Source organism: Micromonospora sp. DT233 (genome assembly GCF_049841815.1).
Taxonomy (GTDB): Bacteria; Actinomycetota; Actinomycetes; order Mycobacteriales; family Micromonosporaceae; genus Micromonospora.
Map to the genome: position 1 here is coordinate 169,582 of NZ_JBNCLB010000002.1, position 56,167 is coordinate 225,748.

General features: G+C 73.3%; 53 protein-coding genes and 2 pseudogenes (2 of these 55 running past the window's edge). 24 read left to right on the forward strand and 31 right to left on the reverse strand.

Going from position 1 to position 56,167, the window contains the following annotated elements; all coding sequences use genetic code 11:
* The 6 genes from ACLQ2V_RS04895 to mfd all read right to left on the reverse strand — a co-directional run.
* Positions 1–987, reverse strand: partial view of a DUF885 domain-containing protein gene (locus ACLQ2V_RS04895; RefSeq protein ID WP_425717152.1) — the 5' portion only. 633 nt of this gene lie to the left of the window's left edge; the window shows 987 of its 1,620 coding nt (coding positions 1–987); the start codon lies at positions 985–987; its stop codon lies beyond the left edge, outside the window.
* 39 nt (positions 988–1,026) lie between these two features.
* Positions 1,027–2,034, reverse strand: a complete 1,008-nt coding sequence (locus ACLQ2V_RS04900; protein ID WP_425717153.1) for a CU044_5270 family protein — start codon at positions 2,032–2,034, stop codon at positions 1,027–1,029.
* Positions 2,031–2,678, reverse strand: a complete 648-nt coding sequence (locus ACLQ2V_RS04905) for an RNA polymerase sigma factor (protein ID WP_425717154.1) — start codon at positions 2,676–2,678, stop codon at positions 2,031–2,033. The genes ACLQ2V_RS04900 and ACLQ2V_RS04905 overlap by 4 nt, the downstream gene beginning before the upstream one ends.
* A gap of 114 nt (positions 2,679–2,792) precedes the next feature.
* Positions 2,793–3,776, reverse strand: coding sequence for a nucleoside triphosphate pyrophosphohydrolase (locus ACLQ2V_RS04910; protein ID WP_425717155.1), 984 nt, complete (start codon positions 3,774–3,776; stop codon positions 2,793–2,795).
* Positions 3,773–4,585, reverse strand: coding sequence for a hypothetical protein (locus ACLQ2V_RS04915; protein WP_425717156.1), 813 nt, complete (start codon positions 4,583–4,585; stop codon positions 3,773–3,775). Before ACLQ2V_RS04915 ends, ACLQ2V_RS04910 begins: the two co-directional genes overlap by 4 nt.
* A gap of 119 nt (positions 4,586–4,704) precedes the next feature.
* Positions 4,705–8,406, reverse strand: coding sequence for a transcription-repair coupling factor (mfd, locus tag ACLQ2V_RS04920; RefSeq protein ID WP_425717157.1), 3,702 nt, complete (start codon positions 8,404–8,406; stop codon positions 4,705–4,707).
* 234 nt (positions 8,407–8,640) lie between these two features.
* Here mfd and ACLQ2V_RS04925 point away from each other — a divergent pair, with 234 nt between their 5' ends.
* Positions 8,641–9,321 carry a cyclase family protein gene (locus tag ACLQ2V_RS04925; protein ID WP_425717158.1) on the forward strand — a complete coding sequence of 227 codons (681 nt, stop codon included), beginning with the start codon at positions 8,641–8,643 and terminating at the stop codon, positions 9,319–9,321.
* Between the two features lie 22 nt (positions 9,322–9,343).
* On the opposite strand, the gene ACLQ2V_RS04930 is transcribed toward ACLQ2V_RS04925, so the two are convergent.
* The gene (locus tag ACLQ2V_RS04930; protein ID WP_425717159.1) at positions 9,344–10,384 is read right to left on the reverse strand and encodes a S66 family peptidase; all 1,041 of its coding nucleotides are present in this window, start codon (positions 10,382–10,384) and stop codon (positions 9,344–9,346) included.
* 257 nt (positions 10,385–10,641) lie between these two features.
* On the opposite strand from ACLQ2V_RS04930, the gene ppc reads away from it, so the two are divergent.
* Positions 10,642–13,428: a phosphoenolpyruvate carboxylase gene (ppc, locus tag ACLQ2V_RS04935; RefSeq protein ID WP_425717160.1), complete on the forward strand. Its 2,787-nt coding sequence runs from the start codon at positions 10,642–10,644 to the stop codon at positions 13,426–13,428.
* A gap of 174 nt (positions 13,429–13,602) precedes the next feature.
* On the opposite strand, the gene ACLQ2V_RS04940 is transcribed toward ppc, so the two are convergent.
* The gene (locus ACLQ2V_RS04940; protein ID WP_425717161.1) at positions 13,603–14,397 is read right to left on the reverse strand and encodes a hypothetical protein; all 795 of its coding nucleotides are present in this window, start codon (positions 14,395–14,397) and stop codon (positions 13,603–13,605) included.
* A gap of 54 nt (positions 14,398–14,451) precedes the next feature.
* Between ACLQ2V_RS04940 and ACLQ2V_RS04945 the strand changes: the two genes are divergently transcribed.
* Positions 14,452–15,693, forward strand: coding sequence for a DNA recombination protein RmuC (locus tag ACLQ2V_RS04945; protein ID WP_425717162.1), 1,242 nt, complete (start codon positions 14,452–14,454; stop codon positions 15,691–15,693).
* Positions 15,694–15,765: 72 nt separating this feature from the next.
* Here the strand turns inward: ACLQ2V_RS04945 and ACLQ2V_RS04950 are convergent, their stop codons facing one another.
* Both ACLQ2V_RS04950 and ACLQ2V_RS04955 read right to left on the reverse strand, forming a co-directional pair.
* Positions 15,766–16,197 carry a hypothetical protein gene (locus ACLQ2V_RS04950; RefSeq protein ID WP_425717163.1) on the reverse strand — a complete coding sequence of 144 codons (432 nt, stop codon included), beginning with the start codon at positions 16,195–16,197 and terminating at the stop codon, positions 15,766–15,768.
* Positions 16,198–16,249: 52 nt separating this feature from the next.
* Positions 16,250–17,245 carry a 4-hydroxy-3-methylbut-2-enyl diphosphate reductase gene (locus ACLQ2V_RS04955; protein ID WP_425717164.1) on the reverse strand — a complete coding sequence of 332 codons (996 nt, stop codon included), beginning with the start codon at positions 17,243–17,245 and terminating at the stop codon, positions 16,250–16,252.
* 196 nt (positions 17,246–17,441) lie between these two features.
* Between ACLQ2V_RS04955 and xseA the strand changes: the two genes are divergently transcribed.
* On the forward strand, positions 17,442–18,662 hold the full coding sequence (xseA, locus tag ACLQ2V_RS04960; protein WP_425717165.1) for an exodeoxyribonuclease VII large subunit: 1,221 nt from the start codon (positions 17,442–17,444) through the stop codon (positions 18,660–18,662).
* A 35-nt stretch (positions 18,663–18,697) separates the two neighbouring features.
* Positions 18,698–18,922 carry an exodeoxyribonuclease VII small subunit gene (locus ACLQ2V_RS04965; protein ID WP_425717166.1) on the forward strand — a complete coding sequence of 75 codons (225 nt, stop codon included), beginning with the start codon at positions 18,698–18,700 and terminating at the stop codon, positions 18,920–18,922.
* 47 nt (positions 18,923–18,969) lie between these two features.
* Here the strand turns inward: ACLQ2V_RS04965 and ACLQ2V_RS04970 are convergent, their stop codons facing one another.
* Positions 18,970–19,824, reverse strand: coding sequence for a hypothetical protein (locus ACLQ2V_RS04970; RefSeq protein WP_425717167.1), 855 nt, complete (start codon positions 19,822–19,824; stop codon positions 18,970–18,972).
* Between the two features lie 273 nt (positions 19,825–20,097).
* Positions 20,098–20,871 (reverse strand): DUF4245 family protein, encoded by a 774-nt coding sequence (locus ACLQ2V_RS04975; protein ID WP_425717168.1) that lies wholly within the window; start codon positions 20,869–20,871, stop codon positions 20,098–20,100.
* A gap of 219 nt (positions 20,872–21,090) precedes the next feature.
* On the opposite strand from ACLQ2V_RS04975, the gene glpX reads away from it, so the two are divergent.
* A complete protein-coding gene (gene glpX / locus ACLQ2V_RS04980; RefSeq protein WP_425717169.1) occupies positions 21,091–22,122 on the forward strand; it encodes a class II fructose-bisphosphatase in 1,032 nt (343 codons plus the stop codon).
* 26 nt (positions 22,123–22,148) lie between these two features.
* Entirely contained in the window at positions 22,149–23,090 is a 942-nt protein-coding gene (locus ACLQ2V_RS04985; protein ID WP_425717726.1) for a DMT family transporter, read from the forward strand.
* Here the strand turns inward: ACLQ2V_RS04985 and ACLQ2V_RS04990 are convergent.
* A pseudogene (locus tag ACLQ2V_RS04990) lies at positions 23,078–23,356 on the reverse strand (hypothetical protein); the annotation flags it as partial. The gene ACLQ2V_RS04985 and the pseudogene ACLQ2V_RS04990 overlap by 13 nt on opposite strands.
* A gap of 475 nt (positions 23,357–23,831) precedes the next feature.
* Here ACLQ2V_RS04990 and ACLQ2V_RS04995 point away from each other — a divergent pair.
* Together ACLQ2V_RS04995 and ACLQ2V_RS05000 are read left to right on the forward strand one after the other, a co-directional pair.
* Positions 23,832–24,050, forward strand: a complete 219-nt coding sequence (locus tag ACLQ2V_RS04995; protein WP_425717170.1) for a helix-turn-helix transcriptional regulator — start codon at positions 23,832–23,834, stop codon at positions 24,048–24,050.
* Between the two features lie 8 nt (positions 24,051–24,058).
* Positions 24,059–24,940 (forward strand): phosphotransferase, encoded by an 882-nt coding sequence (locus ACLQ2V_RS05000; RefSeq protein ID WP_425717171.1) that lies wholly within the window; start codon positions 24,059–24,061, stop codon positions 24,938–24,940.
* Here the strand turns inward: ACLQ2V_RS05000 and ACLQ2V_RS05005 are convergent.
* The 5 genes from ACLQ2V_RS05005 to ACLQ2V_RS05025 form a co-directional block, all read right to left on the reverse strand.
* Positions 24,919–25,575 (reverse strand): rhomboid family intramembrane serine protease, encoded by a 657-nt coding sequence (locus tag ACLQ2V_RS05005; protein ID WP_425717172.1) that lies wholly within the window; start codon positions 25,573–25,575, stop codon positions 24,919–24,921. The two genes, ACLQ2V_RS05000 and ACLQ2V_RS05005, sit on opposite strands and share 22 nt — an antisense overlap.
* Before the next feature lie 121 nt (positions 25,576–25,696).
* Entirely contained in the window at positions 25,697–26,401 is a 705-nt protein-coding gene (locus ACLQ2V_RS05010) for a lytic transglycosylase domain-containing protein (RefSeq protein ID WP_425717173.1), read from the reverse strand.
* Between the two features lie 287 nt (positions 26,402–26,688).
* Positions 26,689–28,098, reverse strand: coding sequence for a PhoH family protein (locus ACLQ2V_RS05015; protein WP_425717174.1), 1,410 nt, complete (start codon positions 28,096–28,098; stop codon positions 26,689–26,691).
* A gap of 371 nt (positions 28,099–28,469) precedes the next feature.
* On the reverse strand, positions 28,470–28,808 hold the full coding sequence (locus ACLQ2V_RS05020; RefSeq protein ID WP_425717175.1) for a hypothetical protein: 339 nt from the start codon (positions 28,806–28,808) through the stop codon (positions 28,470–28,472).
* Positions 28,805–29,176 carry a hypothetical protein gene (locus ACLQ2V_RS05025; protein WP_425717176.1) on the reverse strand — a complete coding sequence of 124 codons (372 nt, stop codon included), beginning with the start codon at positions 29,174–29,176 and terminating at the stop codon, positions 28,805–28,807. The genes ACLQ2V_RS05020 and ACLQ2V_RS05025 overlap by 4 nt, the downstream gene beginning before the upstream one ends.
* A 267-nt stretch (positions 29,177–29,443) precedes the next feature.
* Between ACLQ2V_RS05025 and ACLQ2V_RS05030 the strand changes: the two genes are divergently transcribed.
* From ACLQ2V_RS05030 to otsB, 3 genes are all read left to right on the forward strand, one after another.
* Entirely contained in the window at positions 29,444–29,884 is a 441-nt protein-coding gene (locus tag ACLQ2V_RS05030; protein WP_425717177.1) for a helix-turn-helix domain-containing protein, read from the forward strand.
* Between the two features lie 160 nt (positions 29,885–30,044).
* Complete coding sequence (locus tag ACLQ2V_RS05035) at positions 30,045–30,416, forward strand: hypothetical protein (protein ID WP_425717178.1); 372 nt, start codon at positions 30,045–30,047, stop codon at positions 30,414–30,416.
* Positions 30,417–30,484: 68 nt separating this feature from the next.
* Positions 30,485–31,309, forward strand: coding sequence for a trehalose-phosphatase (gene otsB, locus ACLQ2V_RS05040; protein WP_425717179.1), 825 nt, complete (start codon positions 30,485–30,487; stop codon positions 31,307–31,309).
* 58 nt (positions 31,310–31,367) lie between these two features.
* On the opposite strand, the gene ACLQ2V_RS05045 is transcribed toward otsB, so the two are convergent.
* The 4 genes from ACLQ2V_RS05045 to ACLQ2V_RS05060 form a co-directional block, all read right to left on the reverse strand.
* On the reverse strand, positions 31,368–32,138 hold the full coding sequence (locus ACLQ2V_RS05045; RefSeq protein ID WP_425717180.1) for an isoprenyl transferase: 771 nt from the start codon (positions 32,136–32,138) through the stop codon (positions 31,368–31,370).
* A 31-nt stretch (positions 32,139–32,169) separates the two neighbouring features.
* Positions 32,170–33,312: a geranylgeranyl reductase family protein gene (locus tag ACLQ2V_RS05050; RefSeq protein WP_425717181.1), complete on the reverse strand. Its 1,143-nt coding sequence runs from the start codon at positions 33,310–33,312 to the stop codon at positions 32,170–32,172.
* Between the two features lie 90 nt (positions 33,313–33,402).
* On the reverse strand, positions 33,403–34,278 hold the full coding sequence (locus ACLQ2V_RS05055; RefSeq protein ID WP_425717182.1) for a hypothetical protein: 876 nt from the start codon (positions 34,276–34,278) through the stop codon (positions 33,403–33,405).
* A 37-nt stretch (positions 34,279–34,315) separates the two neighbouring features.
* Positions 34,316–36,160, reverse strand: coding sequence for a phosphoenolpyruvate carboxykinase (GTP) (locus ACLQ2V_RS05060; protein WP_425717183.1), 1,845 nt, complete (start codon positions 36,158–36,160; stop codon positions 34,316–34,318).
* A 430-nt stretch (positions 36,161–36,590) separates the two neighbouring features.
* Here ACLQ2V_RS05060 and ACLQ2V_RS05065 point away from each other — a divergent pair, with 430 nt between their 5' ends.
* The 3 genes and pseudogenes from ACLQ2V_RS05065 (at position 36,591) to ACLQ2V_RS05075 (ending at position 38,853) form a co-directional block, all read left to right on the forward strand.
* Positions 36,591–37,130 (forward strand): GtrA family protein, encoded by a 540-nt coding sequence (locus ACLQ2V_RS05065; RefSeq protein ID WP_425717727.1) that lies wholly within the window; start codon positions 36,591–36,593, stop codon positions 37,128–37,130.
* Positions 37,131–37,192: 62 nt separating this feature from the next.
* Positions 37,193–37,747, forward strand: a pseudogene (locus ACLQ2V_RS05070) (GtrA family protein); the annotation flags it as partial.
* A gap of 356 nt (positions 37,748–38,103) precedes the next feature.
* Positions 38,104–38,853: a MaoC/PaaZ C-terminal domain-containing protein gene (locus tag ACLQ2V_RS05075; protein ID WP_425717184.1), complete on the forward strand. Its 750-nt coding sequence runs from the start codon at positions 38,104–38,106 to the stop codon at positions 38,851–38,853.
* A 52-nt stretch (positions 38,854–38,905) separates the two neighbouring features.
* Here the strand turns inward: ACLQ2V_RS05075 and ACLQ2V_RS05080 are convergent, their stop codons facing one another.
* Positions 38,906–39,478, reverse strand: coding sequence for a PH domain-containing protein (locus ACLQ2V_RS05080; RefSeq protein ID WP_425717185.1), 573 nt, complete (start codon positions 39,476–39,478; stop codon positions 38,906–38,908).
* 92 nt (positions 39,479–39,570) lie between these two features.
* Positions 39,571–40,452 carry a biotin--[acetyl-CoA-carboxylase] ligase gene (locus tag ACLQ2V_RS05085; RefSeq protein WP_425717186.1) on the reverse strand — a complete coding sequence of 294 codons (882 nt, stop codon included), beginning with the start codon at positions 40,450–40,452 and terminating at the stop codon, positions 39,571–39,573.
* Positions 40,453–40,526: 74 nt separating this feature from the next.
* Here ACLQ2V_RS05085 and ACLQ2V_RS05090 point away from each other — a divergent pair, with 74 nt between their 5' ends.
* Entirely contained in the window at positions 40,527–42,110 is a 1,584-nt protein-coding gene (locus tag ACLQ2V_RS05090; RefSeq protein WP_425717187.1) for an acyl-CoA carboxylase subunit beta, read from the forward strand.
* Positions 42,111–42,188: 78 nt separating this feature from the next.
* Here ACLQ2V_RS05090 and ACLQ2V_RS05095 read toward each other — a convergent pair whose 3' ends face one another.
* The 5 genes from ACLQ2V_RS05095 to ACLQ2V_RS05115 all read right to left on the reverse strand — a co-directional run bounded on the left by ACLQ2V_RS05095 (position 42,189) and on the right by ACLQ2V_RS05115 (position 46,849).
* Positions 42,189–43,121 carry a hypothetical protein gene (locus ACLQ2V_RS05095; RefSeq protein ID WP_425717188.1) on the reverse strand — a complete coding sequence of 311 codons (933 nt, stop codon included), beginning with the start codon at positions 43,119–43,121 and terminating at the stop codon, positions 42,189–42,191.
* Positions 43,114–43,614, reverse strand: a complete 501-nt coding sequence (locus ACLQ2V_RS05100) for a SigE family RNA polymerase sigma factor (RefSeq protein ID WP_425717189.1) — start codon at positions 43,612–43,614, stop codon at positions 43,114–43,116. Before ACLQ2V_RS05100 ends, ACLQ2V_RS05095 begins: the two co-directional genes overlap by 8 nt.
* A gap of 63 nt (positions 43,615–43,677) precedes the next feature.
* Positions 43,678–44,688 (reverse strand): ketopantoate reductase family protein, encoded by a 1,011-nt coding sequence (locus ACLQ2V_RS05105; RefSeq protein WP_425717190.1) that lies wholly within the window; start codon positions 44,686–44,688, stop codon positions 43,678–43,680.
* Between the two features lie 13 nt (positions 44,689–44,701).
* Positions 44,702–45,445, reverse strand: coding sequence for a M50 family metallopeptidase (locus ACLQ2V_RS05110; RefSeq protein ID WP_425717191.1), 744 nt, complete (start codon positions 45,443–45,445; stop codon positions 44,702–44,704).
* A 63-nt stretch (positions 45,446–45,508) separates the two neighbouring features.
* Positions 45,509–46,849, reverse strand: coding sequence for a cation:proton antiporter (locus ACLQ2V_RS05115; RefSeq protein WP_425717192.1), 1,341 nt, complete (start codon positions 46,847–46,849; stop codon positions 45,509–45,511).
* 174 nt (positions 46,850–47,023) lie between these two features.
* On the opposite strand from ACLQ2V_RS05115, the gene ACLQ2V_RS05120 reads away from it, so the two are divergent.
* Positions 47,024–47,776 (forward strand): GH25 family lysozyme, encoded by a 753-nt coding sequence (locus tag ACLQ2V_RS05120; protein ID WP_425717193.1) that lies wholly within the window; start codon positions 47,024–47,026, stop codon positions 47,774–47,776.
* A gap of 102 nt (positions 47,777–47,878) precedes the next feature.
* On the opposite strand, the gene ACLQ2V_RS05125 is transcribed toward ACLQ2V_RS05120, so the two are convergent.
* The gene (locus ACLQ2V_RS05125) at positions 47,879–48,124 is read right to left on the reverse strand and encodes a hypothetical protein (RefSeq protein WP_425717194.1); all 246 of its coding nucleotides are present in this window, start codon (positions 48,122–48,124) and stop codon (positions 47,879–47,881) included.
* 116 nt (positions 48,125–48,240) lie between these two features.
* Positions 48,241–50,298 (reverse strand): protein kinase domain-containing protein, encoded by a 2,058-nt coding sequence (locus ACLQ2V_RS05130; protein WP_425717195.1) that lies wholly within the window; start codon positions 50,296–50,298, stop codon positions 48,241–48,243.
* Positions 50,299–50,389: 91 nt separating this feature from the next.
* Here ACLQ2V_RS05130 and ACLQ2V_RS05135 point away from each other — a divergent pair, with 91 nt between their 5' ends.
* The 7 genes from ACLQ2V_RS05135 to ACLQ2V_RS05165 all read left to right on the forward strand — a co-directional run.
* Positions 50,390–50,602, forward strand: coding sequence for an acyl-CoA carboxylase subunit epsilon (locus tag ACLQ2V_RS05135; RefSeq protein ID WP_425717196.1), 213 nt, complete (start codon positions 50,390–50,392; stop codon positions 50,600–50,602).
* Between the two features lie 88 nt (positions 50,603–50,690).
* Entirely contained in the window at positions 50,691–51,152 is a 462-nt protein-coding gene (locus ACLQ2V_RS05140) for a hypothetical protein (protein ID WP_425717197.1), read from the forward strand.
* Positions 51,149–52,522: a hypothetical protein gene (locus tag ACLQ2V_RS05145; protein ID WP_425717198.1), complete on the forward strand. Its 1,374-nt coding sequence runs from the start codon at positions 51,149–51,151 to the stop codon at positions 52,520–52,522. Before ACLQ2V_RS05140 ends, ACLQ2V_RS05145 begins: the two co-directional genes overlap by 4 nt.
* Entirely contained in the window at positions 52,519–53,685 is a 1,167-nt protein-coding gene (mycP, locus tag ACLQ2V_RS05150; protein ID WP_425717199.1) for a type VII secretion-associated serine protease mycosin, read from the forward strand. Before ACLQ2V_RS05145 ends, mycP begins: the two co-directional genes overlap by 4 nt.
* Positions 53,686–53,853: 168 nt before the next feature.
* Positions 53,854–54,591, forward strand: a complete 738-nt coding sequence (locus ACLQ2V_RS05155) for a Maf family protein (RefSeq protein WP_425717200.1) — start codon at positions 53,854–53,856, stop codon at positions 54,589–54,591.
* 9 nt (positions 54,592–54,600) lie between these two features.
* Positions 54,601–55,254 carry an O-methyltransferase gene (locus ACLQ2V_RS05160; RefSeq protein ID WP_425717201.1) on the forward strand — a complete coding sequence of 218 codons (654 nt, stop codon included), beginning with the start codon at positions 54,601–54,603 and terminating at the stop codon, positions 55,252–55,254.
* A gap of 167 nt (positions 55,255–55,421) precedes the next feature.
* Positions 55,422–56,167, forward strand: the beginning of a protein-coding gene (locus ACLQ2V_RS05165) for an acetyl/propionyl/methylcrotonyl-CoA carboxylase subunit alpha (protein WP_425717202.1). 1,006 nt of this gene lie beyond the right edge of the window; 746 of the gene's 1,752 nt are visible here — the first part of the coding sequence; the start codon lies at positions 55,422–55,424; its stop codon lies beyond the right edge, outside the window.

Genomic DNA, 56,167 nt, shown 5'->3' on the forward strand with positions numbered 1-56,167 from the left:
CACCGCCACCCCTCGGGCGAAGCCGGGCATCTCCTGGATCACGCACGGGTCGTCGACCAGGGTCACCAGGTCCCGCGCGCGGACGAAGTCGGTCGCCTCGTCGAGGCTCACCGAGGCCAGGTCGACGATGGTGTGCTCGTCGGGGTGCTCGTCGGCCAGCAGGTCCAACGCCCGGCGTACCGTCTCGTCGTCGGCCGGGCCGCCGACCAGCTCGACCGCCGCCTCGCGGATCTCGGCGGTGACCCGGTCCAGGTTGGCCCAGGCGCGGCGCTGCACCTCGGCGGCGCCCAGCTCGGTGTCGAGGGTGTGCCAGAGCCGGGCCTCCCAGCGCCGCCGGCCCAGCCGGGGGTCCCGGCCGGGACCGGCGTCGGCGGCCAGGCCGGCGCGCAGCCAGGCCACGAACTCCTCCAGCGCGGCGATCGCCCCGGTCGCCGCCGGCTCCACCCGGTCGTGCAGCTCGGGGGCCTCGGCCAGCAGCCGGGGCACCTCGTCGCGGACCAGCGCCGCCGCCCCGGTGAACTGCCCGACCGCCGTCTCGGCGTGCACCCGGGGCATGTCGCGCAGCGTCGCGCGGGCGGTCGCCAGGGCATCCGGTACGGCCGCGAGCCGGCCGGCCAGGCTGGTCAGCCGCAGCTCGGCCGGGGCGTACGGGCGGGCCACCAGGGCGTGCAGCAGCGGCCCTGGGTTGTGCGCCAGCGGGTCCCACTCGGGCGAGCGGATCTCGTCGGCCTCGAAGAGCTCCCGGTCCACGAGGGCGGTGAGCAGGGCGTGATCGACCTGATCTTCGACGTCGAGGGCGTCCGGGTCCAGTTCGGAGAGGGCGTCGGCGGCGTCCCGGAGCATCTCCCGGTCGGCGGCCACGGCGGACGCGGAGAGGTCCGGCAGCCGGTCGTCGCAGCGGTGGTCGCCCGCGTACATCGCGAGGCCGGGCCGGCTGGCCAGCAGGGCGTCGACGATCCGTTCGGCGCGGGGGGCGAAGGAGGACATGCGACGACCCTAGCGGGGAGCCGGCACCGGCGTCCGGCGTCAGGCGGGGCGCCGGCCCGCCTCGTCGACCACCGCCCGGGTCAACACGGCGGTCGTGGCGGTGAGCATCCCGGACTTGCCGGTTCGGTTGTCCCGAACGAGGTAGGAACGCTCGCCGAGGTACTCGAAGCTGGCCCGATCGAAGATCCACTCCGTACGCTCGCCGAACTCGTCGGTGTGGCCCACGGCCACCCCGGTCCGCCCGGCGGCGTCGACGGACTCCGGCACCAGGACCGCCCCCGGGATCCGGGCCGCCGCGCGGTAGAGGGCGGCGTTGACCGCAGGCGGCAGCAGGCTCTCCTGCAACGCCCCGCCGATGTATTCGAAGGCCGCCTGGTCGCGGGGCAGGTCCTGCGGCGCCACCACGGCGTAGACGTGCCGCAGCAGCGCCTCCGGGTCCGTCGGCAGGTTGGCGTAGCTGCTGTGGGTGGGGCCGCCCACCACACCGAACGTCTCGCCGCGCTCGCGGACGAGCCCTTCACCGCCGTCCTGGGGCAGCCAGATCTCGCGGTCGTGCACCTCGTCGAGCACCTGCCCGTCCACCCCGGCCTCCTTCGGGCCGCCGTCGCGATCGTCGGAGAAGACCAGCCAGGCGACCTTGCTGCGCACGTAGACGAAGCTGCCGGCGGCCACCGGCGACGCCGGCTTCGCGGCGGCCACCAGGGCGGCCCGCTCCAGCAGCGGGGCCACGCCGGTGGCGTCGCCGGCCAGCACGGTGACGTACTGGTGCACGCGGCCGCCCGCACCGGGGTCCGATCCGGGCAGGCCGACGGTGGCGACCAGCGCGGCGGCCAGGGCGGCGGCGGTGACCGGCGCGGCGAGCCAGGCCAGCCGGCGGCGGAACCGGGCCGCCGGTCGGTCGGCTGCGGCTGCCGCGCTGGGGGTGATCTCGTTCATGAAGGCTTCCTTCAGGACGCGCTGGCGGTCGACCGAGATCTCCCCACCCGGTGGTGGTGGCACCGACCGGGCGAGGGCGGCACGCTCGGCAGGATCAAGCCGTGGGTTCATCGGTTCATCTCCTGGTTCGACCGGGCCGCAGTCGCGCGGCCACCCTGTACCTGTCCGGGAAGCGGCGCGGGTTCCCGGGCCGTCGGCGGCGCGGGCGCCGGGGGAAGGGCCCGTTCGGCGAGGGCGCGCAGTTTCGTCCGGGCCCGCGACAGCCGGGACCGGACCGTGCCGACGGGCACCCCGAGAGCCTCGGCGGCGGTGGCGTAGTCCAGCCCCGACCAGACGCAGAGGGCGAAGACCTCCCGTTCCAGCGGGCGCAGGGCGGCCAGCGCGGCCTTGGCCGCCGCCACCCGGCCGACGTCGTCCATCCGGTCGGCGAGCTCGTCGGCGAAGTCCGGGACGGTGTCCGCGCGCGGAACGCGGGCCAGCGCCGCCCGGTGCCGCCGGGCCGCCCGGTTCGTGTTGCGCAGCACGTTCGTGGCGATCCCCAACAGCCACGGCAGGACGCTGTCGCCGTCGGGCCGCAGCCTGCCGCGCAGCCGCCAGGCTTCCAGGTAGGTCAGCGACACCACGTCCTCGGCGGTGCTCCGGCAGCCCGTCGACCGATAGGCGTGCCGGTGCACGGCGCCGGCGTGATCGTCGAACAGCTGACCGAAGGCCGCTGCGTCGCCGGCGCGCAGCCGGGCCCGATATGAACTGTCCACGCCCTGTTCTGTCCGCTCGCCCGCACGGGTTCCCACCGACGCCCACCGGGATGCGGGGCCGGCCCGCGGCGGCGGCCCGGCGCGGGGCCGGCCCGTGGCCCCGCCCGGCGCGGATCAGCCGGTGGTGGCGGCCCGTTCGGCGGCGCGGACCGCGTCGGCGTACGCCAGGGCGGCGCGGCGCAGGGCCGCCTCCGGGTCCAGCCCCGCCTCGCGCGCGGCGGCGACCGTGCCCAGCAGGCCCGCGCCCAGCCGCCCCTCCGGGTCGACCTGCGAGTCGGCCAGCGGCGGCGGCACGGCCAGGCCGACCCGGGCCGCGCGTTCCAGGATCTTGGCGGCCAGGGCGAGGGCGGGCAGGCTCGGGGCGATGCCGTCCAGCACCGAGTCCCGGGTCTTCTCGGCCCGCTTGATCCGCTCCCAGTTGGCGGTGATCTCGTCCAGCGTGGTGGCCCGGTCGTCGGCGAAGACGTGCGGGTTGCGCCGGATCATCTTCTCCACCAGGCCGCCGGCCACGTCGTCGACGGTCCACCGCTCGCCTTCGGGCAGCTCCTCGGCCAGCCGGGCATGCAGCAACACCTGCAACAGCACGTCGCCCAGCTCCTCGCGGAGCGCGTCGGTGTCGTCGGCGCCGATCGCGTCGTACGCCTCGTAGCACTCCTCGATCAGGTAGCCGGCGAGGCTGCGGTGGGTCTGCGCCCGCTTCCACGGGTCACCGCCGGGCGAGGAGAGGCGGTCCATCACCTCCACGGCGTCGAGCAGTCGCGCCCCGGGCGGGTCCCACGAGCCGTACATCAGCTCCAACTCGGCCAGGCCCGGCTCACGGGCCAACCGCAGCCCCAACTCCCGGGCCAGGGCCTCGTCGCCGGCCGGGCCGGCCAGCCAGACCACCGCGCCGTGCGCCGCCGCCGCGTCCAGCAGCGCCGGCACCGCCGGGCCGTCCGGCACGCGCACCTCGGCGCCCGCCGCCCGCACCGCGTCGGTCAGCGCGCTCTCCGCGCCGGTCAGCACCGGGTTGCCGCGTACGACGTCCCAGGCGGCGGCGCTCAGCAGCCCGGCCGGCAGCCGGGGCGAGGTGACCAGCAGGACGATCCGGGCCGTCATGCCCCGGGAGCCGCCGGGGCGCTCGACTGCCCGGCCGGCGCCTGCGGGGTGGAGATGTCCGTGACCGGTCCGTCCTCGTCGATGTACGGCAGCGAGTAGAAGACCAGCGACTGCCCGGTGCTGACCACCGACGGCACACCGATCGGCCGGAACCGGGGGTTGATCGACGCCCCGGCCTTCTCCGCCTCCTCGTGCAGGGCGGAGCTGAGCGCGGTGGCGCTGCGCACGAAGCCGCCCTCGGCACCCTGCGCGCCCTCGCCGCCCTCGCCGAACGCCTGCCGGACCTGGGCGACGGTCAGACCGGGCTGGATCGCCCCGGTCTTCTCGATGGCCCGGTACACCGCCATGATCGCCTCGTCGCTCGGCACGCTCGGGGTCAGCTTCGTGCCCAGGGCGGCGGAGATGTCCACCCACTCGCCCCAGAGCTGGGTGTACTCGGCGGCGGCCGGCATCTGCAACTGCTGCGCCAACTGCTCCGGCTTGACCTCGTCGGGCACCGTGATGCCCTGCGCCGCCACCACCCGCTTGCCCAGCTCGATGCTGACCAGCAGGTTCAGCACGTCCTGCCGGGTGACCTTGGAGCGCAGCTCCGCCGGGGCCGGGGTGGCGCCGGCCTGGCGGCCCTCGGCCGTGACGGCCGCGGCGTACAGGCTCTGGGCGCTGTCGTAGATGTCGTCGACCCGGTCGATGGAGTACTTCGCGTCGCCGACGTACGCGGCGACGTCCGGCGCGGACTTCCCACAGGCGGCGAGGGAGAGGGCACCGAGGGCCGCGACGCTGGCGGCGGCGATGAGACGGCGAGCACGCATGAAAGTCACTCTCTCATGCGGGGCCACCGGCGGGAACGCCGCCCACCGGGCCGCGCCCCGCGCCCGCACCGCCCTACGCGCCCGCACCGCCCTACGCGCCCGCACCGCCCCGCGCGCCCTCACCGGGCGCCCGCCTTCGCCGGCTGCGCCCCGGCGGGCTCGCCGAGGACATCGGTGAGCAGTTGCGCGCACCACTGCAGCAGGGCCTGGTCGCGCAGCGGCTCGCCGCCGATGCGGCGGGTGCTCGGCCGGGGGACGCTGACCTGGTCCAGCGCCGACTTGTAGACCGAGTCGGGGTGGTAGCGCTTGAGGCGCAGCTGCTTGGAGTCGGGCAGCGGCAGCGGGCCGAAGCGCAGGTGCTTGCCCTGCATGCTCACGTCGGTGAGGCCGTAGCGGCGGGCCAGCAGGCGGAACCGGGCCACCGCGATCAGGTTCTGCACCGGGGCGGGCGGCTCGCCGTACCGGTCGGTCAGCTCGGCGACGACCTCGGTGAGCCGGTCGTCGTCGCGGGCCTCGGCGATCTTGCGGTACATCTCCAGGCGCAGCCGCTCCACCGCGACGTAGTCGTGCGGCAGGTGCGCGTCGACCGGGAGGTCGATCTTGACGTCGGCCTCCTCCTCGGGGCGCTCGCCCTTGAACGCCTGCACCGCCTCGCCGACCATCCGGACGTACAGGTCGAAGCCGACGCCCTCGATGTGGCCGGACTGCTCGCCGCCGAGCAGGTTCCCCGCGCCCCGGATCTCCAGGTCCTTCATCGCCACGTACATGCCCGCGCCCAGCTCCGTGTGCTGGGCGATGGTGGCCAGCCGCTCGTGGGCGTGCTCGGTCAGCGGCTTCTCCGGCGGGTAGAGGAAGTACGCGTACGCCCGCTCCCGACCCCGGCCCACCCGGCCCCGGATCTGGTGCAGCTGGGCCAGGCCCAGCAGGTCGGCCCGCTCCACGATCAGGGTGTTGGCGTTCGGGATGTCGATGCCGGACTCCACGATCGTGGTGCAGACCAGCACGTCGAACTCCTTCTCCCAGAAGCCGACCATCACCTTCTCCAGGGCGTCCTCGCCCATCTGGCCGTGCGCCACCGCGACCCGCGCCTCCGGCACCAGCTCGCGCAGCCGCCGCGCCGCCCGGTCGATCGACTCGACCCGGTTGTGCAGGTAGAAGACCTGCCCGTCGCGGAGCAGCTCACGGTGGATCGACGCGGCCACCTGCCGATCGTCGTACGCCCCGACGAAGGTCAGCACCGGGTGCCGCTCCTCCGGCGGGGTGGCGATCGTCGACATCTCCCGGATGCCGGTGATCGCCATCTCCAGGGTGCGCGGGATCGGGGTGGCCGACATGCTCAGCACGTCGACCGAGGCGCGCAGCGTCTTCAGGTGCTCCTTGTGCTCGACGCCGAAGCGCTGCTCCTCGTCGACGATCACCAGACCGAGGGACTTGAACCGGGTGGCCGCCTGGAGCAGCCGGTGGGTGCCGATCACGATGTCCACGGTGCCGTCGGCGACCATCTCCAGGGTCCGCTCGGACTCCTTCGGGGTCTGGAACCGGGAGAGCTGCCGGATCTGCAACGGGAACTGGCTCATCCGCTCGGCGAAGGTGTTGTAGTGCTGCTGCACCAGCAGCGTCGTCGGCACCAGCACCGCGACCTGCTTGCCGTCCTGCACCGCCTTGAACGCCGCCCGCACCGCAATCTCGGTCTTGCCGTACCCGACGTCGCCGCAGATCAGCCGGTCCATCGGGACGGTCTGCTCCATGTCCCGCTTGACCTCCTCGATGGCGGACAACTGGTCCGGCGTCTCCTGCCACGGGAAGGCGTCCTCCAGCTCCCGCTGCCACGGGGTGTCCGGGCCGAACGCGTGCCCCTTGGATGCCTTGCGGGCGGCGTAGAGCTGGATGAGCTGGGCGGCGATCTCCTTGACCGCCTTGCGGGCGCGGGCCTTGGACTTCTGCCAGTCCGCGCCGCCCATCCGGTGCAGGGTGGGCTGCTCGCCGCCGACGTAGCGGGAGAGCTGGTCGAGCTGGTCGGTGGGGACGAAGAGGCGGTCGCCGGGCTGGCCGCGCTTGCTCGGCGCGTACTCGATGACCAGGTATTCCCGGCTCGCGCCGTTGACGGTGCGCTGCACCAGCTCGACGTACCGGCCGATGCCGTGCTGCTCGTGCACCACGTTGTCGCCGGCCTTGAGCTCCAACGGGTCGATGGTGTTGCGCCGCCGGCTCGGCATCTTGCGCATGTCCCGCGTCGAGCTGCCCCGCCCGCCGGTGACGTCGTTGCCGGTGAGCAGCGCGAACCGGGCCGTCTCGTCGACGAAACCGCTGGTCAGGCTGCCGCAGGTGACCAGCACCGTGCCGGGCGCGGGGGCGGTCGGCACCTCCTCCACCAGCCGGGCGCCGAGCCCCGCGTCGGAGATCACCTCGACGGCCCGCTGGGCGGGGCCGTGCCCCTCGAAGACCAGCGCGACCGTCCAGCCCTCGCCGGCCCAGCGCTTGAGGTCCTCGACCACCCGGTCGGTCTCGCCGTGGTAGAGCGGGGCGGCCTGGGCGGTCAGGGTCACCGCGATGGCGTCGTCGGGCGTCACGTCGGCCTCGGCCGGCGCGTCCTCCCAGGGCTGCCGGGCCGGGGCCGCGCCCGCCTCGTCCAGCCCGAACGGGGCGAGGGTCCACCAGGGGCGACGCCGGGCGCGGGCGTGCGCGCGTACGTCGGCCAGGGTCTTGAAGGCGGCGGCGCCGAGGTCCACCGGGGCCTGGCCCCCGACGGCGGCGGCGGCCCAGCTCGCCTGGAGGAACTCCTCCGAGGTACGCACCAGGTCGTGCGCCCGGGTGCGGATCCGCTCCGGGTCGCAGAGCAGCACGTGGGTGTCGGCCGGCATGCAGTCCAGCAGCAGCTCCAGCGAGTCGTCGCCGACCAGCGCCGGGGCCAGCGACTCCATCCCCTCGACGGGGATCCCCTCGGCCAGCTTGTCCAGGATCTCGGTCAGCTCGGGGTGCTCGGCGGCCAGGGCGGCGGCCCGCCGCCGCACCGCCGGGGTGAGCAGCAGTTCCCGGCACGGCGGCGCCCAGAGCAGCGGCACCCCCTCGATGGTCCGCTGGTCGGCGACGGAGAAGGTGCGGATCTCCTCCACCTCGTCGCCGAAGAACTCGACCCGCGACGGGTGCTCGTCGGTGGGCGGGAAGACGTCGAGGATGCCGCCGCGCACCGCGAACTCGCCGCGCTTGGTGACCAGGTCGACCCGGGCGTACGCCATGTCGGTGAGCCGGCGGGCGACCTCCTCCAGGTCCGCCTCCTCGCCGGCGGCGAGCTGCACCGGCTCCAGGTCCCCGAGGCCCTTGAGCTGCGGTTGCAGCAGCGACCGCACCGGCGCGACGACCACCCGCAGCGCCCCGGCCCGGCCCCGGGAGTCGGCGGCGTCGGGGTGGGCCAGCCGGCGCAGCACGGCCAGCCGCCGGCCGACGGTGTCGGAGCGGGGCGAGAGCCGCTCGTGCGGCAGCGTCTCCCAGGACGGGAAGACGGCGACCTGCTCGGCCGGGAGCAGGCTGCCCAGCGCGGCGGCCAGGTCGTCGGCCTCCCGGCTGGTGGCGGTCACGGCCAGCACCGGCCGCCCGGCCCCACCGCCGTCCTCGTTCGTGCCCTCTGCGGCCGCTTGCTTCGCGACCGCCGTGCCGGCGGGATCGGTCGGGTCCGCCGCGACCGCCGCGACGGCGAACGGGCGCAGCGCCGCCGGGGCGGTCAGGTCCAGCCCGTCGACCTGCGCGGCACCGGAGCGCGCCAGGTCACGCGCCCGGGCCAGCCCGGGGTCGGCCAGTGCGGCGGCGAAGAGTCCGGTGAGCAATCTGATCACTTCCCAGTGACGCGGTCGTGGCAGTGGCACACGACAGTTCCCCCACGCCCGACACGGACGGGGGGTTGACGCACCCCAGCCTATCCCCGCCGACCGACACCCACCGCCGAAGCCCGGCCGGCCGCACCACACCCGAATCTTGGCCGGTTGCCGCCAGCGCTGAACAGGAACTGTCCGACAATCGCGGGTTGACCGGGGCGGGCCGGGGGTGATCAAGTCAGGGGCGTGACGGGACGGCGGCGGTTGGTCGAGTTGAGCCACGTGATCAGCGACGGCATGACGACCCTGCCCGGCTGGCCGGCCCCCCGGATCACCGAGTGGCTGACCCGGGAGGCGTCCCGGGCGAAGTACGCCCCGGGCACGGAGTTCCAGGTCGGCCGGATCGACATGATCGCCAACACCGGCACGTACCTGGACACTCCCGCGCACCGGTGGGCGGGCGGGGCCGACCTCACCGGCGTCCCGCTGGATCGCCTCGCCGACCTGCCGGGGATCGTGGTGCGGGTGCCCGCCGGCACCCGCGCGGTGGACCGCCCGCTGCTCGCCGGGCACGAGGTGACGGGGCGGGCGGTGCTGCTGGACACCGGCTGGTCCGCGCACTTCGGCACCGACCGGTACGCGTCATCGGACGCGCCGTACCTGACGGGTGACGGCGCGGCGTGGCTGGTCGAGGCGGGGGCGACCCTGGTGGGCATCGATTCGATCAACATCGACGACATGGGCCCGGCGGCTCGGGGCGAGCGCCCGGCGCACAGCGCCCTGCTGGCGGCCGGCATCCCGATCGTGGAGCACCTGACCGCGCTGGACGCGCTCCCGGCGACCGGCTTCCGGTTCACCGCCGCGCCGCCCAGGGTGGCCGGGATGGGCACCTTCCCCGTCCGCGCGTTCGCCGTCCTCGACGCCTGAGGGCGGGTCCGCCCGTCCGGCGTCAGTAGCGGACGGTGATGCGGCGGTGGACGGCGTCGACGACGACCTCTCCGCCGTACGGGATGATCAACTGGGGGTCGGTGTGGCCCAGGTCGACGTCGAAGACGGCGACCGCTTCCGGGGCGTACTCGGTCAGGGCCTTGGTGATCGCGGCCCGCTGCTCGGCGGCGTGGGCGCGGCGCTGCGCCGGGGTGTGCGGGCGGTCGAAGTCCCACGCCTTGGCCCGGCCGACGAGCACCGCCGGGAAGCCCCCGAGCAGCCCGCGCTCCCCCAGGTTGCGCAGGATGCGGTACACCTCGGTGGCCGACGGCAGCTCCTGCGAGGTCTCGACGATCAGCACCTCGCCCGAGTGGTCGGCGACCGCGCCGACCCGGTCGGTGGCCAGCAGCCAGTGCAGGATCTCCAGGTTGCCGCCCCAGCTCCGCCCCCGCACCACCGTCGCCGGCCCCTGCCAGCGCCAACCCTCGCCGGGGAACATCAGCGGCTCGACGGCGAGCGTGGCCGGGTCGCGCCAGTCGTTCGGCTGGTCGCCCCACTGCAGGGCGGGGCTCAGCTCGTACCAACCCGGGGTGAAGAGGGCGGCGCGCAGCGAGTCGAAGGTCAGCGGGTGCGGCGCGCCGGGGCGGCCGAGGTGCACCAGCACGGACCCGCCGTGGTACGCCACGATCCCCAGCCGGTGCAGGTGGTTGAGGACGTTGGTGTTGTCGGAGTAGCCGAAGTACGGCTTCGGGTTGGCCCGCAGCACGGCGTCGTCCAGGTGCGGGGTGACCGTGATCAGGTCGTCCCCGCCGACGGTGGCGAGCACGGCGGTGATCGTCGGGTCGGCGAAGGCGGCGGTGACGTCCCGGGCCCGATCCCGGGGGTCCGCGCCGGCGACCCGCGTGGTGGGGTACTCGACCGGCTCCAGGCCGAACTCCTCGCGCAGCCGGCGCAGGCCCAACTCGTACACGTGGGGGAAGATCGCCGGCAGCCCGGCCGACGGTGACACCACGGCGACCCGGTCCCCCGGGCGGGGCTTCGGCGGATAGCGCAGCGACTCCATGCTCGGACGCTACCGGGGCGACCAACCGCTTTTCGGCCGCGCGGGGTGTGCTGCGCCACGCCGCCGCCGGGCCCGCCACCGCCCCGGACCGCCCCGACCAGCACAAACGCGCCCGCCGCGGGCTGAGATGCCGGAACGTGAGCCCTTCCCACAGCGCAGACGATTGCAAGGCCCCCCTCCTTACCGACGGGGCGCGCGGATACGATCCAGGGAGTCGGACAGCGCTGTCCTTCGTCCTCGGCGTAAGGAGCGCACCCGTGACCGACCAGCATGACCACGACGGCCCCGACGCCGCACTGCGGGCCGACATCCGCCGCCTCGGCACGCTGCTCGGGCAGACCCTCGCCCGGCAGGAGGGCCGCCCCCTGCTCGACCTGGTCGAGGAGATCCGCGCCCTGGTCCGGGTCGACGCCCCCGCCGCCGCCCAGCGCCTGGGCGGCCTCGACGTCACCACCGGCACCCGGCTGGCCCGCGCCTTCTCCACGTACTTCCACCTGGCCAACATCACCGAGCAGGTGCACCGGGCCCGGGACCTGCGCCGTCGCCGGGCGACCCAGGGCGGCTGGCTGGACCAGGCGGCCAAGATGATCGCCGAGCGCGGGGTGCCGGCCGAGGAGATCGCGGCGGTGGCCCGCCGGCTCGCCGTACGGCCGGTCTTCACCGCGCACCCCACCGAGGCGGCCCGCCGGTCGATCCTGTCGAAGCTGCGCGCCATCGCCGACGAGCTGGACACCGAGACCGCCAACGCGATCCTCTACGGGGCCAGCGACGAGGGGCCGGCCAACCGCCGCCTCGCCGAGCTGCTCGACCTGATGTGGCAGACCGACGAGCTGCGGCTCGACCGGCCGGACCCGACCGACGAGGCCCGCAACGCCATCTACTACCTGCGCGACCTGTACGCCGAGGCCGCCCCGCAGGTGCTCGACGACCTCGCCGACACGCTGCGCACCCTCGGGGTGGAGACCTCGCCGACGTCCCGGCCGCTGACCTTCGGCACCTGGATCGGCGGCGACCGCGACGGCAACCCCTTCGTCACCCCGGCGGTCACCCGGGAGGTGCTGCGCATCCAGCACGAGCACGGCATCGCGGCCACCGAGGCGGCGATGGAGCACCTGGTCAAGGAGGTCTCCGTCTCCCGCCGGCTGCGCGGGGTGTCGCTGGACCTCTCCGCCAGCCTCGCCGCCGACCTCGACGCGCTGCCCGAGGTGGCACCCCGGTTCCGCCGGGTCAACGCCGAGGAGCCGTACCGGCTCAAGGCCCGCTGCGTGAAGGCGAAGCTGGGCAACACCCGCGAGCGGCTGCGCCGGGGCACCCCGCACGTGCCGGGCCGCGACTACCGGGGCTCCGCCGAGCTGATCGCCGACCTGGAACTGCTGCGCGCCTCGCTGGCCCGCAACTCCGGCCAGCTCACCGCCGTGGGCCGGCTCGCCTCCACCATCCGTACGGTCTCCGCGTTCGGCCTGCACCTGGCGACGATGGACGTGCGGGAGCACGCCGAGAAGCACCACGAGGTGCTCACCCAGCTCTACGCGGCCATCGGCGAGGTGCCCGACTACCCGTCGCTGACCCGGCTGGAGCGCACCAAGCTCCTCGCCGACGAGCTGACCGGCCGCCGGCCGCTGTCGACGCTGGACACCCCGTTGACCGAGAACGCCCGCAAGACGTTCGACGTCTTCGGCACCATCCGCGAGGTGCAGGACCGCTTCGGCGCGGAGGTCATCGAGTCGTACATCATCTCGATGACCCTCGGCGTGGACGACGTCCTCGCGGCGGTCGTGCTGGCCCGCGAGGCCGGGCTGGTCGACGTGCACAGCGGCCGGGCCCGCATCGGCATCGTGCCGCTGCTGGAGACCCCGGCGGAGCTGGACTCCGGCGGCGAGCTGCTCGACGAGTTGCTGTCGCTGCCGGCGTACCGGGCCCTCGTGGCGGCCCGCGGCGACGTGCAGGAGGTGATGCTGGGGTACTCCGACTCGAACAAGGAGGCCGGCATCACCACCAGCCAGTGGTCGATCCACCGGGCCCAGCGGGCGCTGCGCGACGTCGCCGCCCGGCACGGGGTGCACCTGCGGCTCTTCCACGGCCGGGGCGGCACCGTCGGGCGCGGCGGCGGCCCCACCCACGAGGCGATCCTGGCCCAGCCGTACGGCACCCTCGACGGCGCGATCAAGGTCACCGAGCAGGGCGAGGTCATCTCCGACAAGTACACCCTGCCGGCGTTGGCCCGGGAGAACCTGGAGCTGACCGTCGCCGCGGTGCTCCAGGCCACCCTGCTGCACACCGCCCCCCGCCAGCCCGCCGAGCAGTTGGAACGCTGGGACGCGGCGATGGACGTGGTCTCCGACGCGGCGTTCGGGTCGTACCGGTCGCTGGTGGAGAACCCGGACCTGCCGGAGTACTTCTGGGCGTCCACCCCGACGGAGCTGCTGGGCGCGCTGAACATCGGCTCCCGGCCGGCGAAGCGCCCCAACACCGGGGCCGGGCTGGCCGGGCTGCGGGCCATCCCGTGGGTGTTCGGCTGGACCCAGACCCGGCAGATCGTGCCCGGCTGGTTCGGGGTCGGCACGGGGCTGGCGGCGGCCCGCGAGGCCGGCCTGGCCGACGTGCTGGCCGAGATGCACCGCAACTGGCACTTCTTCCGCACGTTCCTGTCGAACGTCGAGATGATGCTGACCAAGACCGACCTGAGCATCGCCCGCCGGTACGTCGAGACCCTGGTGCCGAAGAAGCTGCACCCGATCTTCGCCACGATCGAGCAGGAGTACGAGCTGACCAAGCGGGAGGTGTTGGCGGTCACCTCCTCGCCGGCCCTGCTGGAGAACTCGCCGGTGCTCCAGCGCACCCTCGCGGTGCGCGACACCTACCTGGAGCCCCTGCACCACCTCCAGGTGGCCCTGCTGCGGCAGTACCGGGACTCGGGGGCGGCGGGCCGGGCGGTGGCCACCGCGCCGGGGGGCCGGCGCGCGCCGAGCGACGGCACGGCCCTGGAGCGGGCCCTGCTCACCACGGTCAACGGCATCGCCGCCGGGATGCGCAACACGGGTTGAGCCGCACGGAAGGGGCACCCCGTCGGCGCGTTCCGCGTGGTGGGGTGCCCCTTCTCAGCGCGCTCGAAAGCGGGACGGCGGGCGCGGTACGCCCCGGTGCGGGACGGGGGCGCAAGACGCCCGACGCGGGACGGCCGGCGCGAGATGGCCGGGGGTGATGGGGTCACGCCGGGGTCAGAAGTCGCCCCCGCCGAAGTCGCCGCCCCCGAAATCTCCGCCCCCGAAGTCTCCGCCGCCGCCGAAGTCGCCACCACCGAAGTCGCCCGCCTGCTCGCCGCCGCCGAAGTCGCCCGCCTGGTCACCGCCGCCGAAGTCGCCCTGGTCACCGCCGGCGAAGCCGCCCGCCTGGTCGCCGTAGCCGGGGTCGGCGAAGACCGGCGAGAAGAGCGCGTCGGCGATCAGCATGCCGCCGACCACCCCGACGCCCGCGCCGAGCGCGGTCTTCCACCACGGCGTCGAGTACCAGCCGGCCGGCACCGGCCGCCCCTGCATCCGCCCACCGGGGTAGTAGTAGGGCGTGCCCCGGCCCGGCTGCGGGCCGGCCCGGAAGGTCTGCCCCTGCACGTTGACCTCGCGCTCGCGGGTGAGCTGACCGGCACCCTGCGCGGCGGCCAGCGGCGGCAGCTCGGGGCCGGGGTCGATGCCCAGCGCGACCCGGGCGGCCCGCGCGTACGCCAGCCCCTCCAGGGCGGTCTCCCGGGCCAGCCGGAACTGCTGGACCGTGCGGGCCTGCTCCAGCTGGCTGCCCGCCGCGTTGTAACGCTCCCCGGCGTCGACCAGCGCCTGCCGCACCGCCGGGGCGTCGCCGTGCAGGTTCATCACCTGGCCGCCGAGGCGCTCGTACCAGCGCTGGGCGTCGGCGCGCGCGTCGGCCAGGTTGCGGGCCTCCCGGGCGGCGCTCTCCCGACGCAGCCAGACGACCCCGCCGGCCAGCAGCGCCACGAGCACGAGTACGAGCAGAATTTCCATGTCATCGAACGTACCCGGCGTCGTGGCGTCGTACCCGTTTGGCAAGCTCTGGTGATGAGCTTCTCGACGCTGGCCGTGGTGGTGCTCTGCCTCGCCGTCGGCGGGGCGCTGGGCTGGTTCGCCGCCCGGTCCCGGTCGGCGGCCGACGTCGCCCGGTTGGAGGCCACCCTGGCCGCCACCCGGGCGGGCGAGGGGCGGCTGGAGCAGTCGATGCGGGCGCTGGGCTACGAGGCGACCGCGCAGTCCCAGGAGGCGGTGGCCCGCGCGGTCGCGCCGCTGCACGACACCCTGCGCCGCTACGAGGCCCGCGTCGCCGAGCTGGAGCACGCCCGCATCGACGCGTACGCGGAGCTGCGCGAGCAGGTCCGCACGATGAACGTCGTCTCCGGTGAGCTGCGCACGGAGACCAAGCAGCTGGTGTCGGCGCTGCGCGCCCCCCAGGTGCGGGGTCGTTGGGGCGAGCACCAGCTCCGCCGGATCGTCGAGGCCGCCGGGATGCTGGAGCACTGCGACTTCGACGAGCAGGTCACCGCCGCCACCGACCACCAGGGGGTCCGCCCCGACCTGGTGGTCCGGTTGCACGGCGGGCGGAGCGTGGTGGTGGATGCGAAGGCGCCCTTCGACGCCTACCTGACGGCGATGGAGGCCCGTGACGAGCGGGGCCGCAACACGCACCTCGACGCGCATGCCAAGCACCTGCGGGCGCACGTGGACGCGCTCGCGGCGAAGTCCTACTGGGCGGCCTTCGACTCCACCCCCGAGTTCGTGGTGCTCTTCGTGCCGGCCGACCCGTTCCTCGACGTGGCGTTGCAGCGCGATCCGACGCTGCTGGAGCACGCGTTCGCCCGCGACGTGGTGCTCGCCACGCCGGCCACCCTGGTGGCGCTGCTGCGCACCGTGGCGTACTCGTGGCGCCAGGAGGTGCTGGCCCGCAACGCGGTGGCGGTGCACTCGCTGGCCCGCGAGCTGTACGGGCGGCTGTCGACGCTGGGCGACCACGTGGGCAAGCTCGGCGCGTCCCTCGGCGGGGCGGTGACGGCGTACAACCGGGCGGTCGGCTCTCTGGAGGCGCGGGTGCTGGTCAGCGCCCGTAAGCTCGCCGAGCTGGGCGTCTCCGACCAGGAGCTGGCCGCGCCCGCCCAGGTGGAGGTGGCGCCCCGGCAGCCGCAGGCCCCGGAGCTGGTGGAGCCGGCCGAGCCGGTGCGATCGACCGAGCCGGTGCAGCCGACCGAGCCGGTGCAGCCGACCGAGCCGGCCGCCGCCGCGAGCGAGCGGCCCACGGCGACGGCCCTCTGACCCACCCTGGCTGCGGGCCTCAGCGCGCGAAGGGCGTCAGCCTGCGGGGGGCGCGTCAGCGCGCGAAGGGCGTCAGTCGCGCCGGGCGGACTCGACGACGAACGGGGTGCCCTGCTGGCAGGTGGTCATCATGTCCGCTTTCGCGTGGCCGGTGACGACGACCCGCGCGCCGGCGGTGAGCACGTCGTCGGGGCCGCCGATGAGCTGGTAGCCGCTCAACATCCGGCAGCCGGGCTCCACGCCCGCCTCGACGGTGCCGGTGAGCGTGGTCGCGCCGGGGCCCGGCGGACGGCTCGGGCCGGCCGAGGGCTTGCCGGACGACGACGGGGCGGGCACCGCCGTGGTGGGGGTGGCCGGGGCCGTCGGGGTCGGCGAGTCGGTCGCCGACGCGCTCGGGGAGGGGCTGGGGGCGGGGGTGCCGTCACCGGCCCCCTGGTTGGCGCAGGCGCTCAGTGCGGCGCAGGCGACCAGGGCGACGGCGAGGCCCGACCGAGGAGTCAACATGCCGGTTGGACGCGCGCCGGCGTCGATCCGTTCCGGCGGGGGCGGACGGCCATCAGCCGCGGCCGGCCACGGCGGCGGCGGCCTTCATGTCCCGCTTGAGCTCCTGCGGCAGCGAGAAGGTCAGCCGCTCGTTGGCGGTGACGACCTCCTCCACGTCGGTGAAGCCCCGCTCGGCGAGGTGCGTCAGCACCTCCTGCACCAGCTCGTCGGGGACGCTCGCGCCCGAGGTCAGCCCCACCGTGCGGGCCCCGGCCAGCCAGGCGTCGTCGATCTCGTGGGCGAAGTCGACCAGGTGACCGGCGCGGGCACCGGCGTCCAGGGCGACCTCGACCAGCCGGACCGAGTTCGACGAGTTGCGCGAGCCGACCACCAGCACCACGTCGCAGTCGGGGGCGATCTCCTTGACCACGTGCTGGCGGTTGGAGGTGGCGTAGCAGATGTCGTCGCTGGGCGGCGACTGGAGCAGCGGCAGCCGGGTCTTGAGCCGGGCCACGGTCTCCAGGGTCTCGTCGACCGAGAGCGTCGTCTGGGAGAGCCAGACCACCTTGTTCGGGTCGCGGACGGTGACCTTGTCCGCGCCGTCCGGGCCGTCGACGAGCTGGATGTGCGCGGGGGCCTCGCCTGCGGTGCCGACGACCTCCTCGTGCCCCTCGTGGCCGATCAGCAGGATGTCGTAGTCCTCGGCGGCGAACCGCTTGGCCTCCTGGTGGACCTTGGTGACCAGGGGGCAGGTGGCGTCGATGGCCTTGAGCGAGCGGGCCTCGGCCTGCGCGTAGACCTCCGGGGCGACGCCGTGCGCGGAGAAGATCACGGTGGCGCCCTCCGGCACCTCCTCGTTCTCCTCCACGAAGATCGCGCCCTGACTCTCCAGGGTCCGCACCACGTGCTTGTTGTGCACGATCTGCTTGCGTACGTAGATCGGGGCACCGTAGAGCTTCAGCGCCTCCTCGACGGTCTGCACCGCCCGGTCGACGCCCGCGCAGTAGCCGCGAGGCTTGGCCAGGAGCACGCGCTTGCCGGTCTGGGGAGTCGCCTGAGCCTCAATCACCCGCCCATCGTACGTCCCCCCTCGCACCGCCACCCCCGCCCGCGCCCCACCCCCACCCCACCCCACCCCCCCCACCCCACCCCCACGCCCCGGTGATCAAGAGGTTTGTGTCAAGAAACGGTGCCCGGCTGACGCAAACCTCTTGATCGACGCGGCTGACCCGGCCCGCCGGGGAGGGGTCCGTAGGGTGTGGGGCGTGAGTGTGGGGGAGAGCGGGCGCAGCAGCTCCGAGGAGCCGTGGCCGGTGCGGGTGGTCAGCCAGAAGGTGGGGGCCTGGGTCGCCCGACTCGGCTGGGTGTGGGTGGACGGGCAGGTGGCGCAGATCAGTCGGCGGCCCGGGGCCAGCACCGTCTTCCTCACCCTGCGGGACCCGTCGGCCGACCTGAGCCTCACCGTGACCACCAACCGGGACGTACTCGACGCGGGCGCGCCGGAGCTGCGCGAGGGCGCCCGGGTGGTGCTGCACGCCAAGCCCGAGTTCTACGCGGCCCGGGGCACGCTGAGCCTGCGCGCCGACGAGATCCGCCAGGTGGGGCTCGGTGAGCTGCTGGCCCGGCTGGAGAAGCTGAAGAAGCTGCTGGCCGCCGAAGGGCTCTTCGACCGGGCGCGCAAGCGCCGGCTGCCGTTCCTGCCGGGCCGGGTCGGGCTGATCACCGGCCGGGCCTCCGCCGCCGAGCGGGACGTGCTGACCAACGCCCAACGCCGCTGGCCGGCCGTGGAGTTCCGCACGGTCAACGTGGCGGTGCAGGGGGCGGGCGCGGCCGGTCAGATCGTCGACGCGCTCAAGGTGCTCGACGCCGACCCGACCGTCGAGGTGATCGTCATCGCCCGGGGCGGCGGCGGCATCGAGGACCTGCTGCCCTTCTCCGACGAGGCGCTGTGCCGGGCGGTCTTCGCCTGTCGTACGCCGGTGGTCAGCGCGATCGGCCACGAGACGGACGCGCCGCTGGTCGACTACGTCGCCGACGTGCGGGCCTCGACCCCGACGGACGCGGCCAAGCGGGTGGTCCCCGACCTGGCCGAGGAGCTGCGGCTGATCGGTCAGGCCCGGCACCGGCTGGAGCGGGCCGTACGCAACCTGGTCGACCGGGAGTCGCACCGCCTCGACGGGCTGCGGTCCCGGCCGGTGCTGGCCCGCCCGCAGGTGATGCTGGAGCAGCGGGCCACCGACGTGACCGCCCTGCGCCAGCGGGCCGGGCGCTGCCTGGACCACCGCGTCGGCGCGGCCGGCGACGAGCTGCGGCACACCCTGGCCCGGCTGCGCGCCCTCTCCCCCGCCGCCACCCTGGACCGGGGGTACGCGATCGTCCAGCGCGCCGACGGCCACGTGGTGCGGGCGGCCGGCGAGGTGGGCGGGGGCGACCCGCTGCGGATCCGCCTCGCCGAGGGTGAACTGGCCGCGACGGTCGACGGCTGAACACCGACGGGTGGGGATGTGCTGGGATGGGACCGATGACTGACGACAGGAACGCCGGGCCGGACGTGCGGCTCAGCTACGAGCAGGCCCGCGCCGAGCTGGCCTCGGTGGTGGAACGACTGGAGACGGGCGGCACCTCGCTGGAGGAGTCGCTGGCGCTCTGGGAACGCGGCGAGAAGCTGGCCGGGATCTGTCAGGGCTGGCTCGACGGCGCGCGGGCCCGCCTCGACGCGGCCCGCCAACAGCGCTCGGAGGGCTGAGAAACGGCTGCGGGGCGGCAGTCGCCGCCCCGCACCCCGAGCTGCGCTCAGTTGAAGACGTTGTACAGCTCCTTCGGGGCCTCGACGACCTCGGTGGCCGGCGGGCGCTGGGCGGCGGTCGCCCCGCCGTAGTTCGAGTACGTCATCTTGATGTCCTGCGCCTTGACCTGGCCGGACGCCGGGACCTGGATGACCAGCTCGCTGAGCCGGCCCTGCGGGTCCAGCTTCGCGGTGAAGGGCAGCGACTGGGCCTGCTGGCCGAGCGCCTTGATCAGCTCGGCGTTCAGCGAGCCGGCCTCGGCGGCCTTCGACACGTCGATCGTGCCCGCGTACGTCCCCTCGCCGGTGGAGCGGACCTCGGTGATGCCCTGGGTCAGCACCTCGCTGCCGGCCGGGTCGACCTTCTCGAAGTCGAAGCCCAGGCTGCGGTTGCCCTTGATGCGGGCCTGGTCGAGGTGCTGGTACTTGCCGAGGTTGAGGTTCTGCACGCCGGGCAGCTTGGCGGCCTGGCCGCCGAGGTCGAGCTTGACCCAGCTGTCCGGCTTGAAGTGGATCACGTTGAGCTTCATCGACACGTCCGAGGAGGCGTCGCCGATGCTCAGCTTGATCTCGGCGCTCTGGCTCGGCTGGTGCACCTGGCCCTCGGCGGTGGTGCCGACGCCGGCCATCGTGAACCGGAAGTTGCCGTTGCGGATCTCGTTGGTCGAGTTCAGCAGGGCCTGCTTGGCGTCGCTCGTGCCGGGCGCCGCGCTGCCCGACGCGGAACTGCCGGGGGTGGCACTGCCGGAGACCGTCGGGGACGCGGAGGCCCCCGCCTCGCCGGTCCCGGTGCTCTCGCAGGCGGCCATGGGGATCAGCAGCGTTGCCGCGAAGACCGCCGCGCTGAAGCGTCGAATGGTCACGTGAACCTCTCAGGTGGGTCGTCCGGCCCGCGAGGGTGCCGGAGGCGTCGCGCCGCAGCCCGGTTCCGGCTCCGACGTACGGGTCCCACACCGGGTGGCGGAGCGCCCCAGCGAGGCCCGTACCCCTTCTGTTCCCTGTGACCGCGTTCCGCAATCCCTGTCCGGTGTGGTCGCGGCAAAAAACCGGACCGGCTCGTGCCTTGGCGCAGCGAGTCGGCCTGCCCTAGCGCAGCGAGTCGGCCTGCCCTAGCGCAGCAAGCCTGCCTTCTGCCCCTAGCGCAGCGAGTCGGCGAGCCGGCGCAGCTCGTTCTCCCGGGCGTCGCCGACCACGATCACCGTGCGCCCCGGTTCGAGCAGCACCAGGGCCTGCTCGTTGCCCCGGGCGGTGTAGCGCTGCCAGTTGCGCCCACCCACCTCGGTCGGGCCCTGGGGTTGCGCCGAGGCGGTCAGCTCGCTGGGCAGCAGCCGCTCCGGCGGCACGCTGCTCTGCACGAGCTGCGCCCCGCGCCCCTCCGGGGTGAGGTAGCCGATGCGCAGGTCGGCGCCGCCCTCGACGGTGCGGTAGCTGGCGTTGAGGGTCTTCCAGTCGGAGCCGAGCCCGGTCGGCTGGCTGATCGGGAAGACGTTCGCCGCGCGGGCCTGCTCCAACGCGGTGGCCGGGTCGACCGTGTTCGGCTGCTCGCCGCCGAGGAAGCCCCGGTAGAAGGCCAGCAGCAGGGCGATGGGGACGAGCAGCACCAGCAGCGAGATCGCCATGTCCTTCGACGACCGCTCGGACCGGGACTTCTCCCGCCCCGGCGGCGCCTGCGGCCCACCCGGGGCCGGCTCGACGCGGGCCGGCTCGACGCGGGCCGGCTCGACGGAGGCCGGCTCGACGCGGGCCGGCTCGACGCGGGCCGGCTCGACGCGGGCCGGCTCGACGCGGGCCCGGTCCGCTGCGGCCGGGGTCGGTTCGACGGCCGAGGTCGGCGGGGTCGAGGCCGCCGGGCCGGGCGTCGGCGGGATGGGCTCGGCGGGGGTGCGGTCGACGGGCTGGACGGGTTCCACCTCCCCATTCTTCCAGCCCACCGGCGTCGACTCCACGCGCGTCGCCGGAGCCGACCGACCAGCGCCGTGATCCGCCCCACCTCCGGTTCGCGGGAAGGTGGCCCTGCCGCCCCGACCCGGCGATACGTTGGCGATTGTGTGAGGATCAGCGACAAAGCTGGCGGCGGCGACGGCCGCAGGCCGCCGGTCCACCCCGCAACGTCGCGAGGAGGAAGCCGCATGACGAGCACCAGCGCGCGCACACCCCAGGACCTCGACCGCAACCTCGCCCTCGATCTGGTCCGGGTCACCGAGGCGGCGGCGATGGCCGCCGGCCGGTGGGTCGGCCGGGGCGACAAGGAGGGCGGTGACGGCGCGGCCGTCGACGCCATGCGCAAGCTGATCAACTCGATCCAGATGCGGGGCGTGGTGGTGATCGGCGAGGGCGAGAAGGACAACGCCCCGATGCTCTTCAACGGCGAGCAGGTCGGCGACGGTTCCGGCCCCGAGGTGGACGTCGCGGTGGACCCGGTCGACGGCACCACCCTGATGAGCAAGGGCATGCCGAACGCCCTGGCCGTGCTCGCGGTGGCCGAACGCGGGGCGATGTTCGACCCGAGCGCCGTGTTCTACATGGAGAAGCTGGCCGTCGGGCCCGCGTACGCCGACGTGGTCGACATCAACGCCGGGGTGGCCGACAACCTGCGCCGGATCGCCAAGGTCAAGGGCACCGACGTCTCCGACGTCACCGTCTGCGTGCTGGACCGGCCGCGCCACGCCGACCTGGTCGCCCAGATCCGCCGCACCGGCGCGGGCATCCGGTTCATCTCCGACGGCGACATCGCCGGCTCGATCGCGGCGGCCCGGGGCGAGTCGGGCGTCGACGTGCTGATGGGCATCGGCGGCACCCCGGAGGGAATCATCTCCGCCTGCGCGCTGAAGTGCATGGGGGGCGCGATGCAGGCCAAGCTCTGGCCGACCGACGCCGCCGAGCGGGAGAAGGCGCTCGCCGCCGGGCACGACCTGGACCGCGTGCTCGCCACCGACGACCTGGTCACCGGCGACAACTGCTTCTTCGTGGCGACCGGGGTCACCTCCGGTGACCTGCTGCGTGGCGTGAGCTACCAGGCCGGCGGGGCGTACACGCAGTCGATCGTGATGCGCTCCAAGAGCGGCACGATCCGGGTCATCGACTCGTACCACCGGCTGGAGAAGCTGGCGCTCTACTCGGCGGTCGACTTCGACGGTCGCCCGCTGGCCGAGCACGAGTGACCGTCACCGCCGCGCCCGCGCCGCCGGTGCTGTCGCTGCGCCGGCGGCTGGCGGGCGTCGCCCTGGCGGTCGCCTCCGGCGGCGCGGTGGCCATGCAGTCGCGGATCAACGGCGAGCTGGGCGTACGCCTGGCGGACGGGATCGCCGCGGCGGTGGTCTCGTTCGGCGTCGGCCTGCTGGTGCTGCTGGTGCTGGTCCCCGTCACCGCGGGCGGGCGGCGGGGCCTGTCGGCGCTGCGGGCGGCCCTGGTGGACGGGTCGCTGCGGCCGTGGCAGTGCCTCGGGGGCGTCTGCGGGGCGCTCCTCGTCGCCACCCAGGGGCTGACCATCGGCGCGCTCGGGGTGGCCGTGTTCACCGTGGCGGTGGTCGCCGGGCAGTCCGGCAGCGGCCTCCTGGTCGACCGGGCCGGGATCGGCCCGACCGGCCGCCAGGCGGTCACCGTGAACCGCCTGGTGGGCGCGGTGCTGACGGTGCTGGCGGTGCTGCTGGCCGTCGGCGACCGGCTCGGCGACCCGGCCACGCTGGGCCTGGCCCTGTTGCCGCTGCTGGCCGGGGTCGGCACCGCCTGGCAGCAGGCGGTCAACGGGCGGGTCCGGGCGGCCTCGGGCAGCGCCCTCACCGCCACCCTGGTCAACTTCGCCGTCGGCACCGCCGCCCTGCTGGTCACCTTCGCCGTGGAGGTCGCCGTCCGGGGCCTACCGACCGGGGGCCTGCCGCGCGAGCCGTGGCTCTACCTCGGCGGGCCGATCGGCATCGTCTTCATCGCGATCGCCGCCGCCATCGTCCGCTTCACCGGGGTGCTGCTGCTCGGCCTGGCCACCATCGCCGGTCAGGTGGTCGGCGCGGTCGCCCTCGACGTGGTGCTGCCGACGGCGGCCTCGCATCCGGGCGTGACCACGCTGCTGGGTGCCGCGCTGACCCTGGTCGCCGTGGTGGTCGCCGCCGTCGGCCCGACGCGGCGACGCTGACCCGCCGACTCGACCCGCTGGCTCCGCCCCGGTTGCGCCGGGGCGGTTCGTCGTCGGACCGTCAGCCCCGCCCGCTGTACGAAGATCTCCCGTCGGGCCACCGCGTCGCCCTGGGCGTCCAGCTCGTACCCGTCGAGCCAGATCCAGCGGTCGTAGGTGATCAGGTCGTGCCGGACCTTGATCAGGCGGAACATGATCGGCTTGGCGAACTGCACGCTGCACGCGGCGGTGATGTGCAGGAGGTCGCCGGCCTTCAGCGCGATCATCGGCGCGGGCCGTACCGTCGCCATGCCCTGATCCGGGCCCTGGCCAACTCCACCAGGGGACACCAGCCGCTCGGGCGGCAGGCGGCGCACCGCCGGTGCTTGTGCCAGTCGAGGGCCCGCACCGCATCCACGATCAACCGGGGCAGCCGACGCGCGGTCACCTCACCCCCGGGTGTGACCCGGCAGCGAGGGTGAGGTCGAGCCGATCCCGACCCCGCCACAGCCACCACACGCAGGAATCCCACCGAAGTCCTGACGCGGCTTCACCAGGGCCAGGTGTCGAGCGTCGCGCAGCGCCATCGGTGCCTCCCACAGGGTCCGGTCTCTGCGGCACCCCGCCCCACCGAGCACAGCTCCACCAGGGCGGGGGTACCGCACCCCCGATCACACACCGTCAGGCGTGGGGGTGTCAAATCGGAGACCCCCGAAAGGGGATCCCCAATCGGTGAGATGAGTCTGTGCATACGTTCAGGGCATGGACCGGGGGCCGGGCGACCTGATGGGGCCCTACGAGATCGCCCAACGCCTGGGCGTCACCCGATCGCGGTTTCAGCAGCTCGTAAACCGGCCCACCTTCCCGAAGCCGTACCGGGAGCTACGCGGCATGAAGGTGTGGCTGGCCGAAGACGTCGAGGCGTGGATCAAGGAGTACCGCCGTCCCCGGCCGCCAGCGGACGAAGAAGAGCAGGGCTGACTGCTTCGATGCAGGAAGCTGAGGCTCGGCGGGCAACACAGGCAGCCACGTCGAGCGCCGCGCGGCTCGGCCTGACCGTCCACGACGCCACCGTCCTGCACAACTCGAACGCGCTCACCCTGCGCCTGCGGCCCTGCGACGTGCTCGCCCGGGTGGCGCCGGCCGCGCGCCAGCGCGCACAGCTCGAAGTGGCTGTCGCTCGGCGGTTGGCCGAGGTCGGGAGCCCGGTGGCCGCGCTGGTGTCGCCCGAGGTCTTCGTCCACTCCGACTACCTGGTCACCTTCTGGACCTACTACGAACCGGTGACCACTCGACCGCCCTCCACCGCCGAGTACGTCGGCGCGCTCGAAGGTCTGCACGCCGGAATGCGCGAGGTAGACCTGCCCACCCCGCACTTCACGGACCGAGTCGCCACGGCCCGGATGCTCGTGGCCGACCAGGCCCGAACGCCGCAACTGGCTGCCCCGGACCGGGTCCTCCTCGCCGGCACGTTGGACCGCCTGCGACGTACGGTCAGCGAGAGCGGCCGCCCCGAGCAGCTCCTGCACGGCGAACCCCATCCGGGCAACCTGCTCTCGACCCGCACCGGCCCGCTCTTCATCGACTTCGAGACGTGCTGCCGGGGGCCGATCGAATTCGACCTGGCCCACGCGCCCGACGAGGTCGGGGACCACTACCCGGGCGTCGATCACCAGTTGCTCCGGGATTGCCGGACCCTCGTGCTGGCGATGATCACCGCGTGGCGCTGGGATCGCGACGACCACTTCCCCGACGGCCGTCGGCTCGGCATCGAGTGGCTGAGCGAACTGCGCAAGGCGACGGCTCACCGGCACCGGTCGGGTGTCCGGGGCTCCGGCGACGGGTCGGGTCAGGGCCCGGTGAGCGGGTAGTCCGCCGCGTACGGGTCGGGCGTGGGCCGGCGTCGCCGGAAGAGGATCGCGGCGGACACCCCGCCGGCCAGCCCGAAGAGGTGCCCCTGCCAGGCGATCCGCTCGTCGGTGGGGAGGATGCCCAGCAACTGCCAGCCGTAGAGCAGGCCGACCAGCAGCACCACCGCGAAGTTCCACCAGCTCCGCTCGACCACGCCCCGGGTGAGCAGGATGCCCAGGTAGCCGAAGATGACCCCGCTGGCACCGACCACCACCGAGTTCGGCGAGCCGGTGAGCCACGTCCCCAGCCCGCTGACCAGCACCACGACCAGGGTGGACCAGAGGAAGCGCCGGGCGCCGGCGGCCAGCACGAAGGTGCCGAGCAGGATCAGCGGCACGCTGTTGCTGTAGAGGTGGTTGAAGTCGGCGTGCAGCAACGGCGAGAAGATCACCCCGTCGAGCCCCTCGATGCGGCGGGGGATGATGCCGCCGGCCAGGTCGAGGTCGGCACCGAGGCCGACGTCGAGGGCCTCGACCAGGAAAAGCACCGGCACGACGGCGCACATGGCGACGAAGGCCCGGCCGATCGAGGCGTAGAAGGCCCCGGTGCCGAAGCGGCGCGGGTCGCCGCCCACCGGGTCGTCGAGGGGGGTCACGCCCCAACAGCTATCAGCAAAACCCACCGGCCGCCAGCCGGGGCACGCGACGGGGCCGGACCCGACGACGGCGGCGGGGGGTGCGAACTCCGCACCCCCCGCCGCCGCGTTGCCCGGCCGGTCAGTAGTGGCCGTTGTTCTGGAAGTAGTTCCACGCCCCGCAGGGGGTGGTGTAGCGGCCCTTGATGTAGCCGAGGCCCCACGTGATCTGGGTGGCCGGGTTGGTCCGCCAGTCGCTGGCCACCGAGCCCATCTTGCTGCCCGGCAGCGACTGCGGGATGCCGTACGCCCCGGAGGAGGGGTTGCTGGCCTTGTGGTTCCAGCCGCTCTCCTTGGTCCAGAGCTTCTCCAGGCACGGGAACTCGCTGATGCCGAAGCCGTAGTCGATCATCATCGCGCAGCCGGTCCGGCGGTTGCCGCTGTACTCGTTGCACGAGGCGGGGATCGGGCCGTCGAACGGCTTGCTCGTGCCGCTGCCGCCGGCCTTGGCCGCCTTCTTCTCGGCCGCCTCGCGCTCCTTCTTGCGGGACGCCGCGGCGGCCTCGGCCTCGCGGGCCCGCTCGGCGGCCTCCTTCGCCGCCTCGGCCGCGCGCTGCTTGGCCCGGTAGTCGACGGCCCGCTGCTTGGCCGAACGCACCCGCTGCTCGGCCTGCCGCTCCTGCTGGTCGTCGTACTCCGCCTGGTTGACCTGGAAGCCGACCTGCGCGGGCAGGCTCTGTTGCTGGGTCTCGCGGTCCTCGCCCAAGTAGAAGCCGCCGGCAACGCCCACGGAGAGCAGTGCGACGGCGGCGGTACGGGCGCCGAACCGGCTCCACAGCCGACTCACGAAGTGTTCCCTTCGTCGGGGGCATGAACACGGCGCGACCCCATCCCGTGCGGGGACGGGTCCACCCCGTGAGCGCCCCGACCCTGCCGGTCGCAGTCGACGCACCCGGCTCCACCCGCCCCGCGGTCGACGCGACGAACGGGATCGGGCATGTTCGGGCGCGTGGGCGCTCGTTGGACACCTTCGCGCACAGTGGGGCCGATGGGAAACCACCGGCCCCAATTGTGATTTCGGTCACCACAATAATACGGACAAGAAGGCACGCGAGTGACGAATCGTCCCGAAGATCAGTGGGGGATCTCCTCCAGCAGGTCCGTCACCATGGCCGCGATCGGCGATCGTTCGGAGCGGCTCAGCGTGACGTGCGCGAAGAGCGGGTGGCCCTTGAGCGTCTCGATCACGGCGGTCACCCCGTCGTGCCGGCCCACCCGCAGGTTGTCCCGCTGGGCGACGTCGTGGGTCAGCACCACCCGCGAGCCCTGCCCGATCCGGGACAGCACGGTCAGCAGCACCCCCCGCTCCAGCGACTGGGCCTCGTCGACGATGACGAAGGCGTCGTGCAGGCTGCGGCCCCGGATGTGGGTCAGCGGAAGCACCTCCAGGATGCCCCGCGCCATGACCTCCTCCAGCACGTTCTCGTGCACCACCGCGCCGAGGGTGTCGAAGACGGCCTGCGCCCAGGGCGACATCTTCTCGACCTCGGAGCCGGGGAGGTAGCCCAGCTCCTGCCCGCCGACGGCGTAGAGGGGGCGGAAGACCACCACCTTCTTGTGCCGGCGGCGCTCCATCACCGCCTCCAGGCCGGCGCAGAGCGCCAGCGCCGACTTGCCGGTGCCGGCCCGGCCGCCCAGCGAGACGATCCCGACCGACTCGTCGAGCAGCAGGTCCAGCGCGATGCGCTGCTCGGCCGAGCGGCCGTGCACACCGAACGCCTCCCGGTCGCCACGGACCAGCCGGACCGTCTTGTCGGGCTGCACCCGGCCGAGCGCGGAGCCGCGCCCGGAGTGCAGCACCAGCCCGGTGTGGCAGGGCAGCCCGGCCGCCGCCCCCACGTCCAGGGTCTCGCCGGCGTAGAGCGCGCCGATCTCCTCCTCGGTCAGCTCCAGCTCGGCCATTCCCGTCCAGGTCGGGTCGCTGGCCTGGCCGTGCCGGTACTCGTCGGCGCGCAGCCCGACCGAGGCCGCCTTCACCCGCAGCGGCATGTCCTTGCTGACCAGGGTGACGTCCCGGCCCTCGGCGGCCAGGTTGAGCGCGACCGAGAGGATCCGGGCGTCGTTGGACTCGTTGCGGAACCCGGGGGGCAGCACCCCGTCGTCGGTGTGGTTCAGCTCCACCCGCAGGGTGCCGCCGGCCTCGTTGGCCGGCACCGGCCGGTCCAGCCGATCGTGGCGTACCCGCAGCTCGTCGAGCATGCGCAGCGACTGGCGGGCGAACCAGCCCAGCTCCGGATGGTGCCGCTTACCCTCCAACTCGGAGATCACCACGAGCGGCAGCACCACCTCGTGCTCGGCGAACCGGTGGAACGCCGCCGGGTCCGACAGCAGGACCGAGGTGTCCAGGACGAAGGTCTGGCCGGCTGGTCGGGGCTCCTCGGGCTCGACCACGGCGGCCGCGCGGCGGCTACGGGTGGCACGGCGGGTCGTGGCAGTCGCGGCCGGGGTCGGGTCGGCACCGGCGGGCGTACGGCGAGTCGTCACAGGCCTGCTCCGACGGATGGGCACCCGGCCATCCGCGTTCCGCCTCGTCCGGTGCCCGGGGACACGGGGTCGGATGCGGGCCCCGTGCGAGGTCGCAGATCCCGGGCTGGCCGGCTGGCCCGGGAGAACCCCGAGCCATAGATAGACGCTAACCGCGCCGAGGCCCTTCCGGCTAGAGGTTGACGATCGGATCTCCGGCGAGATCATCGGTGGCCGGGATCGGTGGAACCGGCCGGAATGCCTGCCCCCTGCGGGCATCCCGGCCGGTGGTACCACGGCCACCGCAGCGGCCCGGCCACCGCAGCGGCCCGGACGGCGGAGCGGCCCCGCCACCGCAGCAGTCCCGCCACCGGGGCGGCCCGGACGACGGGTCAGCCCCGACGGCGGACCAGGGTGCCGGTGGAGTGCCGAGGGCCGGCGGCGGCCGGCGGGGCGACCGCGACCGCGCCGGACGGGGCCGCGAAGGAGGAGCCGGTGTAGGTGGTGCCGGTCCGGCCGGTGCTCGGAGCCGGGCCGGCCAGGGCGGAGGCGATGACCGCCTGCGCCTGGCGTCGGCGGCGGTTCCAGGCGCCCCGGTCGCCGTCGAAGTAGCCCTGCCGGTAGCCGAAGCGGTAGCCGATGCGGTAGCTGAGCTGACCGTGCAGCCGGCCGGCCGCGTAGCTGGTCGAGCCGAGGACCAGGACGAGGAAGACCGCGAGGAAGGGGCTCATCCGTCAGCGTTCCTCCGCCTCGACGCCACAGGGTCCGGGGCGACGCCGGAGGGTTCGGCGACCAGCAGCCGGTCCAGGTCGCCGATCCCCACCTCCTCGGTCAACTCGACGCTGATCCGGCAGCCGTCGAGCATCACCTCGGCCACCGAACAGCGGTGGATCTCGCCGCCGGCGTCGTAGACCCGGACGCTGAGCTCCGGGCAGCCGAGATGGGCCCGCCAGGCGTTCCACTCCTGGCGGTCGGCGACGTCGAGCGACAGGAAGCGGCAGCCCCGCGCGAGGTGCAGCCGCCACGGCGCGCTCAGCCCGGCGGCCACCCCCTGTGCCACCAGTCCGAACGCGCGGGCGCGGGTGGCGAGTTCGGTCACCGCGCCCCCCTCGTATCGGGCGAGGGACGCACGCGAGCACCAATCGTCTCATCCATGTGACAGACGGTAAATTGTCCCATGAGCGTGACAGTATCAGCTTTTCGGGCAATCGCAGCGGCACCCGAAGCGGGCGTTATGAGCAGGTAAAACTCCCTCCATAGCGGGGCCGTGACGGCAACGGCGAGGTCGCCCGTACGCGTGTCACGCTCGCGTGACAGTCGCGCGCCCGGCACCCCGAGGGCGCGACACTGGCCGTACCGTCACGGAGTGACCGAGAGCGCTCACGCCCGGAAGATGGCCTTCGCCGCCTTCGTCCGCCGGGCCCTCGACGACGCCCGGGCCATGCGCGCCTGGAGTGGCACGGAGGTGTCCCGGCGCACCGGCGTGTCCCGCCAGACCATCAACCGCTGGGTGCGGGGGGACTGGGCCAGCGACCCGGAGGCCGAGCGGGTGGTCGCCTTCTGCGAGGGGCTCGGCCTGCACCCCACGGCCGCCTTCGCCGCGCTCGGCTGGGACCGGCCGACCGCCGCCCGCGCCGCACCCGCCGCGCCACCGATGGACCCGGACGTGGAGGCGCTGCTGCGTCGGCTGATCGACCCGGACGTCTCGGACGCGGAGAAGTTCCACATCCGGGAAACCATCCGCTACCTCGCGTATCGCCCGAGCCTCCCGGCAAATGCCAGGAACCGGGGACATCGGGCGGGCTAGTTCCTCAGATGGCGCAAGAACGCCGAGACGTTCTGAATCGTTTGCCTTCGGGGCCACATCGGGCGCGCTAGCGTCCTATTCGTACTGCTTGGGCTCGTCATCGGCGGGGGACGGGACAAGGCCGAACCCAGCCCTGCGGGACAGAAGGAGGGGTCTGTCCATGACCCTGAAGTGGTTGGCAGTCGTGGTCGCGGTGGTGTCGCTGACATCGGCCGTGACCGGCAACGTGGTGATCGGCATGGCGGGCGGGGAGCTTCCCGTGGTCGCCAACCTTTTCGCGCTTACCACCGCCGCGACGGCGGTGGTCCTGGCCGCCGTCGCCGAGCTGCACGACCGGCTCACCGACCGGCTCGACGCGCTCGACAAGACCCTGGTCACGCTCGACCAGGCCATGATCACCCGGCTCACCGAGATCGAGGCGCGCGCCGGCGACCGGAACACCGGATTCGTCGAGGGCTACCTGCTCAGCCACGGTCAGGACGCCGAAATCGTGCCGTTCGGGCGCCGGGGCCGGGGAGCCGCCGAACGCTGACCCGGGCCGTTCCGGGAGTCTCGTCTCGACCACGAATGCGCCGCCGAGTCCGGGGTACGCTGACGCGCGTGCCGCCGTTGAATCTGGGCAACCAGCAACCGAAGATTCCGTTGGACGTCGACCAGGCCTGGCGGGCGACCGCCGGGCGGGCGTCCGACACCGTGCTCTTCTTCGACTTCGACGGCACACTCGCGCCCGTCGACGACGACCCGACCGCGGTGCAGCTCGCGCCGAAGGTGCTGGCCGCGATCGAGGCGCTCGCCCCCCTGGTCCGCCGGGTCGCGATCGTCTCCGCCCGGCCGGTGGAGTTCCTCCGCGCGCACCTCGGCGGGCTGGCCGGCGTCGACCTCTACGGCCTCTACGGCCTGGAGCACAGCCACTCCGGCGGCGAGACCGTCACCGAGCCGGCGGCGCTGCCGTGGGTGCCGACCATGCGGGAGCTGGCCGACCTCGCCCGCGCCGAGCTGCCGCCCGGCGCGCTGGTCGAGTTCAAGCGGCTCTCCGTGGCGCTGCACTGGCGCACCTCCCCCCAGCTCGGCGCGGCGGTGCAGCAGTGGGGCCGGGCCCAGGCCGAGCGGCTCGGGCTGCGCGTGCAGGCCGGCCGGATGGTGCTGGAGATCAAGCCGCCGGTCGACCGGGACAAGGGCATGGTCATCGGCGAGGCGGTCCGGGACGCCGACGGCGCCTGGTACTTCGGCGACGACGTCTCCGACATCCTGGCGTTCGCGGCGGTACGGGCCCGCGCCGCGACGGACCCGGGCTTCTTCGGGGTCTGCGTGGCCGTGGCGAACCCGGAGACCGGCCACGAGGTCGCCGAGGCCGCCGACCTGACGCTCGACTCCCCCGCCGCGCTCGGCGACTTCCTGGTCCAGGCCCTGACCCACCTGCGCTGAGACCTGCCCTGCCCCACCCGCGCGGCACCCACCGGCGGGTGCCGCGCCGGAGCGCAGGTCAGGAGCCGAAGCGGCGCTGCCGGGTGGCGTACGAACGCAGGGCGCGCAGGAAGTCGACCCGGCGGAAGTCGGGCCAGTTCAGCTCGCAGAAGTAGAACTCCGAGTGCGCCGACTGCCAGAGCATGAAGCCCGAGAGGCGCTGCTCACCGCTGGTCCGGATGATCAGATCCGGGTCGGGCAGGCCGCGGGTGTAGAGGTGCTCGGAGATGTGGTCGACGTCCAGCACCTCGGCCAGCTCCTCGATCGTCCCGCCGGTCGCCGCATGCTCCAGCAGCAACGAGCGGACCGCGTCGGCGATCTCGCGCCGGCCGCCGTACCCGACGGCGATGTTGACCTGGGCGCCGCCCGCGCGGCCCCGGGTGCGCTCCTCGGCCGCCTTGAGCGCCGCCGAGTGCTGCGCGGGCAGCACGTCGAGCGCGCCGACCATCCGCAGCGGCCAGGGGTTGCCCTCCTCGGCCAGCTCGGTCGAGAGGTCCTCGATGATCTGGAGCAGCGGGTCCAGCTCCTCGGCCGGGCGGGAGAGGTTGTCGGTGGAGAGCAGCCAGAGCGTCACGTGCCCCACCCCGGCGGCATCGCACCAGCGCAGCAGCTCCTTGATCCGCTCCGCGCCCATCCGGTGCCCGTCGTTGGGGTCGACGAAGCCCATCTCGCGCGCCCAGCGGCGGTTGCCGTCGCACATCACGCCCACGTGCCGGGGCACCGGCTTGCCCGCGAGCGTGGCCGTCAGCCGCCGCTCGTAGACGGAGTAGAGGAGGTTCCGCAGAGTCATCACCTTGCAGGGTAGCGACCCCCGGCCCGGATCAGTCCCGCGGTGGCCGTTCCCACGCCGACAGACCGATGCCGATCATCCCCAGGGTGCGGGCGTCGAGCCGACCGTCGCCGAGGCCCAGCTCCACGACGGCGCCGAAGACCCGTTCGTCGCGGCGGGCCGCCCGCACCGCCGCGTCGACCACCGCCGGGCGGCGGGCCAGCCAGGCGGCCGTCGAGCTGTGCCGCAGGTGCACGCCGAGCCGGCGACGCAGCGCGTCGGTGTAGCGCCGGGCGGCGTCGCCGGGGTCGCCGGCCGCCGCCGCCCCGGCCAGCGCGCCGGAGAGCAGCGCGTAGAAGATCCCCTCCCCGGTGAACGGGTTGATCAGCGACAGCGCGTCCCCCGCCAGCAGCAGCCGGCCCCGCCCCGGCGGCGGCCGGTGGGTGGAGAGCGGCAGGTGGTGGGCGCGCAGCCCGGTCACCGTCGCCGGGTCGGTGTCGGGCAGCAGCGTGGCCATCCGGTCCAGCAGGTGGGCCCGGGTCAGCGGCTCGCCGCGCAGCACCTCCCCGTACCCCACGTTCGCCCGCCCGTCGCCGATCGGAAACGACCAGGCGTACGCCGGCCAGCGCGCCTTCGAGGTGACGATGTACTGCTCGGGCGGGCCCGGCCGGGCCGGGGCGTACCCCCGGATCGCCAGCGCCAGGTGCCGGTCCGGGTTCGGCGGGTGGCCCAGCGCCCGCCGGAGCACCGACCCGGCGCCGTCCGCGCCGACGACCGCGCGGGCCGCCACCGCACCGTCGAGCACCACCGCGCCGGCGCGCTGCTCGACCCGGCGCACCGCGTGCCGGCGCAGCTCGACGCCCGCCGCGACCGCCGCCGCCACCAGCCGGGCGTCGAAGACCTCCCGGGGCACGGTGTACGCCGCCCGGGGCAGCTCCCGGGCCACCGCGCCGCCGCCGGGCCCGACCAGCCGCAGCCGGGGCAGCGGGGCGTATCCGTCGACGGCGTCGGTGACGCCCAGGTCGGCGAGGACGTCCAGCGCGTGCGCGGCGATGCCGTCCCCGCACGCCTTGTCCCGGGGGAAGTCGGCCCGGTCCAGCAGCAGCACCCGGGCCCCGCCCCGGCGGGCCGCCAGCGCGGCGGCGGCACCGGCCGGCCCCGCGCCGATGACCGCCACGTCGTACTCGTCGCTCATGCCGCCTCCCCTGCTCCGCTCGGCCCGCTCGGGCCCGTGCCGTCGCGCTCAGCCCGGGTTTCCGCCGGCTCAGCCCGGGTTGCCGTCCGCTCAGCCCGGGTTGCCGTCCGCCTGCTCGACGCCTTCGGCCCGGCCTGCACGCCACAGGCCGTACAACGACACAGCGGCGGCGGCCAGCAACGGCCCGCCGTCGCGGATCAGGCCGTCGACGCCGAGCAGCCACCAGCACAGCGGCAGGTCGACGGCGAGCGTGCCCAGGGTGATCGCCACCAGCAGGGAGCGGGCCCAGCGCCGGCCGCGCATGAGGAAGGCGGTGCAGAAGAGCACCAGGTAGCTGACCCCGATGCCGGCGGCGAACCAGAACAGCACGGCGGGCACGGCGGCCGGTCGGCCGTCCAGGATCTCCCCCGTGGCGACCAGCGCCGGGACCAGCATCAGTGGGCTGTACGTGAAGGCGGCGACCCGGCTGGTGAGCAGCCAGCCGGTGACCGGGGGTCGCTTCGGGGCGACCTCCCGCCAGGAGATCGTCCCGCCGGTCACCACCAGGCCCTTGCGGTGTCGGACCAGGTGCCCGGCGACCGCGGCGGAGCGGTAGAGCAGCCAGACCACGGCCCCGCAGAGGGCGGTGAGCAGGGCGAAGCCGAGCAGACCGGGCAGCGGCGGCATGCCCTGGCGGGGCACCACCAGCCGGCCCATCGCGAAGACGGTGGTGATCGCGAGGATCAGCCCGAACGGCTTGGCGCCGGTGCGGCCCCGGTTGACGTGCCCGATCAGCACCAGGAAGCCCAGCGAGCGGAGCATCGCCCAGCCGGTGCGCACCGCCAGCCCGAACTCCCGCTCCGGGGCGTACCACCAGTTGAGCAGCTCGACCGCGACGGTGGCCGCCGCCGTGACGGCCAGCAGGGTGGTCAGCGCCCGGACGGCGGACGGCCGCCGGACCTCGGTGGTCGCGGCGGCCGTCTTCATGGGATCAGATGGTGCCCGATGTGGGCGCTCGGCACACCTACCGGCGCGGCTGTTCCGCGTCGAGCCGGGCGCGCAGGGCGTCCAACTCGGACCAGAGCACGCCGGGGAGCTTGTCGCCGAACTTCTCGAACCACTCGGTGACCATCGGCAGCTCCGCGCGCCACTCCTCCGGGTCGACCTTCAGCGCGATCCGCACGTCCTCGGCGGTCATGTCGAGGCCGTCGACGTCCAGCGCGTCCTGCGTCGGGACCATGCCGATCGGGGTCTCCACCGCGTCGGCCCGGCCCTCGATCCGCTCGACGACCCACTTGAGCACGCGCGAGTTCTCGCCGAAGCCCGGCCAGAGGAAGTTGCCCTCGGCGTCCTTGCGGAACCAGTTGACGTAGTAGATCTTGGGCAGCTTGGCCGCGTCGCCGTCGGTGCCCTTGCCCATCTCGATCCAGTGCCGGAAGTAGTCACCGGCGTGGTAGCCGATGAACGGCAGCATGGCCATCGGGTCGCGGCGCACCACGCCGACCGCGCCGGACGCGGCGGCCGTGGTCTCCGAGGAGAGCGTCGCGCCCAGGTAGACGCCGTGCACCCAGTCCCGGGCCTCGGTGACCAGCGGGACGGTGTCCCGCCGCCGGCCGCCGAAGAGGATCGCGTCGATCGGCACGCCGCGCGGGTCGTAGTAGTCCTCGGCCAGGATCGGGCACTGGGTGATCGGGGTGCAGAACCGGCTGTTCGCGTGCGAGGAGAGCCCCTCGCTCTGCGGCGTCCAGTCGTTGCCCTTCCAGTCCATCAGGTGCGCCGGCGGCTCGCCCATCCCCTCCCACCAGATGTCGCCGTCGTCGGTGAGGGCGACGTTGGTGAAGATCGAGTTGCCGCGGTCAAGCGTCCGCATCGCGTTGGCGTTGGTCTTCCAGTCGGTGCCCGGCGCGACCCCGAAGAGGCCGTACTCCGGGTTGACCGCGTAGAGCCGGCCGTCGGGGCCGAAACGCATCCAGGCGATGTCGTCGCCGACGGTCTCGACCTTCCAGCCCGGGATGGTCGGCTCCAACATGGCCAGGTTGGTCTTGCCGCACGCCGACGGGAACGCCCCCGCGATGTGGTAGACCTTCCCCTCCGGCGAGGTGATCTTCAGGATCAGCATGTGCTCGGCGAGCCAGCCCTCGTCGCGCCCCATCACGCTGGCGATCCGCAGCGAGTAGCACTTCTTGCCCAGCAGGGAGTTGCCGCCGTAGCCGGAGCCGTAGGACCAGATCTCCCGGGTCTCCGGGAAGTGGGAGATGTACTTCGTCTCGTTGCAGGGCCAGGCCACGTCGGACTGGCCGGGGGCCAGCGGGGCGCCGATGGAGTGCAGCGCGTGGACGAAGTCCGCGTCGTCGCCCATCGCCGCCAGGACCTTGGCACCCATCCGGGTCATGATCCGCATCGACGCCACCACGTACGGGCTGTCGGTGATCTCGACGCCGAACATGGGGTTCTCGGCCTCGACCGGGCCCATGCAGAACGGGATGACGTACATGGTGCGTCCGCGCATGCTGCCCCGGTACAGCTCGGTCATCGTCCGCTTCATCTCGGCCGGCGCCATCCAGTTGTTGGTGGGGCCGGCGTCCGCCTCGTCCACGGAGCAGATGAAGGTGCGCTCCTCGACCCGGGCGACGTCCGTCGGGTCGGTACGGGCGTAGAACGAGTTGGGCTTCTTCTCGGGATTGAGCCGGATCAGGGTGCCGCTGTCGACGAGCTCGTCGGTGAGGCGACGCCACTCCTCGTCCGACCCGTCGACCCAGACGACCCGCTCCGGAGTGGTCAGTTCCGCCACTTCTCGGACCCAGGCGAGCAGTCGGGGGTGGGACGTCGGGGCCTGATCGATACCTCGAACGGTAGCCGGAGCAACCATGACACATCTCCTTGTGGTCGACGCTGACCGAACTGTGGAGTGCACGGATCCTGACGACGCGTGGCGTCGTCTTCGGGGAACCTGGGATTGAGTTCAGGGTAAACCGGGTGGCGTCGAGAGTCAGTGGGACCGGTTGTGAAGAACTGCACAAAGGGCGGCTACGCTGCGGCTTCGCGTTCTGATACCCGCTTTGGCACGCAGTTTCACGCAAATCTTCGAGGAACCTTCCCGGCCCGGCACCGATCCGGCATTGCCCGCCCACCCGTGGCCCGCCGCGCGTTACGGTGTGCTCACCAGGCCCGCGAAGCTCGCGGCGACGCCGGTGGGCCCGACGGCCACCCGGCCCGCCGGGCGCTCCGGCGTCGCCGGTGGCCCGTTGGTGCCCGCCCGAAGGCGGTCGAGCCGGTACGCTTTGCCGGTGGCCGCGACGATGACCGGGGAGCAGCCTGACCCCCCGCCGACCCGCCCGGGTCTGGTCCGCGCCCTGATCGACCGCTTCGGCCAGCTGGTGCGGGAGCTCAGCAAGTTCGCCACGGTGGGCGGCATCGCCTTCATCGTCGACTTCACCCTGTTCAACTACCTGGCCAACGTCCGTGGCGTGGAGCAGGTCACCGCGAAGACGATCTCCACCGTGATCGCCGCGACCGTCGCCTTCGTCGGCAACCGGTTCTGGACGTGGCGGCACCGCCAGCGCTCCAACCCGGCCCGCGAGTACGCGCTGTTCTTCTTCTTCAACGGGGTGGGCCTGGGCATCGCGGTGGCCTGCCTGTCCATCAGCCGGTACGGCCTGGGTGCCATCTGGCCCGAGGTGTTCCAGACCCCCCTCGCCGACAACATCGCCAGCTTCATCGTCGGCACCGGCCTCGGCACGCTGTTCCGGTTCTGGTCCTACCGGCGGTTCGTCTTCGTGGAAGCGGGAACGCAGGTCGTCACGGCAGCGGCGCCGCTCGACCGGGAACCCCGGGCGTGACCCGCCGCCCCTCTCGCCCGGCCGGCCGAGCCGGGCCCGCCCACTCGCCTAAGGTGTTGCGCATGCGTCTTGTCCGTCTGCTGCCTGAGCGCTGGCAGAAGTTCATCCACGAGGCGCTCAAATTCGGCATCGTCGGCGGCATCAACACCGTCATCAATTACGCGGTGTTCAATGCGCTGGCACTCACCGTGTTCCGCGAGGGTCAGCTGAAGGCGACGGTCATCGCCACCGTGGTGGCGACGATCACGTCTTATCTGATGAATCGTCATTGGACGTACCGGGATCGCCCAAAATCGGCGCTGCGTCGCGAATATGCCCTTTTTTTCCTCTTCAACGCGACCGGCCTGCTCATTGAGCTCGGCGTCCTCGCGGCGGCCAAGTACGGCCTCGGCATGACCAGCCTGCTCGCCCTGAACGTCGCGAAGACCGGCGGCGTGCTGCTGGCCACCCTCTTCCGCTTCTGGTCCTACCGCACGTTCGTCTTCCAGCCCGCGCCCGCCGCACCGGAGAAGAAGACCTGGCACAGCATCCCCCGGGACGAGTGGGACACGATGGCCGAGATGGACCCGGTGGCCGAGCTGGCCGAGTCGATCTCCGAGCTGGAGGAGGCCCAGCCGCTGGCGGAGACCAGGCCGGCGGAGGAGGCCAAGCCGGCGGAGGAGGCCAAGCCGTCGGAGGAGGCCAAGCCGTCGGAGGAGGCCCCACCCGAGCCGGGCGCCCGGCGGCCGGGCCCACGACGGCCGGGCTCCCGACGCCAGCCCGAACGACGCCGGGACGCACCGCGCCCGACCGCTCGCGGCGAGGGCCTTCCGGTGTACGGGTCGACGCCCACCCAGGGGCGCCCCGCCCCGGCCCCGGCCGCCGACGCGGCGCTCGGGAACCGGCTCGACGGCGACCTGGCGGCGCAACCCGCCGCCGACGAACTGCGCGCCGGCATCCGTCGGCGTCGCCGGTGAGCGCCGAGGAGGCACAGGTGGTTACGCCGGAGACCAGCCCGCCGCCGACCCAGGGCCCACCGCACCCGCCCGGCGCGGTCGCGCAGGGGCCCGTGGCGACCGACGCGGGGCCCGAGGCGCAGGAGCAGCAGCCGCAGGCCGTCGCGCCGGCCGGCGCGCAGCGGCCACCGGCGGCCCCGGTCACGATCCCGCAGCAGCCGCCCGCCGCAGCGCCGGGCGGCCACGGGGAGGCCGCACCCGCCGGCGTCACCTCGCCGCCGGTCGCGGCCATGCCGGTGTCGTCGGGCACGGGCGCGCGGGCGGAGCTCTTCTTCGAGGACCTGCACCCCGGACGCACCTTCGACCTGGGTGTGGTTGCCGTCGACGGGGACGAGATGGTCGCCTTCGCCCGCCGGTTCGACCCGCAGTGGTACCACGTCGACGCCGAACGGGCCGCCGCCAGCCACCACGGCGGGCTGATCGCCAGCGGCTTCTACACCGTCAGCCTCTTCATGCGGGCGTACGTCGACCACGTGCTGGCCCGCGCCGCCGCCGACGCCTCCCCCGGCCTGGAGGAGCTGCGCTGGCTGGCCCCCGTCCGGGCGGGCGACCGCCTGGCGGTGCGACTGGACGTGGCGGGCAGCCGCCCCTCCACGGCCCGGCCGGGGCTCGGCACCGTCAGCCTCACCGGCACCATGTTCCGCCTCGGCCCCGACGGCCAGCCGGAACGCGAGGTGCTGCGCACCCGGTTCCGCGGCTGGTTCGCCCTGCGCCCGTCGTCGGACTGAGCCGACCACCGGCCGGCCGGCTGCCCCGCCCGGGCTCGCCGGCCGGACGGGGTCAGACCGACGGGTCCCGCAGGGGCTTGCCCTCACGCATGTCGGCGAGGATGTCGCGCATCTCGCCGTCGCCGAGGGAGTGCCGGTCGTGGTGCGCCTCGACCAGCTCGTACAGCTTGGTCTGCACCCGGTCGACGCCGGGGACGTCGGTCAGCACCGACTGACCCCGCTCGCCGGCCGACTCGATGGTCAGCGTGCCGCAGCCGACCAGCCGCTCGACGAAGCGCTGGCTCATCGCGTGGTCGTTGATCCGGGTCAGCGGGATGTCCCGCCGGTCCCGGGAGAGCACGCCCTGCTGGAGCAGCACCCGCTCGTTGGTGAACAGGTAGTGCGTGCTGCGCCAGACCAGGAACGGCCAGAGCCCGAACCAGAGCACCAGCAGCAGGGCGAGCCCGACGAGGACGTACCGGGCGATGTTCGCCGCCTCGCCGTCCGGCAACAGGACCCAGCCCGTCACGACCGCGGCGACGGCCAGCAGCAGCACCAGCACCGGCCGCACCATCGCCTTCCAGTGCGGGTGCAGGTGCAGCACGACATGCTCGTCCTCGGTGAGCACGTCTTCGGGAAACGGCACGGGAACCTCCTCGCAGAACCGGACGCGCTGACCGTATCCGGTCAGCGGGCTCCGGCGGATCATCCGGTGCGGTGGTTCGCGCCGCGGACCCTTCACCGCAGGTGCTGGACGTCCCCGGCGGTCAGGGTGCGCGGGCCGGTGGGGGTGTCGACGAGGAGCTGCCCGTCCGGGTCCACGCCGGTGGCGGTGCCGGTCAGCTCGTCGCCGCCGGGCAGCAGCACCCGCACCGGGCGGCCGACGGTCGCGCAGGCCGCCAGGTAGGCGTCGCGCAGGCCGCAGGCCACGGCGTCCCCGCCGGCGTCGCGCCACCGGTCGTACCAGTCGGCGAGGGCGCGCAGCAGGGCGCGCAGCAGCGGGTCGCGGTCGGTGGCGGCGGCGCCGGCCAGTTGCAGCGAGGTGGCCGGCAGCCCGGTCGGGTGCTCCGGCAGCTCGTCGGCGCGCAGGGTGACGTTGAGGCCGACGCCGAGCACGATCGCCGGGGCCCGCTCCGGCGCCGGGCCGGGCACCGCCTCGGCCAGGATGCCGGCGCACTTCGCGCCGCCGATCAGCAGGTCGTTCGGCCACTTCAGCGTCGGCGCGACGGGCAGCTCGGCCAGCCGGGACACCGTCTCGACCAGCGCGACCCCGGCCATCAGGGGCAGCCAGCCGTACCCGTTGGCGGGGGCCGGTGGCCAGCCGCGCCCGGCGACGGCCTCGCCCGGCCGCAGCAGCACGCTGACCGCGATGCCCGCGCGGGCGGGCGACTGCCAGGCCCGGCCGCGCCGTCCCCGGCCGGCGGTCTGCCGCTCGGCGACCACGACCAGCCCCTCCGGCTCGCCGGACCGGGCCGCCTCGGCGGCGTCGGCGTTGGTGGAGCCGGTCTCGACGCGCAGCTCCAGGCGTCGCCACGGCCCGTCGGGGGCGATCAGCGCGCGGCGCAGCCGGGCCGCCGAGAGCGGCGGGCGATCCAGGTCGGTGTACGGGGAACCGGGCACCGCCTCAGCGTACGGTCCGGCCGGCCGGGCGGCCGAAGCCGCCGGGCGGGGTGGGGCGTCGCTATATTTCCCTGGTGACTACCGAGACCGGGATCGACATGCACAGCACCGCCGGCAAGCTGGCGGACCTGGAGCGCCGCATCGACGAGGCGGTGCATGCCGGGTCGGCGCGGGCGGTGGAGAAGCAGCACGCGCGGGGCAAGCAGACCGCCCGGGAGCGCATCGAGTTGCTGCTCGACGAGGGTTCCTTCGTGGAGCTCGACGAGTTCGCCCGGCACCGCTCCACGAACTTCGGGCTGGACCGGACCCGGCCCTACGGCGACGGGGTGATCACCGGCTACGGCACCGTCGACGGCCGGCAGGTCTGCGTCTTCTCGCAGGACTTCACGGTCTTCGGCGGCTCGCTCGGCGAGGTCTTCGGCGAGAAGATCCTCAAGGTGATGGACCTGGCCATGAAGATCGGTTGCCCGGTCGTCGGCATCAACGACTCCGGCGGCGCGCGCATCCAGGAGGGCGTCGCCGCCCTCGGCCTCTACGGCGAGATCTTCTTCCGCAACGTGCGGGCCAGCGGCGTCGTCCCGCAGATCTCCCTGATCATGGGTCCCTGCGCGGGCGGCGCGGTCTACTCCCCGGCGGTCACCGACTTCACCGTGATGGTCGACCAGACCTCGCACATGTTCATCACCGGCCCCGACGTGATCAAGACGGTCACCGGCGAGGACGTGGGGATGGAGGAGCTGGGCGGCGCCCGGACGCACAACGCGCGCAGCGGCAACGCGCACTACCTCGGCGTCGACGAGGCCGACGCGATCGAGTACGTCAAGGCGCTGCTGTCGTACCTGCCGTCGAACAACCTGGACGAGCCGCCGGTCTTCGACGCCCCGGCCGACCTGGCGGTCAGCGACGCCGATCGGGAGCTGGACACCCTGATCCCGGACTCGGCCAACCAGCCGTACGACATGCACCGGGTCCTCGAGCACGTCCTCGACGACGGGGAGTTCCTGGAGGTCCAGCCGCTCTACGCGCAGAACATGGTGGTCGGCTTCGGCCGGGTCGAGGGGCGTCCGGTCGGCGTGGTCGCCAACCAGCCGATGCACTTCGCCGGCACGCTGGACATCGCCGCGTCGGAGAAGGCGGCCCGCTTCGTGCGCACCTGCGACGCGTTCAACGTGCCGGTGCTGACCTTCGTGGACGTTCCCGGCTTCCTGCCCGGCACCGGCCAGGAGTGGGACGGCATCATCCGCCGGGGCGCCAAGCTGATCTACGCGTACGCCGAGGCCACCGTCCCGAAGGTCACGGTGATCACCCGCAAGGCGTACGGCGGGGCGTACGACGTGATGGGCTCCAAGCACCTCGGCGCGGACCTGAACTTCGCCTGGCCGACCGCCCAGATCGCGGTGATGGGCGCGCAGGGCGCGGTGAACATCCTGTACCGCGCGGAGCTGGCGAACGCCGACGACCCGGCGGCGGTGCGGGCCGAGAAGATCGCCGAGTACGAGGACACCCTGTCCAACCCGTACGTCGCCGCGGAGCGGGGGTACGTCGACGCGGTGATCCCGCCGCACGAGACGCGCGCCCAGATCGTCCGCGCGCTGCGGGTGCTGCGCACCAAGCGGGAGACGCTGCCCCCGAAGAAGCACGGCAACATCCCGCTGTAGCCGTCGTGCGGGCCCCTGCCCTGGGCGGGGGCCCGTGCCGCTTCCCCCGGGCGGGGCCCGCATGCTTCGCCGGCGGGGTCAGCAGGACGGGTTGGCGGCGAGGCACATCCGTCGGGCGGCGGCCCGGCCCAGGTCCAGCAGCTCTGCGTCGCTCTTCCGGTTCATGTCGCGACTCGGCCCGCCGGCCCCCAGGCCGGTCGCCGGCACGATCACGGTGACTAGGTCGCCGACCCGCACCAGCACGCGGGGCTCGCTCGAGAACTGCCAGCCGACCGGCCGGCCCGTCTCCGCGTCCACCTCCTCCGAATGGATCAGCCGCAGCAGGACGGCCTGGTCGCCGGCGAAGTCTCGGCTTACCACCTGCCAGCTGAGGGCCACCGACATCGGCGTCAGGGCGGCGTCGTCACCCAGGGACCGTGGGGAGAAACTGCGCCAGCCGGCGCAGCCGGCCGCCGTCCGGTCCAGCGTGGCGAAGACCCCGGCGGCGTCCCCGGCGGTGAGGCGGTAGACGTCCTGGGTGAGGATCGGCACCCCCGAGGGGCCGTCCGGGCCGGGGGTGTCGTCCTGGAGCAGGGTCTGCGACCGGGAGTAGCGCGACAGCGGCGTCACCGCCGACAGCCCCCTGGCCGCCGCGCAGGCCTCCAGCAGCGGGTCCACCTGGACCGGCTCCCCCAGCCCCGTGTCGCTGAGCCGCACGTTGTTGCGTACCGCGAGGTCGGCCGGGGCCAGCAGGGCCTCCGGCGGGATCTCGGCCCGGCCGGGTCGCGCCCCACCGGCCGACGAGCCCGACGCGTCGGGGCCGGACGCCGCCGGCGGCACGCCGGTCCCACCCTCCGGGCCGCCGAGCGCCAGGCCGACGACCGACGTCACGGCCAGCACGGCGGTCGCCGCCACCGCCGCCGTACGCCGGCTGCGGCGGCGGGCGCGGGCGCGGAGCTCCGCCGGCTCCGGCCAGTCGATCTCCCGCAGGTCCCGGTGCAACTGGTCGGCGAACGTCAGGTCGTCACGCATCGGCGGCCTCCTCGATGTCAGAGACGGCGAGCAGCCCGGCGAGCGCGGCCCGCCCCCGGGAGAGTCGGGCCTTCACCGTGCCCACCGGGGCGGCGGTCTCCCGCGCCACCTCGGCGACCGGCATACCGAGCAGGTAGTACAGGGCGATGGCGGTGCGCTGCTCCTCGGGGAGCTGGCGCAGCGCGGCCACCACGGCGACGGTGTCGGTGCTCGGCGCGGGGGTGGCCTCGCTGGGGCCGTGCCGCAGGTACGCCCGCGCCCGGCTGCGCAGGCTGCGCCACCGGCTGACCGCGATCCGGGAGGCGACCACCCGCACCCACGCCTCCGGGTCGTCGTAGCCGCACACGGTGGACCAGCGCTGCCACGCCCGGATGTACGCCTCCTGCACCGCGTCCTGCGACTCGGCGAGGTTGCCGGTCAACGCGTAGACGAAGCCGAGCAGCCGCTGTCGGCTGCCTCGGTAGAACTCGTCGAATCCGTCGACGTCCGGCACCTGGTTACCTCCCCCGGCTGGGTCGCAGGGGACACGCGCGGACCGGGGGTCGCGGTTGCCGGCTCAGCCCAGGGGATTTGCGGCCTCTTCGGCGGCGATGGCGGCGTCGAGGTCGGTGCGCGGGAATCCGCCCGCCGGGATCCGCTCGCGCGCCGCGCGGCGCATCGCCCGCTGCACGGCCGCGTTCACCGGCGTCGGCACGCCGTGCAGCCGGCCGAGCAGCGCGATCTCCCCGTTGAGCTGGTCGGTCTCGACCGTGCCCACGCCCCGGGCCAGGCTCTGCCAGGTGGAGCCGCCGGCCCGCTCCCGGCCGGCGACGCTGACGTGCCCCACCAGGTCGCCGCGCTCGGCGGCCTCCTCCGCCGCCGTGGTGTGGGCGATCCCGGCGGCGGCGAGGACGGCGGTCGCCTCCGCGCCGAGCCGGTCGGCGAGGTCCTGCGGCACGTCCTGTCCGCACAGCGCCTGGAGGCCGTTGCCGAGGTTGCTCAGCAGCTTGCCGTACTTCCAGCGCATCACGTCGGCGCGGACCGGGGCGACGAAGCCGGCGGCGGTCAGGTCGGCGGCGACCCGCTCGTCGGTGGCGTCCGCGCCCGACGGGTAGCGGCCCAGGTGCAGCATGCCCAGGTGCGGGTGGCCGTTGGCGACCACCACGCCGGGCTCCAGGTGGGTGGCCGGCAGCCAGACGCAGACCGGGTGCACCCGGTCGAAGAGCCGCAGCGCGGCCGGCTCGTTGGCCACCCCGTTCTGGGCGGTGAAGAGCGCCAGCCGCTGTCCCGCCGTGCCGCCGCCGGCCACCGGGGCGTCCGCCCAGGCCGCCAGCGCCCCGGCGGTGTCCTGCGACTTGACGGTGAGCAGCAGCACCGTGTCGGCGGGCAGCGGCCGGTCGCCGGGCCCCTCACGGGCGGGCAGCCGGGCGGTGACCTCGCCGTCGGGGGCGTGCAGGGTCAGCCCGCGCTCCCGGATCGCGGCCAGGTGCGCGCCGCGCGCCACCAGGGTCACGGCGAGGCCGGCCTGCCCCAGTCGTACGCCGATGGTGCCGCCGACCGCCCCGGCACCGATGATCACGTATCGCACCGGGCCCATTGTGTCAGGTGGTGAGCCCCGCGTCGGCCAGCAGCGGGCCGGCCAGCAGCGCCCCGCCGACGGCCAAGGCCGCCAGGTTGACCAGGGCGAAGAGCGCCACCCAGAACAGCGGCGGGAACGGGGTGAGCCGGGCCAACTGGTCGGCGTCGGACTCGGGCATCCGGCCCCGGCCGCGCAGCCGCTGCAGTTCGAACACCGGCCGCACCCCGCCGAAGAGCAGGAACCACACGCAGATCCAGGCGAACGCGGCCTGCACCTGCGGGGTGGCGAACCAGGAGACGGCGAAGACCACACCGCCGGTGGCCAGCAGCGAGAGCACCCCGTAGACGTTGCGGATCATCACCAGCATGGCCAGCAGCAGCGCCACCGCGACCCAGAGCAGCAGGGTGATCCGGTTGCCGGCGAGCAGCCACGCCCCGGCCAGCCCGAGCAGGGACGGGGCGACGTACCCGGCGAGCAGGGTGAGGATCATGCCGGGCCCGGTGGGGCGGCCGGCCGACAGGGTGAGCCCGGAGGTGTCCGAGTGCAGCCGGACGCCGTGCAGCTTCCGCCCGGTGAGCAGGGCCGTCAGCGCATGGCCGCCCTCGTGGGCGATGGTCACCGCGTGGCGGGCGATCCGCCAGGGCAGCCGGGCGGCGACCACCGCCACCGCGACCACGGCGGTGACCAGGACCAGCAGCGACGGCGGGTCGGGTTGCGCGCCGAGGAGTTCGTTCCAGACGGCGCTCGGCCCGTCGATGAGGTCCACGGGGCCGCAGCCTAGCGGTCCGGCTCGGCTCGCCGGGTCGCGGCACCGTCGCGCCGGTGGGGGTCAGCTCGGTTCTCGGGCCGGCGCGGGCCTGGTCCCCCACTCCAGTTGGCGGCTCTCCCGCAGCGTCTCCTCCGCGTTCTGCTCGATCCGCCGCATGGTCAACCGCAGCATCGGCGGGGCCATGATCGAGGTGAAGACCGCGACCAGCACCACGATCGTGAACATGGCGGTGTTCAGCACGCCCAGGCGCAGCCCGACCATCGCGATGACGATTTCCACCGCCCCTCGTGCGTTCAGCCCGGCACCGAGAGCCACGCCCTCCCAGTGGCTCTGCCGGGCCAGCCGCGCGCCCAGGTAGGCGCCGGTGTACTTGCCCAGCACGGCGAGGGCCAGGATCACCAGTCCGGAGACGAGCACCACCGGGTCGGCCAGGGCCCGCAGGTCGACCCGGAGCCCGGCGGTGGCCAGGAAGAGCGGGGCCAGCACCGCCAGCACCACCGTACGCAGCGGCGCGAGCCGGGCCGGATCGCCGTTGCCGGGTAGGCCGATCAGGATGCCCGCCACCAGCGCCCCGAAGATCGCCTCCAGGCCCAGGGCGTGCGCCGAGGCCACCGACGTCAGGACGATCACCACGGCGACCACGTTGGCCGCCCCGACGTCGGGTTGGGCGTTGGCCCAGCGCATGGCGAGCCGGGTCAGCGGCCGGCCGACCAGGACGGCCACGGCGATGAAGGCGACGAGGTGGAGCAGGGCGAGCCCCGCCTGCCCGAGCGTGAAGGCGCTCACCGCCAGCGACGAGATCAGCGAGAGCAGGAACCAGGCGGCGGCGTCGTCCAGCGATGCCGTGGCCAGGATGAGCTGCCCGACGTCCCGGTGCAGCAGGCGCATGTCGGTGAGCGTCTTGGCGATCACCGGCACGGCGCTGACCGACATCGCCACGCCGAGGAAGAGGGCGAAGACGATCTGCTCGTCCTTGTCGGCCAGCAGCACCGCCGGGGCCAGCAGGCCGGCGGTGATGCCGAGGCCGAGGGGGACCAGCAGACCGCCGGCGGTCACCGCGCCGACCGTGCCGGCCCGTCGCCGGACCAGCTTGAGGTCCAGGTGCAGACCGGCCACCGCGACCAGCAGCACGACGCCCAGTTGGCCCACGGCGTCGAGCAGGTGCACCTGGGCCGGGTCGGCGGGCAGCAGCCAGTGCTCGACGCCGGGTGCCAGCACCCCCAGCACCGAGGGGCCGAGCAACACGCCGGTCAGCAACTCACCGACCACCGCCGGCAGCCCGAGCCGCTGCGCCACCCGACCGAGGACGAGGGCGACCAGCAGCAGCAGCCCCACCTGGAGCAGAAACAGCAGCAGTTGGTGGGAGGCCAGCGGCGGCACCGGCGCAGCCGTGATCGTCATGGCAGTCCTTCCGGGGTCGGAGGGCCGGACGGCAGCTGGCGGCAGACCCGACAGCTGTCCAATGTGGACTGATTCGTCACGCCGCACGGAGAAGACTTTCTTCAGCCGCCCTTGCGATCAGGGCAACACACTTCAATGATGTATGTCAATCGACTGGTGTCTCTGGAGGCAACCGTGACCCGTACTCGACTCGCCCCGCGCCGGCTGCTCGCCGCCGGCCTCACCGTGCTCGCCGCCGCCGCCGCGACCCTCGTCGCCACCGCCGGCCCCGCGGCGGCGGCCACCACCCCCGGCGTCGACGTCTCGAACTACCAGGGCTCGATCAACTGGAGCAGCGTCCGCAACGCCGGTGTGCAGTTCGCCTTCATCAAGGCCACCGAGGGCACGAGCTACAAGGACCCGAGATTCAACGCCAACTACGTCAACTCGTACAACGCCGGGGTGATCCGGGGGGCGTACCACTTCGCGCGGCCGAACATCTCCTCGGGCGCGGTGCAGGCCAACTACCTGGCCAGCAACGGCGGCGCCTGGTCGGCGGACAGCCGCACCCTGCCGGCGGCGCTGGACCTGGAGGGCAATCCGTACGCCGGCGGCTACTGCTACGGCCTGAGCACCACGGGGATGCGCAACTGGGTGCAGAACTTCCTCAACACCTACCGCTCCCGCACCGGCCGGTACGCCGTCATCTACACCACCGCGAGCTGGTGGAACCAGTGCACCGGCAGCTGGACCGCGCCGTGGGCCAACCACCCGCTCTGGGTCGCCCGCTGGGCGAGCACCCCGGGGGCCCTGCCGGCCGGCGCGTCGTTCTACAGCTTCTGGCAGTACACCAGCACCGGCGCGGTCTCCGGCATCAGCGGCAACGTCGACCGCAACTACTGGAACGGCGCCCGTGACCGGCTGATCGCCCTGGCGAACAACACCTGATCGCCAGGCCCGGAACGACAGTTGGCGGCAGCGGGATCGGCTGCGACCGTACGGTCGACAACTGGTCCGGCTGCCGCCAGCTCGTCACCTCGATGACCGGGGTCAGGCCCTGCGCCTCGACACCAGCGGTGCCGCCGCGATCGGGGCGGCGATCCGGTCCTCGCGGGCCAGCGCGCGCCGCCGGCCCAGCCGCCAGACGGCCACGCCCGCGGCGGTGACGGTCACGACGCCGAACAACGTGAGCAGCACCGGCAGACCCGCGCTCACCAGCAGCAGCACCACGTCGCCGAGGGCGACGAGCATCCACAGCGCCAGTCGGGGCCGGGTGTCCCTGATTCGGTGTCCCATTGTCGTGCCTCCTTCCGTCTGCGAGGTTATGTACCCCGCATCCGGGAAGGTCATGCGAATGACTTTCTGACCAGCGGGAATCCCCGCTGGTCAGCGCTGCCGCCCCCGCCTTGGCCCTACCGGTCGGGCTTGAAGCCCTTGGCGATCCGGTCGAAGTCGGCCAGCCGTGCCCGCCAGTCCTTCTCCGCCACCTCCCACCGCAGGGCGTACCCCCGGTTCTTGGCGGTGGCGAAGCCCCGGTTGCGGACGTGGATCCGGGTGTTGTCCCGGCTCTCCAGCCACTCCCAGTCGGCGCAGGTGATGAAGTAGTCGCAGCGCTTGATGGAGAGGTACTTGTAGTTGTTGACCCCCGGCTGGTTCTTCCGGTACGGCTCCTGCTCCCGCCAGTCGGCGTACGCGTCGCGCTGCGGATTGTCGCCCCACTGGATGAGCAGCTCACCCACTCCGCCGTTCTCCGTGAAGATGGCGGTGTCGCCGCGGCCGCCGGTGCGCCGCCAGCCCTTCGGCAGCGGCACGGAGAAGCCGCTCGGATGCTTGTAGACGGTCCAGCCCGCCGGCAGGGCGTCCGGGTCGGCCGACGGCGTGGCCGACGGCGTCGGGCTGGGCGGCGCGGCGCTGCTGGTCGCTGGCGCGGCCGAGGACGGCGCGGGGGCCGAGGACGCGGCCGCCGACGTCGCGCCCGCCTGCGGGCCGACCGGCTTCTCGTCGCCGTCACCGCCGCCCGTGAGCAGCGGCACCGCCAGCGCCAAGCCGATCAGCAGGACCGCCACCAGCGCGCCGATCAACAGGTTGCGTCGGCGGTTGTCGGGCTTGCCGCCGGCGACGACGGTGGCCCGCCCGGACGACGAGGGGGCCAGGCCATCCGGGGGCGGCAGCACCGAGGTCGGGCCGCCCGGCCCGCGCGGCGCGGCGGCCGATGGCCGCGGAGCGTCGGCGTCCAGTCGGGTCCCGTCGGCCGACGCCGCCGCAGCGGCCCCGACGACCTGCCCGGACGAGCCGGTGGCGTGGCCGGACGAATCGGTGGCGTCCGGCGTCGGATCCGCGATCTTGGCGGTCGGGTCGGCGTCGACGCGCGGGGACGATGCGTCGATCTTCGCGGTCGGCGCGACGTCACCGCTCTGCGCCATCTTCGTGGTCGCGTCCTCACCGCTCGCGGCGGCAGCGGCAGCAGCGGCCGCCGCGCCCGGCACCGCGCCGCCGGCCGACGGGCCACGAGGCGCGGGCGGGCTGACCGGCCGGTCCGTGGACCCTTCGGCCGGTCGCGGGGCCGGCACCAGCGGCGGGCGCGGCTCGCGCGGGCCGTTCGGCCCCGGCCGGCGTACGCCGTCGAGCAGCGAGATGCCCTTCGCCCGACGGCCGCTGGCGCGGCGCAGCAGCCGCTCCGCCGTCACGGCGTCCATCCGCTCCGCCGGGTCCTTGTGCAGCAGGCCGGTGAGGACCGCCTTGAGCGGCCCGGAGGCGTTCTTCGGCGGCGGCATCGGCTCGGTGGCCAGCGCGGCCAGGGTGGCGATCGCCGACGGGCGGGCGTACGGCGACTTGCCCTCGACGGCCGCGTAGAGCGTCGCCCCCAGCGACCACAGGTCGGCCTCCGGCCCGGCGGTGCCGTCGCGCGCCCGCTCCGGTGCGATGTACGCCGGCGAGCCGAGCACCATGCCCGTGCGGGTCACGTTCGGGTCGCCGGGGATGGTGGCCAACCCGAAGTCGGTCAGCACCACCCGACCCTCGTCGCCGACCAGCACGTTGCCGGGCTTCACGTCGCGGTGCATGACGCCGGCCTTGTGCGCCGCCTTCAACGCGCCGAGCACCCCGAGACCGATCTCGACGGTCTTGGCCGGAGAGACCGGCCCCTCGTCGGCCAGGACGTCCTGGAGGGACTTCGACGGGACGTACTCCATGACGATCCACGGATCGCCGTCGGTGCGCAGCACGTCGAAGATGCGGACCACGTTGACGTGGTTGAGCCGCGCGATCGCGCGGGCCTCCCGCAGGGAGCGTTCCCGCATCTCGCGGCGCTCCTCTGGGGTGAGACTGGGCGGTGGGACCAATTCCTTGATCGCCACGTCCCGGTGCAGGACCTCGTCACGCGCCTTCCAGACCCGACCCATGCCGCCCTGGCCGAGCGGCGAGAGGAGCCGGTACCGGTCGGCGACGAGTTGGGGAAGCGCGTTCGACATCGGGGAGACGGTACCCGCCCACGGCTCGCCCTACACCGCCGGCACGCCACTATGCGGCGAAGGTCAAGTTGGTGACGCGTACCCTGACCTCATGTCTGCCGAAGAGCCGCTGTTTCGGGTGATCCGGGGGGTGCCGACCCCCGAGGAACTGGCCGCTCTGGTCGGCGCGATCGTCTCCCGGACCCGGCCCGCCGCCGCTGCCGCACCGGCCCCCGTCTCCACCTGGGCCCGCAGCGGCCGACCGGGCGGCGCCACGCCCACCGCCGGTCCGGGCGCGTGGCGCGCCTCCGGCCTGCCCCGCTGACGCCAGGTCCATTTCGGGGCTGCCTGGTGTCAGGGGCAACCGTTAACCTCACTCAGGGAAACGGTGGTGTGACAGGTAGGGAGAGTCGATGATCCCCGAGGAGGGCCGCCCGGCGCCTTGGCTGCGCGACTATGGCGGCATCGAGGCCGACATCCGCCAACTGCGGGAGTTCGCCGACAAGCTCCAAGCCGAGGTCGAGCGCAACTACGCCCCGCACCTGCCCTACATCGCCGACGACATGAAGGCGCAGATCCCCAACCCGGCGGACGCCTTTGTCGAGCTGGTGCAGTTCCTCCAGGCCCACCACGAGACCCAGAAGGCCGCCGCCGCCATGGTCTGGTCCGTCGGTGGGGCCACCGGTCACCTGGCCAACGCCGCCGGCAGGATCGCCACGGCGTACGCCGACGCCGACGCCTTCTCCTCGGCCCGCGTCTCCGACGTGGAGCGCGCCCTCGCCCACCCCGAGGCGGGCACCCCGACCCGGGGTCTGCCGACCCTGGCCGATCCCACAGGCCCCGACGGCGGCCCGACGCGGGCGGTTCTTCCATGATCGAGCGCGGCGGCGGCCGGACGTCCGGCCTCACCGACTGGCGGCTGATGGACCTGCTCAGCATGTGGGCCTGCATCCGGGACCACGACACCGCCGGGCACTGGAAGCAGGTCGCCGGCTGGCGCAAGGTCTGCGATCTGGCGCAGACCCACCTGGGCCGGCTCAAGGAATACCGACGGGGCCTGGCCGAGGCGTGGCCACCGGCCACCAACGCCGCCGCCCGCGCCTACCTGGGCGAGCTCGACGACCTCATCGACAAGGTGCAACGCACCCACGACGCCGCCGCCGCGAACTACGACGCCCTCGCCGCCGCCACCCGCGCCATCAGCAGCGCCCGCGTCAAGCTCAAGCCCCTGCACGACGAGTACGTGGACAAGCTCCAACAGAAGCGGACCTTCGAGGCCACGCTCGCGGACCCCAAGGCCGCCATGGGAAGCCGGGTGCCGGACGAGCCGGTGACCGACGCCGAACTGGAGAGGATCAACAGCCGAGCCCGCACGGTCATGTACGGGATCAGCGGAGAACTCCAACAGGCCCAAGCAATGCTCCGCCAACCACCGGCACCAAGGCCGCGCATTGACGACGGAGAGCCTGCGGATCTTGGAGATGACACTCCTCCAACTCCCGCTATCCCCCCTGTTATTCCGGCACCTACGCGGCTAGCAGGTAGCACTTCCATGCGGCGCGCCAATTCGGGAGCTGACCCAGTTGAAGTGCCCATGTCGCATCGCGTAGGCCCCATTCTTGGCGGAGCAAACATTGATTTAACAGCACCTCGGCACATACCGGCCTATCCCGAAATAAATAATACACACCAAGCGAATTCTCTTAGCCCCAAACCACCGGAAATCCCTCCGCCCAGCACCGGCATGGGCATGGGCAAAAATCTCCTCACCCCACCACCGCGAAGCTCAATTGGGCCCGCCGCCCGCCCTTCCGGAGAAAGCAACAGCACTCCACGAGCACCTTTTCCGAATTCCACTCCGACATCTGGGATTATAGGCGGGACACCCTCTTCAGGCTTCGGGAAGCCTGGCGCCAACACTTCACCACGCCGCGTCAATCCGGTAGGTGGCGTTATCGGAGGCGGGGGCGTCGGGACAGCCCCGAGTGGAGCCACAGGATCCCGCCCCATTCAAAGCAGGGCAGGACAGGGCAACGTTCCCAATGTTTTGCATCCAGCCAACTCTGCAATTACAAGGAACAACAAACCAAGCCACTCAACGAATCTTGACGGCGACTACGACAAGGCAGATGAATGGGATCCCGACCACCCATGGGAAACTCGCCAGGGAGTAGCTCCCGTCGTCCGCCCACCTAGCGAAACAGGTCCGATAGATCCAGGCCCTGCTATTGGCTTTGTCCGATGAGGAGGCTGGGGTTTGCAACAGCAGCGCTGCTACTACTACACGTAACGCTTGACTTGAATATCGGCGTAACAGCCAGCGAAGCTGCGGTAAAACCTGCCGAGTCGAGGCGATTGACGCAATGGCATCTCCAGTATCTACACATGACGGAGTGTCACCGGCACAGCCAGGGGGAAGGGGTGGTGGTAGCCGTACCGGATACCGGAGTAGAGCCGCATCCCGATCTACGCAGAAATTTACTCCTCGGAACCGATATCCTTGCGGGCGGAACTGGCAACGGCCAACGAGACAGGAACAGCCACGGGACAGGCATGGCAGGACTTATTGCCGCGCATGGTCAACCCAATGGCACAGGCGCCTTCGGCATCTCCCCCAAGGCCAAGATACTACCAATATTTTCCTCACCACCAAGCAGCGATGGCGACCCCGACGAACTGGCTCAAGGAATCGAGTTTGCGATTTCGCGCGGCGTGGACATCATCAGCATTTCCAGCAGCGGCGCAACCAGCCGCCGACTTAGTCAAGCAATCGGCACAGCACTTGCCTCAGACATCGTGATAGTGGCAGGGGCGGGAAATCGCCCCGTTGAACATATCGTCGGCTACCCTGCACGAGAGCCCGGCGTTTTAGCAGTAGGTGGAATCGACCAAAAAGGCAAGCGCGCTGCTGTATCTGTCACTGGCCCAGAGCTGGACATCGTTGCGCCGGCCGTCGATATCTACAGCACTAGCATCAACGGCAAGTACCGCAAAGGCACCGGCACATCAGATGCAACCGCGATCGTTGCGGGGGCTGCTGCCCTGGTCCGTTCCAAATACCCTTACCTCCCCGCTGCCGAAGTTGTGCACCGGTTGACCGCCACCGCCGTCGACAAGGGCCCTCCGGGCCGCGACGACGAGTACGGCTACGGGGTCATTGACCTGGTCGCCGCGTTGACGGAAGACGTACCGCCGTTGGGTTTCGAGTCGACGTCGGCGAGTGCACCCGCCGGGTCAGGGTCGACCACGACGGCGGTCGCGGAGCCGGGCGATGACGGGGGCCAGAGTTGGGCGACGATACGCGGGCTGGCCACGTTGGGCGTGATCGTGGCGGCCGGAGGTGCCTGGGCACTGATCGCCCGACGTCGGCGCCGAGGCGACGATCCGCCACCTCGGATCAGCCGGTGACCGGCCCGCATCCGTGGTTGGGCAGGCAGCGCCCTTGTTCAACTCGATGTCAGTGACATAGCGGTATCCGAGCCCTCGAACACCGGTGTCATTGACATCGAGTTGACCAAGGAGGGGTCGGGGCGTGCCGTCGGTGCGACGAAGTAGGTAGCCGGTAGCGTCGACCGGGTGCCGAACTCGATGCCGCTCCGTCTCGTGCTCGCCTCGGCGAGCCCTGCCCGCCGCAAGCTCCTGCATGCCGCCGGTATCCAGCCCGATGTGCTGGTCAGCGGGGTCGACGAGTCCCAGGTGACCAGCGAGCGGGCCGAGGACCTGTGCCTGGAGTTGGCCCGACTCAAGGCACAGGCGGTGGCCCGCCGACTGCAACCAGCCCCGGAGAACCCGCAGGACCCGGAGCACCCGCAGAACTCCGACAACCCGCACGGCCCGCAGAAGTCGGAGGGCTCGGAGGGGCCGCAGGAGCGGATGTTGGTGCTGGGCTGCGATTCCGTGCTCGCCTTCGACGGCGAGATCCTCGGCAAGCCCGCCGACGCGGCGGACGCCGTGCGGCGCTGGCAGCGGATGCGGGGGCGCAGCGGGGTGCTGCACACCGGGCACTGCCTGATCGACCTGGGCCGGCAGACGCGCGCCGAGGCCGTCGCCTCGACCGTCGTCCGGTTCGCCGACATCAGCGACGACGAGATTCTCGCGTACGTCGAGACGGGCGAGCCGCTCGCCGTGGCCGGGGCGTTCACCATCGACGGCCTCGGCGGGGCCTTCCTCGACGGTATCGAGGGCGATCCGGGGACCGTGGTCGGGCTCTCCCTGCCGCTGCTGCGCAGCCTCCTCGGCAAGCTCGACGTGCGGATCATCGACCTCTGGACGAAGGTCGCGCCGGGGGGCCAGTCGATCGAGCCGCTGGGCTAGGTTGCTGCCATGACGACCAAGCCGCTGCCGCTGACTCCCGAGTTGCACGCGTACGTCGTGGCCCACGGCTCGACGCCGGACGACGTGATGCGCGATCTGGTCGAGGAGACGCGCGCCGTGCTGCCGGCGCAGGCGACGATGCAGGTGGCGCCGGAGCAGGCGGCGTTGCTGACGTTGCTCACCCGGTTGCTCGGGGCGCGGCGGGCGGTGGAGGTGGGCACCTTCACCGGGCTCTCGTCGCTGGCGATCGCCCGAGGGCTTCCCGACGACGGCCGGTTGACCTGCTTCGACATCTCGGAGGAGTACACCGGCATTGCCCGGCGCTACTGGGCGCGGGCCGGGGTCGCCGAGCGGATCGAGCTGCGCATCGGGCCGGCCGGGGAGACGCTGCGTGAGCTGCCGTACGAGCGGCACCTGGACTTCGCGTTCATCGACGCGGACAAGACGGGCTACCCGGTCTACTGGGCGGAGCTGGTGCCGCGGATGCGGCCGGGCGGGATCGTGGCGGTGGACAACACGCTGCGCGGGGGCCGGGTGATCGCCCCGCAGAACGCCGAGGACCGGGCCGTGGCCGCGTTCAACGACGAGGTCATGGCCGACGTCCGGGTGGAGCCGGTGCTCCTGCCGATCGCCGACGGGCTGACGCTCGCCCGGGTGCGCTGACCGCCCATCGTGTTGCTCACGGGGGCGGGAGCGAGAGCGGGCCGAGGCGGAGATGTGGTTGGCCGTTCTCGACCAGGTCGCGCCAACCTCGCGCACTGAGCGGTCGTTAGGGTGACGCGGTGGGCCGATAAACTCCCCGGCAGTGTCCCCCGGGAGGAGTAACCAAGGTGCGCAAGGTACTCATCGCCAACCGCGGCGAGATCGCCGTCCGCGTCGTCCGCGCCTGCCGTGATGCGGGCCTGGGCAGCGTGGCCGTCTACGCCGACTCCGACCGGGACGCCCTGCACGTCACCCTGGCCGACGAGGCGTACGCCCTGGGTGGCGACACCGCAGCCGAGTCGTACCTGCGGATCGACAAGCTGATCGACGTCGCCGCGCGGGCCGGCGCGGACGCGGTGCACCCCGGGTACGGCTTCCTCTCCGAGAACGCCGACTTCGCCCAGGCGGTCGTCGATGCGGGCCTGACCTGGGTCGGCCCCACCCCGCAGGCGATCCGCGACCTCGGTGACAAGGTCACCGCCCGGCACATCGCCCAGCGGGCCGGCGCTCCCCTGGTCCCCGGCACCGCCGACCCGGTCGCCGGCCCGGAGGAGGTGCTCGCCTTCGCCGCCGAGTACGGCCTGCCGGTGGCCATCAAGGCCGCCTTCGGCGGCGGCGGGCGCGGCCTGAAGGTGGCCCGCACGATGGAGGAGATCCCGCAGCTGTTCGAGTCGGCCACCCGGGAGGCGGTCGCCGCGTTCGGGCGGGGCGAGTGCTTCGTCGAGCGGTACCTGGACAAGCCCCGGCACGTCGAGGCGCAGGTCCTCGCCGACCAGCACGGCAACGTGGTGGTCGTGGGCACCCGCGACTGCTCGCTGCAACGCCGCCACCAGAAGCTGGTGGAGGAGGCGCCCGCGCCGTTCCTCACGGCCGC

Coding starts and splice junctions, on each gene's coding strand:
- ACLQ2V_RS04900 (WP_425717153.1), bottom strand. CDS start 2,034: ATGAACCCACGGCTTGATCCTGCCGAGCGTGCCGCCCTCGCCCGGTCG.
- ACLQ2V_RS04910 (WP_425717155.1), bottom strand. CDS start 3,776: ATGACGGCCCGGATCGTCCTGCTGGTCACCTCGCCCCGGCTGCCGGCC.
- ACLQ2V_RS04915 (WP_425717156.1), bottom strand. CDS start 4,585: ATGCGTGCTCGCCGTCTCATCGCCGCCGCCAGCGTCGCGGCCCTCGGT.
- ACLQ2V_RS04930 (WP_425717159.1), bottom strand. CDS start 10,384: ATGGAGTCGCTGCGCTATCCGCCGAAGCCCCGCCCGGGGGACCGGGTC.
- ACLQ2V_RS04940 (WP_425717161.1), bottom strand. CDS start 14,397: ATGGAAATTCTGCTCGTACTCGTGCTCGTGGCGCTGCTGGCCGGCGGG.
- ACLQ2V_RS04945 (WP_425717162.1), top strand. CDS start 14,452: ATGAGCTTCTCGACGCTGGCCGTGGTGGTGCTCTGCCTCGCCGTCGGC.
- ACLQ2V_RS04950 (WP_425717163.1), bottom strand. CDS start 16,197: ATGTTGACTCCTCGGTCGGGCCTCGCCGTCGCCCTGGTCGCCTGCGCC.
- ACLQ2V_RS04965 (WP_425717166.1), top strand. CDS start 18,698: ATGACTGACGACAGGAACGCCGGGCCGGACGTGCGGCTCAGCTACGAG.
- glpX (WP_425717169.1), top strand. CDS start 21,091: ATGACGAGCACCAGCGCGCGCACACCCCAGGACCTCGACCGCAACCTC.
- ACLQ2V_RS04995 (WP_425717170.1), top strand. CDS start 23,832: ATGGACCGGGGGCCGGGCGACCTGATGGGGCCCTACGAGATCGCCCAA.
- ACLQ2V_RS05000 (WP_425717171.1), top strand. CDS start 24,059: ATGCAGGAAGCTGAGGCTCGGCGGGCAACACAGGCAGCCACGTCGAGC.
- ACLQ2V_RS05020 (WP_425717175.1), bottom strand. CDS start 28,808: ATGAGCCCCTTCCTCGCGGTCTTCCTCGTCCTGGTCCTCGGCTCGACC.
- ACLQ2V_RS05035 (WP_425717178.1), top strand. CDS start 30,045: ATGACCCTGAAGTGGTTGGCAGTCGTGGTCGCGGTGGTGTCGCTGACA.
- ACLQ2V_RS05045 (WP_425717180.1), bottom strand. CDS start 32,138: ATGACTCTGCGGAACCTCCTCTACTCCGTCTACGAGCGGCGGCTGACG.
- ACLQ2V_RS05050 (WP_425717181.1), bottom strand. CDS start 33,312: ATGAGCGACGAGTACGACGTGGCGGTCATCGGCGCGGGGCCGGCCGGT.
- ACLQ2V_RS05055 (WP_425717182.1), bottom strand. CDS start 34,278: ATGAAGACGGCCGCCGCGACCACCGAGGTCCGGCGGCCGTCCGCCGTC.
- ACLQ2V_RS05060 (WP_425717183.1), bottom strand. CDS start 36,160: ATGGTTGCTCCGGCTACCGTTCGAGGTATCGATCAGGCCCCGACGTCC.
- ACLQ2V_RS05065 (WP_425717727.1), top strand. CDS start 36,591: ATGACCGGGGAGCAGCCTGACCCCCCGCCGACCCGCCCGGGTCTGGTC.
- ACLQ2V_RS05095 (WP_425717188.1), bottom strand. CDS start 43,121: ATGCGTGACGACCTGACGTTCGCCGACCAGTTGCACCGGGACCTGCGG.
- ACLQ2V_RS05115 (WP_425717192.1), bottom strand. CDS start 46,849: ATGACGATCACGGCTGCGCCGGTGCCGCCGCTGGCCTCCCACCAACTG.
- ACLQ2V_RS05125 (WP_425717194.1), bottom strand. CDS start 48,124: ATGGGACACCGAATCAGGGACACCCGGCCCCGACTGGCGCTGTGGATG.
- ACLQ2V_RS05130 (WP_425717195.1), bottom strand. CDS start 50,298: ATGTCGAACGCGCTTCCCCAACTCGTCGCCGACCGGTACCGGCTCCTC.
- ACLQ2V_RS05135 (WP_425717196.1), top strand. CDS start 50,390: ATGTCTGCCGAAGAGCCGCTGTTTCGGGTGATCCGGGGGGTGCCGACC.
- ACLQ2V_RS05140 (WP_425717197.1), top strand. CDS start 50,691: ATGATCCCCGAGGAGGGCCGCCCGGCGCCTTGGCTGCGCGACTATGGC.
- ACLQ2V_RS05145 (WP_425717198.1), top strand. CDS start 51,149: ATGATCGAGCGCGGCGGCGGCCGGACGTCCGGCCTCACCGACTGGCGG.
- mycP (WP_425717199.1), top strand. CDS start 52,519: ATGAGGAGGCTGGGGTTTGCAACAGCAGCGCTGCTACTACTACACGTA.
- ACLQ2V_RS05160 (WP_425717201.1), top strand. CDS start 54,601: ATGACGACCAAGCCGCTGCCGCTGACTCCCGAGTTGCACGCGTACGTC.